Origin of the sequence: Streptomyces sp. NPDC006385, assembly GCF_040612485.1 — a bacterium.
GTDB lineage: Bacteria > Actinomycetota > Actinomycetes > Streptomycetales > Streptomycetaceae > Streptomyces.
In genome coordinates this window covers 57,672-115,342 of the sequence record NZ_JBEXQG010000020.1, presented here as the reverse complement: position 1 = coordinate 115,342, position 57,671 = coordinate 57,672, and the positions used below count along the sequence as shown (strand labels likewise).

The following is a 57,671-nucleotide window of genomic DNA, read 5'->3' as shown; positions in this document are numbered from 1 at the left end:
TCAGCCAGCCGAAGCCGCCGCTGCCCGCCGATTCCGGGGCGAGGTCGGCGTGCAGGGCGTTGCCCGCCAGCAGCAGCCGCCCGCCCTGGCCGCGGAACTCCTCCTCCCCCAGCCGGCGCACCGGCAGGACCAGGGAGCGGGCCATGCGCAGCCCGCCCGCGGCCCGCAGCCGCAACGCCAGCCGCGTCCCCGCGCGGACGGGCGGGAAGGGGGTGAACAGGGTGCCCAGGAGGTCGGGGTGCAGGCGCTGCCACACCTCGTGCAGCCGCCGCCAGGCGGCCCCATCGCCCGGGGCGAAGGCCTCCAGGGACGCGGCGGTGATCTCGACGTCCCGGTCCAGAACGGCGCAGCGGCCGTCGGTGAGGGGATGCGCCAGGACGCTGGGCGCGTGGCTCCACCGCAGCCCGTGGTCCTCCAGGCGCAGGGCGGCCAGGACAGGCGAGGCGGCTGCGAGGGGGTAGAAGGAGCTGAACAGGTCGTTGACGAAGCCGGGGTCGACGCCCCGGTCGTGGCGCACCGCGCCGCCCGGCTCCGGCTGCTCCTCCAGCACCTCCACGCTCCACCCGGCGTCCGCCAGCACGTTGGCGGCCACCAGGCCGTTGGGGCCCGCGCCGATCACCACGGCGTCAGGCACTGTAGGCTCCGGCTCCGTCGCCGCGCGACACCGCGGACATGACCGGCTCCCGCTGTGCGGCGTCGCGGCTGTCCCTCGCCTCGCTCTCGCACAGCCGGGCGAGCCGGGCGAGCATGGCGCGGTGGCGCAACTGGATGAGCACCTCGAAGCCGACGTTGTGCAGTCGGCCGCCCGCTCCTCGGAGGGGGTGTTCGTCCACGATCACCAGGCAGTACTCGCCCCACGGCCGCAGCTCGATCGCGATGCGGGCGGTGCCCAGTGCGCCGGCGTGGGCCTCCAGCTCCAGGCGGACGCCTTCCTCGCAGTGGCGGACGACGGTCTCGTTGACCAGTTGGGCGGGGCCGAGCCGGACCTCGTAGCGGATGGCGGCGTCCCGCTGCGGCCACTGCCCGTGAACCGGGCGGGACCGTGAGGTTCCGACCACCCATTCCGCGTACCGGCTGCCGTCGGCGAGGACGGCCCATACGGCGCTCGGGCTGACTCGGATCAGACGATGGCGAACGGCCACGAAGACCTCCAGGGTGGCTGGGCCGGGTTGTCCGTCGGTCGCCCCGAGTGCCCGCGCAGCGTCGGCCCAACCAATCGATCCTCAGTGCCCGTTCCGCGCGGGACCTCCGGCTTCGTCACACGCGTATCCAGACCTCCGAAGTGCGCGGGTCCACGGTGGCCCTCCTCTCCACCCGATCCGACTGGAGGGGGCCGGCAGTGAGACGAAGGCGATTTGCGGCAGGTGCGATCGGCGCGGTCTCGGGGATCGCGCTCGGCGCGGTTCCGTCCTGGGCCGACGTGCCGACGCCCCGTTCGCGGGGCTGGCAGGCCGTGCCGGCACCGGGCAGCACTCCCGCCGCGCAGTTACGGCGCAGTTACGGCGCATCGCCGCCGCCGGGCCCCGACTGGCCGGGGCCGTGGGTGAGGAGGGCCTCGCCGGGCCTTCTCAGGGGCGAGGGCTGGCCATGCCACGTCCCCGGGCATCGGGGAACCGGACGTCCGGCTGAACGCGGTGGCGGTCGGCCCCGACCGGCGGGTGTGGCTCTGCGGCAGCCGGGGTGGCGCCGCCCGTCTGCTGCACGGGGACGGGCGGCGATGGCGATGGCCGGACGTCGGCGGTCTCTGGCTGCTGTAGCGCACCAAGCTGTTCGCCGCCTTGGGGAACCGGCCGCCGCTGCACGCCGTCGTGCACGCGCACCTGCTCGCGGCCGGGCTGCTGTTCACCTTCGCCGTATGTCAGCTCGATCCTGTGCGCCGCCGCTGGAGTGTCGCCGTGCGCGGCGCCACCTTGCTGGTCGCGGGTGCCGCGCACGGCGTCCTGGCCAAGACCAAGACTCTGTACGCCCTGCCGCCGCCCGGCACGGGTCCGACCGCTGCCGACCCGCACAGCGGGCCCGGTGGATGTACTACGGCGGCGATGTGGTGGCAGCGGCGCCGACCGTGGTGCTGGGGCCGGGCTGGTACGCCGCTCGGCGACGAAGGTGCGCGAGGCGGTCGTGGGCGCGGTCTTGGCCGACGGCCTCGGTGAACCGTCCGTGATGATCGGCTGGGTGAACGACCGTGATGATCGGCTGGGTGAACGACCGTGATGATCGGCCTGGTACGTCCGTGGTGATCGGCCTGGTGAACGTCCTCCGCGGCCCGGGCGGAGCCGATGTTCCGGCTGGTGGCCGAACCGCCCGGCATCGTCACCGCCATGGGCGGTGCTCGCCCCGGTGGGGAGGTCACGGCACGGTGCTCCGGACGCTGATCAGGTCGGTGACCGCGCGGATGCCGCCGTCGGCGAGGGCCGCGCGCTGCCGGTCGGCGCCGGTGCCGTTCCGTAGGAGCCGGTCCACCAGGGCGGTCACCTGCCGGGTGTCGCCGGACGCGTCGAGTGCGCGGCCGACATGGCTCAGGAGCTGGTCCACCACGTCGCCGGCAGGATGCAGCGTGCCGCCGGGGTCGACCAGGGTGTCGTCGAGTCCGTGGCGCGCGGCGTGCCACATGGTGGCCTGGAGCAGTTCCGGGTCGTGGTCGAGCGCGGGGACCCCGGCGTCCGCTTCCGCCAGGGCGGTCTCCACCAGGGCCCGGATGATCCCGGCGAGCATGACCGCCTCGTCCGCGCCCAGCTGGACGTCCGAGCACCGCACCTCGATGGTGGGGTACCGAGTCGAGAGGCGGGCCTGCCAGTACAGCTGACCGGTGTCCGCGATCAAACCGGCGTCCGCGAGTCGCTTCACGCGCCGTTCGTAGTCCGCGGCGTCCTGGAAGGACGGGGGCATGCCGCTGACGGGCCAGCGGCTGAAGACCACCGTGCGCCAGCTGCGGAAGCCGGTGTCATGACCGTCCCACAGAGGGGAGTTGGCCGACATGGCGGTCAGCGTGGGCAGCCAGGCACGGATCCGGTTCAGAACCTGTACGCCCGCCTCGCGTCCGGGCACGGCGACGTGCACGTGCATGCCGTTGACCAGCTGCTCCGCCACCAGTTGCGGCGCCTGCATGACCATGGCCCGATAGCGGGCCTCGTCGGTGACGGCCACGGGACGGGCGCGCCGCGACGGCGACGTCCCGCAGGCCACCAGCCGGCAGCCGTGTTCCTCGGCGGCGACCGCGACGGCGTGCCGCAGACGCAGCAGGTGGCCGCCGGCCTCCTCCAGTGTGTCGCACACCGGAGTGGCCACCTCGACCTGCGCCTGGAGCAGCTCGTGCTGCACCTCCTTGTCGGCCACCAGGCTCCCCAGCCCCGCCGCGACCCGCACCTCTTCCGCCTGCGGCACCGGCAGGCCCGTGGCCGGGTCCAGCAGCAGGTACTCCTCTTCCACGCCGATCGTCGTCATCGACCGCCCTTTGTTCCGCCCGGCACCGGCCGGATCCCGATGCGTCTGGCCGACGCACCTCACGCAGCGATGACCTCCGCGTAAGGGGGTCGCGCGTGTGGGTGTCCGAGTGCCGCAACCGCCGCACCACAAACCATGGGACAGCCGTGGAGGAGTCCGCTGTCCGGAAAGCCTCGCGCGGGCAGGTTCGCCGACAGGGGTCAGGCGACCGCCGATGCCACACGGTCGGGAGACCGCCGGTACGGCGCCGGGCGCGGCCGTCACGCGTGCCCGGTGTCCGTGCCCGCAGTGGACGAGTCGTTCGCCCGTGCCGGCGGCCGAGGAATCGGTGGGCGATCTCGTGCAGGCCGCCGTACAGGAGCGTGTCGGCGGAAGTGCCGTGCCGACCTGTGAACGCGAGCGGACCGCGTCACGAGGCGTGCCTGAAGACGGCGGCGGGACCGATGACGTCGGGGCCGAACCTGTCCCGGACGCGGTCGACGGCCGCTTCGACGGCGAGCCGCGCCTCGCGGGCGTCATCGAGGCTGAGCTGCTCGACGACCTGGTCGGCGCCGACGAGGTCCTCGCCCTTGAGCGCGAGCGCGGTCAGGCGGCCGCGTTGCAGGCCGGCGGCGTCCATCAGCTGGTAGGCGATCAGACGCAGGTCGTCGTCGTGCGCGGACGGCTCGGTGAGGCGGCGGGTCCTCTCCCAGCCGCCGTCGCCGACGAAGGTCAGCGTGAGCGTCAGCGCCCGGGCCGCCTGGCCGCGGCGGCGCAGCAGCCGTCCGAGCCCGACCACCAGCTCCAGCAGGGCGGCGCGGACCTCGGCGCCGTCGATGGCGTGCCGGGAGAAGGTACGGCTGACGGTCGCGGTGGCGGGCAGGGCGCGGGGGACGACGGGGCGCGGGTCGATGCCGCGGGCGCGGTCGGCGGCCGTGCGGCCGGCTCGGCCGCCCAGCAGACGCTGGACGGCGGCGGGCGGCACTGCGGCGAGGAGGCCGACGCAGTGGATGCCGTAGTCGCGCAGCGCCTCGGCCTGGCGGGGGCCGATGCCGTGCAGGGCGTCGACCGGCAACGGACCCAGCCAGGCGGCGACTTGGTCGGGTTCGACGGCGAGGACTCCCCCGGGTTCGGGGACCTGGGCGGAGGCGGTGGCCGCAACCGTGATCGAGGGTCCGACGCCGATGCGTACGTCGACGCCCAGGCGGGAGAGGGTGCGCACCCGCAGACTCTCTCCCAGGCGGCGGGCGTCGGTGCCGTGGTAGCGCAGTGCGCCCTTCAGTTCCACCAGGGCGGCGGTGGGAGGCAGGGCCTGCACGACCGGGGAGAGCTCCGCCAGCATCTCCAGGACCTGCCGGTAGGTCTCCTCCGGCAGCTCGTGCGGGCAGCGCACGTGCATCACGGTCGACATCCCGCGCACTGGAACGTCCGGGGGCATGGCGCTCACCTCCCACCCCTCACATTATCGAACGCCAAATCGAACTCCGGCCGCCCGCAAACAACGCCGGGCCGAGCACGGTCGCGGCTTGCGGCCTCCTGTGGCTGAGCGCTCCAGCAGTGCGCCCCGGCGCCGTTCGTTCCGGTCCCGCTCTCCAGGTCAGGATGGCTGGGACTCGGTCAGCCCGGTAGGAACCTGCCACTCGTGGCGACGGCCCTTGTTGGTCAGCCGCAGGCCATTCTTGAAGACGACCAGGCCCAGCTCGCTCGCCGCCTTCGCCGCAAGGGGCGCCGTGTCGCCGGTCTTCCCATAGCCGCAGTTCACCACGGACCCGGCCTGGAGCGCCGTCTTGCTGAAGTCCGCCGACGGAACCTCGACGAGGTCGGCGGCCCGGTCACCGATCAGGTACCGGACCAAGGTCGGTCCGACCCCGGCGAAGGCCGGTCCAGGCAGGACCTCCCGGATGAAGTCGAGTACGCCCTTGGTCAGGACGATGCCGGCCTGCGAGGACTTCTGCCGACGCCGGAGGATGGTGTCGAAGAGTGCCGCGCCGTCTTCGAAGGCAGGCGGGTTGAGCCGGTCGTCGACCCCCAGGATGTGCCCGATGACCCGCCAGACGTGGAAGAAGGCGTCGCGCTCCTCGGTGGGCAGGTCGACGCCCAGCCGCCCCAGCCCCCGCGGGATGACCACCGAGAAGCTCATCAGCGTCCCGGCCAGGTCCTCCTGGTTGACCGGCAGGCCCCATGCCGGGTTCCAGTCGACTTGGCGGCCGACGTGGTACCGCATGGTGGCGTGCAGCAGGCGGATCTTCTGCGCCGAGCGGATCCCGCGTCCCCGCGGGCCCAGACCTCCGTTGTCGAGGACGTCGACCACGAACTGCGAGGTCTCCATCAGCCTGCGGTACACCCCGGAGGTCAGGCGCTGTGAACGGGCGAGTACCTGGGCGCCGTCCGCGCAGCCGTAGCACAGCGGGAGGGAGGCGCACAGCAGCGTGGAGACGATCAGCGCCTCGTAGCGGCCCAGCAGGGTGCGACCGCGCTCGATCAGCTCCTGGTCGGCCCACTCGGGCAGTACGGAGCTCTGTTCGAAGTACCGCTGGAGCTGGGGTGGCAGGCCGGCGGGCGGTGCGTCGCTGTTCTTGCCGAACCCGAGCAGCGCCTGCCGTACCTCGTCCTGCCTGCACAGCTCGTAGGTCTCGGCGATCGCGGCGTCGCCCGCGGCATCCCCGGTCTTCCGCATCCGGTCCAGTACCTCGTCCGTCCACGCACCGGCGGGCATATCGGCCTCCTCGAAGCAGGTCATGAGCGAGGCCCACTTCTACCACCCTGATCCGGGTTCAGACGGAAATATCATTCAACGGGGTTGAATGGCTCGATCTTTGGTGGGGCCCACCGGTTGGCGGGGTAGCAGCGGTAGCTGAGTCTCCAGGTGCCTCGCCGACGGGCCGCTGGTCGATGTAGGTTCCAGCCCACACACCGCGTGATCGGGGGAGACACATGAAGTGGGCCATGAGTGATGACTACGCGGCTCTCGTGACGACCGTGATCCTGGCCGTGCTGCTGATCGGATCGGTCCAGGCCTACACCCTTTTCAGAACGTGGGGGGACGGGATCGTCGAGGCGTTCGAGGACCTCACCACTTCCATCGACAACGTCGTCCAGGCGGGACGGAGTGGCCAGGAACCTTCCATCGAGGACTTGGCGAAGATCGACAAAGCCCGGGTCTCGGGCCCGAACCACATGATGCGCAGGAAGGTCGCCGCACTGTTGGCGTTCACCGTGTGGGTGGCGATCTGCGTGGTCCTGGTAGTGGTGGAGATCGAAGTGCTGAAGTGGTCTGCCACCCACAGTCCCGAAGACCACCCGGGACTGGCCAAGTTCGCGTTCTACGCCTGTGCCGCCTCGGTCGTGATCCTGGTGGCAGAAGGCGCGGTTCGCGTCATGGCGAGGACCGCGATCAGCCTCAAGAAGGAGATGGAGCCGATGCGTGCGTACACGGCTGAGGACCGACGCCGCTACGACGAGGCCCTTCACGCGTTTCGACAGGCACAGGAGCCGTCCTCGGGCCCGACCACCTGACATCCGAGGCCTCGCCAGGCCCCACCGCGCGTTGACTCAGGGACGCCCGCGCGATCGCGCCAGCCTCCTGGCCGGCGACGTCGCTTTGCCCATCAGACTTCGGCGGCACAGGGCAACTCGCTGACAAGGGCGGCCAGTCACCATGTCGTCCTCGCTCCCGCCGCCCTGCGGCGCCCGGAAGGCCGCCACGCATCTCCTCGACGGGCAGGGACTCGGGGGCTTCTTCTCGGCCTGCAGACGTACGCGTTCGCCGCGACCGGCGTATGCGCCCTGTTCCTGCCGGAGAACCCGTGCAGGCCGGTCCGCTGGTCGCCTCGCAGCCCGCGCTCACCCTCGGCGACGCGCCGGTGAGCCTCGCCCTGGGCAGCACGCTGTACGAGGAGACGAGCACCAGACGGCGTAGCGGGGTCGGTCGTGGTGTCTGCCGGGCTCGCAGTCCGGAGAAGCCCCGGTACGAGGACTGGATCGCGGAGCCGCCGTCACGACGAGGCGGGGCCGCACCCGTCCAGCGCTCGAAGGGCGTCGTCGGCCGCCGCGCGGGTCGCCGCCGCCGGCTCGTCCGAGGCGAGGGCGGTGAGCCGGGCGCGTAGCCGTTCCTCGTCCTGCGGCCGCTTCTTGGTGGCCGCAAGCCAGTGGGCCAGGCTCTCCGTGGCGTGGTGCCGGACCGTCTCGTCCGGGTCGTCCAGGGCATGGACGAAGCGAGGCAGGTCCTGTCCGGTGTCCTCGTCGGTGGCGTTGTCCGTGTCGAGGAGTGAGAGCGCGGCGGCCCGGACCTCGGCCGAGGGGGTCCGGTCCGCCGTCCGCCGCAGGAGGGGCAGTGCTTCCGCGAGGCCGATCAGCGCGTTGTGCGTCTGCCAGGTCGTGTTCGGGTCGGCGGCGAGATGGGCCACCAACGCCCGGGCCACAGGGCGGCGTTCCCAAAGGCGGAGCCCGTTTTCGACCAGCGTCTCCAGGCCCTTCACGGCTCCCGCGCGCACAGCGCCGTCGGAGTCGTCCAGGAGGGGAAGCAGCAGCCAGACGGCGTCCCAACGCCCCGCCTGCCCGACGGCCTTCGCGACGGCGGCACGCGTACGGCCGGGCAGGGCGGGGTCGGTGACGGCCGTACGCAGCACCGCGGCGGCGGTCCGCGTCCCGACCGCTCCCAGGGCGTACGCGGCCGACTCACCGGCGGCGGCGTCGCCGAGCCAGCGCGTCGCCGGCCCGATCACGCGTTCCTCGCCGCGGCGACCGAGACCGTGCAGCAGCCAGTCCGCGACCTTCGCATCCCTTTCTGCCACCAGAGCCCGGACCAGGGCGTCCCGCGTCTGCGCGTCCTCCACGTCGAACAGCCGCCTCGCCACCGCGATCCGCACCTGGGCGGATTCGTCGCGGAGCCCTGCGACCAGCGAAGCGAGGAGGCTCTCGGTCCACTTCTGGGGAAGCAGTCCGAGAGCCTCCACCCGAGCGGCTCCCGCGCCCTGCTCGGCCGTACGGACCACTTCGGCGCTGACGGCCGGGTCGTCCCGCAGGCGGTACAGCCAGCCGCGGGCGCGTCCCCACACGGCTCGGTCCGGGTCGCCCAGAAGCGCCACGAGCCCGCGCACATCGCCCGGCATCCCCAGGGCTTCCAAGCCGTCCAGGGCGTTGATCCGCAGGTGATGGTCAGGGTCGCGGAGCAGGCGGGAGAAGGCGTCCACGACCTCCGGGCCGTCGAGCCCGAGCCGGATCGCGGCGCGCGAGGCCCGGCGCCGTACCCAGGGGTCCTCGTCGCCCATCAGGGCGGGCAGCACCGTACGGCCCACCTCGACGACCCCGAGCCGGCCGAGCCCCAAGGCCACGGCTTCCCGCACCTCCGGCGCCCGGTCGTCCGCCGACGCGGCCAGCAGCAGGGCGTGTTCGGCGCGCCCCACCCTGCCCAGCCCCTTCGCCGCGGCCGCGCGGCGCCAGGTGTCGCCATCCTTCAACTCGCGCAGGAAGAAGGCGATCTGATGTTCCGACTGATGTTCCGAGCCCATGGACACCCCCGGTGAGTCAGACCAGTGAGCGTGCCGGAGGTTGTACGCGCCCGGAGGAGCGTCCGTTCAGGCCGGCGTCGTCGACCGCCGAACGCCGGCCACGCCTGGTCACGGGCGGAGCCGGGCGGCCAGTCCCTCGAAGTAGCTGCGGTGCACCTCGGTCAGGTCGACCTGCTCGGGGTCCAGCAGCCACAGCAGGTGGGCGCCCTCGATGAACGCGGCCGTCTCCGCGGCCAGGGTCGCCGCGTCCAGGCCGGCTCGGGCCGAACCGTCGGCCATGGCGCGCGTGAACAGGGCTACCAGATGGGTCCGCAGCGCCCGGCCGCGGTCCCGGAACCAGGTGTGGAGCACGGAACCGGGCTCCAGGTTCTCCGCGGCGAGTGTGGTGTGCAGGGCGGCCAGCTCGCGTTCGGTGGCGGCGGTGTGCTCGGCGTCCCGTACGAACCAGTCGAACGCCTGGTCAAGGGTGGGTTCGGCGTCCCGCGTGATGGACAGCCGTTCGAGGGCACGCCGGTCGGCCTCGGCCAGGACGGCTCGTACGAGTCCGTCCTTGCTGCCGAAGTGGTGGATGAGGGCGGAGGGGGTGACGCCGGCGCGCTCGGCGATCGCCGCCACGCCGGTGCCGCGCACGCCCTGACGCGCGAACAGCTCGATCGCGGCGTCGACCATGGCGCGGCGGCGCTCCACGCCCCGCTTCTGCACCTGCCCCTTGACTCCGGCCATGGCGATCAGGGTGCCCGCACGGACCCGCGACGTCCAACTCATCCCTGCCCGGAAAGCAGATGCGGGGCCTGCGGCCGATCATTATCTTGAACGGTCATGCAGGAAAATGAAGCGAAGAACGAGTACCTCACGGGCCGCGAGCGGATCGTCCGGACAGACGGACTCGAACTGTGGGCGGAGGACTTCGGCAGTCCCGGTCACCCGACGGCGCTGCTCGTGATGGGCGCTCAGGCGCAAGGCGTCCAGTGGAATGACGGCATCGTCCGCCGCCTGGTCGACGGCGGTCACCGGGTCATCCGCTACGACCACCGCGACACCGGACGCTCGTCCAGGGTCGACTTCGCCGCCCACCCGTACACCGTCGCCGACATGGCCTCCGACGCGCTCGCCGTCCTGGACGCGTTCGGGGCGGAACGAGCCCACCTGGTCGGCGCGTCCCTCGGTGGCGTCATCGCGCAGCGGCTGGCCGTCACGCACCCGCACCGGGTGCTGACCTTGACGAGCCTGTCGTCCCAGCCCCTGGGCACGGACATGGCGGGGGCGGTGCGGCGCGCCCTGGCGGGGGCGCCTCCGCTCCCCGGCGAACTGCCCCCGCCCCGGCCCGAGTTGCTGGCCGCGCTGGCCTCCGCCTTCCCCGAGCCGGAAGCGGGCGTGGAGGAGTACCTCGCCGCCCGGCTGCCGCTGTGGCGTGTGCTGCACGGCCCGGTGCTGCCGTTCCAGGAGGAGGAGTACCGCGCGATGGAGCGGCGGGTGTACGAGCGGGCGCGCGATGTGCGGGCCGCGCTCAACCACACGCTCGCCGGGGCGGCCGGCCACGGCGACGCGGCGGACCTGTCCTCGGTCACCGCGCCGACGCTGGTGCTGCACGGCAGCGAGGACCCGATGTTCCCGCCCGCGCACGCAGCGGCCACCGCCGCCGCCGTCCCCGGCGCCCGCCTGGTCCTGATCGAGGGCATGGGCCACACCCTGCCCGCGGCCCTGGACGACCGCCTGGCCGCCGAGATCCTGCGCCACACGGGGCACGCCGGGCGGACGGTATGAAATCCGGGCACGACGGGGCAGAGCCGCACGGCTGAAAGGCGCTACTCCAACGGGTGTGCCCGGTGCGGGTTGTCCGTGGTCCCGGCAGCCGCTCCTTGAGGATCTTGGTCGTCCGCTGGTGACCACATCCGACGAGGAGTTGGAAGAATGTCACATCGCCCTGTCCGACCCGCACCGCGTTCCCGTCTGCTCACTTGGTGGGCGACCGTCAGCGCGGTGACGGCCCTGACGCTCGGCCTGCCGGGTGAGTCGGTCGCGGCCGACGCCCCGAACCCGCCCGTGGGGACGGTCACCTCCGCCCCCACGGCCTTCATCCGCGGCACCCTCCAGCCGGACGTCCCGCCGGCCGGGGCGAACGACTGGAACTGCCGGCCGACCGCCGCGCACCCCCGCCCCGTCGTACTGCTGCACGCGACCTATACGAACGCCCACATGAACTGGAGCATGCTGTCGCCCCGGTTGAAGCGCGCCGGGTACTGCGTCTTCGCCCCGAACTACGGCGGGGAACCGGGAGTTCCGTTCAAGGCCACGCGGCACATCCCCGACTCCGCCCGGGAGATCGCCCGCTTCGTCGACCGGGTGCTCGCCGCCACCGGCGCCCGGCAGGTCGACCTGGTGGGGCACTCGCAGGGCGGCGGTGTGCTGCCTCGGTGGTACCTGCGCTTCGAGGGCGGTACGAACCCCGCGAAGCCGTCGCGCAACAAGGTGCGTCGACTCATCGGCCTGGCCCCGTCCAACCACGGCGCCACCGTCTCCGGCCTGGGCACCCTCACCACCGAACTCGGCCTCAACCCGACGGTGTCCCTGGTGGCGGGGCAGGCGTACGCGGACCAGATGGTCGGGTCCAGGGTGCACACCACGCTCGACCGGGGCGGCGACACACAGCCAGGAGTCGCCTACACCGTGATCGCCACCCGTTACGACGAGGTCGTCACGCCGTACACCAACCAGTTCCTCACACCAGGACCCGGCGCGACCGTACGCAACATCACCCTCCAGGAGGTCTGCCCCCTGGACCTCTCCGAACACATTTCGATCGCCTATGACTCCAACGCCCTCCAGCTCGTTCTCAACGCCCTCGACCCCGCCCATGCCAGACCCGTGCACTGCCGCCTCTCGGCACCCCTGATCGGCGGCTGAAGCGGCCCCTTCTCCAGATCACCAGGACGCCCCCGCCGGTGAACGACTCATCGGCGGGGGCGTCCTGGCTCCTTCCGGCCGACAGCGCCGCCGTGACGCACGATCAGACCGGACCCTGCGCAATGTCTTGACGTGTTCACTCTTGTCGTCCAGCATCCCTTCAGCCCGATCGGTTCTGCCTGCTTTTGTTTGCTCTCGTTGGCGGGTGAGGTCAGAGCAGATGTCCTCGTGTCATCCCCCAAGTCACGAACGGATTGTCATGCCCAGCAGACATCGAATAGTCCGAGCCCTGGCGCTCACCGTTCCCCTGGCGCTCGGCGCGGGGCTCGTCGCCGTACCCGCCGCGACCGCGGCCGATCCGCCGAGCGCGGTCACCGTGCGGGTCGATCCCTCCTACCAGCAGCAGGAGTTCGAAGGGTGGGGCACGAGCCTGGTCTGGTTCGCGAACATCACGGGCCACTACCCGGACCCCATCCGCAGGCAGCTCGTCGACATGCTGTTCGGCCGTGACGGCCTGCGCCTGAACATCGCGCGCTACAACATCGGCGGCGGCAACGCCCCCGACGTCCGCAAGGACTACATGAAGACCGGCGCCACCATGGAGGGCTTCTGGAAGGCCCCCGCGGGAACCACCCGTGAGGACATGGACTGGTGGGACCCCGAGAACCCGGACCACTGGGACTGGGCCGCCGACGCCGGCCAGCGCTGGTGGATCGACCAGATCAAGAAGAAGGTGACCCGCTGGGAGGCGTTCAGCAACTCGCCGCCCTGGTTCCAGACGGTCAGCGGATACGTCTCGGGGGGCTTCGACGCGAGCACGGACCAGATCCGCGCCGACCGCGTCGACGACTTCGCGACCTACCTGGTGAAGGTGACCGACCATCTGGAGAAGAAGCACCGCATCGAGTTCGACACCATCGCCCCGCTCAACGAACCCAACACGCCGTACTGGGGCACCCAGTTGGGCGCCGACGGACAGCCCACGGGCGGGCGCCAGGAGGGCGCGCACGCCGGCCCCGCACTCCAGCAGAAGGTGATCCTGGCCCTGCGACGCGCCCTCGGCGATGCCAGGACGCGGGCCACGGTGTCCGCGATGGACGAGACCAACCCGAAGATCTTCACGGACAACTGGAACGCCTACGACGCGACGGCGCGGGCCGCCGTGGACCAGCTCAACGTCCACACCTACGGCACGGGCATGCGCACCAGCGCCCGTGACGGCGCCAAGGGCGCGGGCAAGAAGCTCTGGATGAGCGAGGTCGAGGGCACCTGGGGCACCGGCACCGACTTCACCGGCATGGAGCCCGGGCTCGGCATCGCCGGTCGCATGGTCGGCGACATACGTGAACTCGAACCGTCCGCCTGGGTGTTCTGGCAGCCCATCGAGGACTCCATCCCCCAGGCGGCCGCCGGGAAGAACTGGGGCAGCATCCACGTCCCGTTCACCTGCACGGCCGAGGACACGCTCGAGACCTGCCCGATCAAGGCCAACAGCAAGTTCCACACCATCCGGAACTTCACCCACTACATCCGCCCCGGCGACCGCTTCGTCAAGACCGACGACTCCTCCAGCGTCGCCGCCCTGAAGAAGTCCGGGACCGGCGCCACGGTCGTGCACGTCAACGACGGCACCACCCAGCGATCGGTGACCCTGGACCTGTCCCGCTTCGGGTACGTCGCCCCATGGGCCTCCGTCACGCCCGTCGTGACCAGCGCCGACGGAGCGCTCGTCGAGGGCGAGCCGGTGCGGGTGACCGACCGTGGCGCCACGCTCACCGTCCCCGCCAAGTCGGTCACGACCTTCCGGGTCTCCGGCGTCGGCGGGGTCGCGCGGGACGCCGCGCTCGTCAAGCCCGGTCATGTCTACCGGTTGCAGGGCGTGCAGAGCGGCAAGTCACTGGCGCCGAACGACGACGGCACCGGGATCGTCATCCGCACGGACGACACCGCGGCCGACGCCCAGCGATGGTCCGTCCGCAAGCTGACCCGCGGCAACGACAACCGCGAGCGCTACGCCGTCGTCAACACCGCGACGGGCAAGCGCCTCGCGGTGCGGGACGGCGGCGCGGTGCTGGAGGACGAGTCCTCCGGGCCGGCCGGCGGCGCAGCGCAGTGGATCATGTCGACGACGGGTGACGGCACCTGGACCTTCGTCAACGCCGCCACCGGCCGGCTGCTCGACGTCGCCGGCCACGCCACGGCGGACGGCTCCCGGGTGACGACATGGACGCCCACGTCGGGCGCGAACCAGCGCTGGACCGTGACCGACGTGACGACGCCGCGCACCTGAACGGCGGGGCGCCGTTCCGGCGCCGCCTGCCGCACCCCCGGCGAGGGGTGCGGCAGGGGCGGGGGCGCAGGGCAGGGACGGCGGCGTACACCTTCCGACAACGACGCCTCCCGGACTCCCCCGAGACCAGCGGGAACCAGCACTCCGGGCGGCCGCGTCCATCGATGCACAAGATCGTCGGTGGACACGGAGGAGTTCCGAGATGACCGGCACAGCCACCCGATACTTCCATCTCGTCCGGCACGGCGAGGCGTCGCCGGACGAGAGCGGGCTGACGGAGGGCGGCCGTCGGCAGGCCACGCTGCTCGGCCGACGGCTCCGGGACATCCCGTTCGCAGCCGTCCATCACGGCCCGCTGCCCCGAGCGGAGCAGACGGCACGTCTGATCGGCGAGCAGTTGATGGACACCCCACTGCACGTCTGCGAAGTCGCCGGCGACTACGTCCCCTACATGCCGACGAGGGACGAACTCCCTCCGGAATCGGCGGACTTCTTCCTCCGCTTCCTCGCCGGCGCCACCGACTGGGAACGGGAGCACGGGCCCGCGCTGGCCCGCCGGGCGCTGGATCTGTTCACCGGGCCGGTGGAGGGCGAGGAGGACCGGCACGAACTGGTCGTCACCCACAACTTCCTTGTCGCCTGGCTCGTCCGGGATGCCATGCACGCACCGAAGTGGCGCTGGCTCGGCCTCAACCACGGCAACGCCGCGCTCACGGTCATCCGGTACGCGCCCGGCCGGCCGGCTGCCGTCCTCCTCGCCAACGACATGGGGCATCTGCCCGCCGAACTGCGCTGGACCGGCTTTCCCCCCGAGTCGCGCATCTGATTGCCGCACAGCACCTACCGGGCACGGCCGCCAACCGATGTGCCGGTCGACCGGCAAGGCATCTCGACTCACCGCACCGAAGCTGGCACCGTAAACGCCCATGAAGCTGACCGAAACCGGGCAAAAGGTAAGCTCGGTGCGCTGGAGGCTCGTGCTCGCCAGCACCACCATGCTCTTCGTCGAGCTGGCGCTGATCAGATGGGCGGGAGCGAACGTCGTCCACCTCAGCTACTTCTCGAACTTCATCCTGCTGGGGTCGTTCCTCGGCATCGGGATCGGGTTCCTGATCCCCGCAGCGCGCGGGCAGTGGCTCAAGCGCTGGACGCCGATCCCGCTGGTGCTTCTCGTCGTCCTCGTACGCGCCTATCCGGTGCAGGTGCGTCAGAGCAGCACCGAGGTCATCTACTTCACCGCCGTGAAGACCACCGGCCTGCCGCAGTGGGTGACGCTGCCGGCCATCTTCCTGCTGACCGCGGTGATCATGGCGGGCATCGGCAAGATCACCGCCGACCTGTTCCGCCAGCTCCCCTCGCTGGACGCCTACCGCTACGACCTGCTGGGCAGCATCACCGGCTCGGTCTCCTTCGCCGTACTGTCCTGGCTCCGGGCCCCCTCGCTCGTGTGGGGCGTACTCGCCGCCGTGGCCCTGCTGGTCCTCGGCGGGCGCCGCAACACCCTGGTGTACGGCATCCCCCTCACGGCGATGGTCGCCGCGCTGTTCCTGGAGACGACCACGGCCGGGATCTCCTGGTCGCCGTACTACAAGATCGAGCTCAAGGACTCGCCGACCACCACCCGGACGTACCACATCTCCGCCAACGGCGTCCCGCACCAGAGCACCGCGCCGCTCCCGGTGCTGCTGCGGGAGAACTCGCCCTATCGGCAGGCGTACGAGCAGACGCCCCGCAACCCGCACAGACGCGTGCTGGTCATCGGCGCCGGCAACGGCAACGACGTCGCGGTCGCGCTGGCGCAGGGGGCGGAGCGCGTGGACGCGGTCGAGATCGATCCCCGGCTGCAGGAGATCGGTGCGACACTGCACCCCGCCCGGCCGTACGACGACCCCCGGGTGCATGTGTACATCGACGACGGACGGGCGTTCCTGGAGCGGACGGACGCCAAGTACGACCTCATCGTCCTGGCGCTCCCGGACTCCCTGACCCTGGTGTCGGGCGCGAGCAATCTGCGGCTGGAGAGCTATCTGTTCACCCGGCAGGCGTTCGAGGCCGCCCGCGATCACCTGACGCCGAACGGCGCGTTCGCCATGTACAACTACTACCGCAAGGCCTGGCTGGTCGACCGCTTCGCCGGCGACCTCGACGACCTCTACGGGCACGCCCCGTGCATGACGACGTTCAACCGGAACGCGGCCGTGCTGGTGGCCGGGATGACCCCCGCCGACCAGTCCTGCAAGCAGGTCTGGCAGCCCAGCGGCCCGGTCCCGGCGGCCGCGACCGACGACCACCCCTTCCCGTATCTGCTGCACCGCACCATTCCCACGCTGTATCTGGGCGCGCTGGGCGCGATCCTGCTGGTGACGCTGCTGTCGGTGCGGCTGGCCGGGGTGCGCCTCCGAGGAACGGTCCGCTACTTCGACATGTTCCTGCTGGGCGCGGCCTTCATGCTGCTCGAAACGAAGAACGTGATCGGCTTCGCCCTCTACTTCGGCACGACCTGGCTGGTCAACGCCCTGGTGTTCTTCGGTGTCCTGCTCTCCGTGCTGGCCGCGGTCGAGGTCCGGCGCAGGCTGCGGCGGGTCAACCTGCTGGTCCTGCAACTCATGCTCTTCGGCTCCCTCGCGGTGGCCTGGCTCGTTCCCACGCAGGCCGTGCTCTCGCTGCCGTTCGCCGGACGGCTCGCCGCCGCCATCGCCCTGGCCTTCGCACCCATCTTCTGCGCCAACCTCATCTTCTCGGACCGCCTCGCGCTGGCCCCCGACCCGACGTCCGCGTTCGGCGCGAACCTGCTGGGCGCGCTGACCGGGGGCGCGCTGGAGTACCTGGCCCTGGTGACGGGCTATCAGGCGCTGCTGCTGGTCGTGGCCGCGCTGTACCTGGGGGCATGCGTCGCCATGCGCTTCGCGGGACGCGGACCGGGCGGACAGGCGACGCGCGAGCCGGACGAGACGGTGGCCGCCAAGACCTAGCGAGGACGCCGGTAGTCGAGGTCGCCGCCGCGCGCCGGCCGCCGGTTCAGCTCCCTCCGCACGGGGCTCACCGAGGTGAACACCCCGAACAGCGCGAACCCCACGTACGAGGCGATCACCGCGGGCCCGGACACGGGCCGCACCGGCATGGGCAGGGCGGGCGTCGGGACCGTACGGTAGACGACGGTCATGGTCAACAGCCGGGATGCGGGGCCGTCTGCCTCGGGGGACGCTGGTGTCATGTCCGAGCGCCGAGTGATCGTCTACCCGCCGTCCGAGAGCGGTGGCCGCAAGGTGCGCGTCGGCGACGAGGTGCTCGGTACCGCGTACAGCCTCCACGACCTCACCGTGTTCCTGCAGAACGCGGGGCTGGCCGACTGGGACGAGCTGGACGTCGCCGAGTCCGGGCTGATCGAGTGGCATGAAGGCGGGCCGGAGGTGTGGGCGCCCTGAACCAGCGCAAGGGCGGATGGGGCGGCGCGGAGTACGACGGGGAGGCGGTGCTCGACGAGCTGTACGGCACTGCCCCGCCCGACTTCGTCGCCCGTCGGGGTGAACTGGCGGCCGCCGCCAAGACGGCCGGCCACGTGGCGGACGCCCGTCGGATCGGTGCCGCCCGCCGACCCACCCTGGCCGCCTGGGCGGCGAACCTGCTGCTGCGCGCCGAGCCGGAGGAGAGCCTGCGGTTTCTGGAGCTGGGGCGGGCGCTGCGCGAGGCCTACCGCACCCTGGACGCCGCCGAGATCACCGAGTTGTCCAAGCGGCGGCGGAGCATCGTCTCGGCCTTGTCCCGGGAGGCCGGGCAGTTGGCCCGGCAGGCCGGGCACCGGCTGTCGGACAGTGCCCAGCGGGACGTCGAATCCACGCTGCGGGCCGTGCTCGCCGATCCGCGGGCCGCCGACCTGTGGGCCGAGGGCCGGCTGGAGAGCGCCCTCACCCCGCCGTCGGACTTTCCGGGCGCCGTCGCGCCGGCGGGTGGCGCTCCGCTCAGGGCCACCTCGTCCAAGCCGACCTCGCCCAAGGCGCCGCCGCCATCGGCCTGTACCCGGGCGAAGGACGAGGTCGCCGAACGGCGCCGCCAGAAGCAGGAGCAGCTGGAGCACGCCCGCGCAGCGGCGGACGAGGCCGCGCAGTTGTTGCGCGACAGACGCGCCGAACAGGCCGACGCCGATGGCGCACTGGGACGCGCCCGTGACCGGCATGAACAGGCGCAGCAGGAGGTGTCCGCTGCGGAGCGGCACCTGCGGCAGGCACGGGAGGAGCTCCAGCGAGCCGAGCATGAGCAGCGGGAGGCCGAGGCGCGCAGCCGCGCGGCCGCCGACGAACTCGCCCAGGCCGAGCGCAGGGCGCGAGACACGGCGCGGGAGGTGAAGCGCCTGAGCGCACGCCGCAGGTAGGCGGCGCCGGGATGGCAGGGCAGGCACCGGCGGGGCGCGGGCGGCGTACGCGGCAGCCCGGCGCGGGGCGTACCTCACGCCTCCCTGTCTCAGGTCACGAGCGTGCCTTGTGCGTAGCGGCGAACGCGTCGGCGGCCGTGAGGTCGAAGTCCCCGTGGTCGCTGCCGAGGCCCTGGGCGACCAGTGCCGCCGCGGCGCAGCCGAGGACGGCGGAGTCGTACGGGGTGCGGCCCAGGCCCATGCCGCGTACGAAGCCGGCCGAGAAGGCGTCGCCGCAGCCGGTGGTGTCCACCACGTCGATCGCGAAGGCGGGCACCTTCTCGGTGCCCCCGGGAGTCACGAGCAGCGCGCCCTCGGCGCCGCGGGTGACGGCGACCAGGCTGGCTCCGGCGTCCAGGAGCTTCTCCGCGCCCGCGGCCAGGTCCTTCTCGCCGGTGAATCCGAGGACCTGGTCCTCGTTGGGCAGCAGGTGGTCGACGTACGGCAGCGCCGCCGCGATCTGCTCGAAACTCCCGAGTTCGCCGGGGGCGAGAAGGTCCACCGAGGTGGCCACACCGTGCTCCTCGGCGTGCGACAGGATGCGCGTGGCGGTGTCGACGCCGATCAGCTCGGGGCCGCCGAGGTGGAGGTGGTCCGCTTCGGCGATCGCGTCCCAGGGCACGTCGTCGGGGCCGTAGGTGATGTTGGCGCCGAGCAGGTGCAGCGAGGGGCGGTCGCCGTTCGGGCGGATGGGCAGGACGCTCGCCGAGGTGGGGGTGTCCGTGCGGCGGACGAGGTGCCGGGTGTCTATGCCGGCCCGCTGGAGCAGTTGGACCAACATGTCGCCGGTGGGGTCGGATCCGATCGCGCCGGCGCTGTGGACGCGGGCGCCGAGTTTGGCGAGGGTGAGCGCGGTTCCACCGGCCGTCCCGGCGGCGGTCATCCTGATGTCCTCCACCAGCGTGGCGCCCTGGCCCTCGGGTATCGCCTCCACCGGCCGCACCAGTACGTCCAGCACATGCACGCCCATCGTGACGACCTTCATCGGTTTCCCTCCTGCGCGGGCTGTACGGGGTGAGTGGTGCCGTAGTTCCGGGCGAGCGCGGCCTCGATCACCGCGAGTTGCTGGTGCTCGTCGAGGACGCGGGGCGTTCCCAGGGCGGCCGCGCGCTGGTAGACGCCGCACGCCCACTCCAGCAGCAGCGCGTGCTCGACCGCCTTGTCCAGCGTCGGAGCGTGGGTGAGCGCGCCGTGGCTGGCCATGAGGGCGGCGCTGCGGCCTTCGAGGGCGTCCAGGACGGACTCGGCGAGCGCCGGTGTGCCGAACGTGGCGTACGGCGCCACCCGCACCGAGCCGCCCAGGGCCAGCAACTGGTAGTGGAAGCAGGGCAGTTCGTCGAGGACGCAGGACAGTGCGGTCGCCATCGGGGCGTGGGTGTGGACGACCGCGCCGGTGCCGTGGCGGCGGTAGACGCCCAGGTGCAGATCGATTTCCGAGGTGGGTCGCAACGTCCCTGCCACGACGCGTCCGTCGAGGTCGACGACGGTCACCTGATCGGCCGAAAGTTCCGCGAGTACCGCGCCGGTGGCCGTGATCGCGACACGGTCCCGCACCCTCATGCTGACATTGCCGGACGCACCGATGAGCAGCCCCTCCGCGCCCAGGCGACGGCACGCTTCTGCCACGGCGGCGCGCTCCTGACCCAGCTGCGAGCTTGAGTCGGTCATGTACGCGACGGTAACGTAAACATGAAACAAAGTCACCTTCAGGTTCGAGGTCCGTACGGAAGGCCGTTCATGGGCGACACGACCCCGCAGCCCGACGGCACTTGGCACGTCCCCCTGCGCCGTACTCCCCGGCAGGCGCGCAGCAGGGCCCGGCTGGCCCGGGTCCTTGAGGCCGCGGAGCGCGTCCTGGTCAGCGAAGGTGTGCAGGCGCTGACCACGACGCGGGTGGCGGCGGAGGCGAACGTCTCGATCGGTTCGCTGTACCAGTACCTGCCCGACCGGGACGCCATCGTCGACGCCCTCGCGGCCGGCTACTTCGCCCGGCTCGAGGACGCCATGGACGGGCTCGTCCGTGCGGCGGCGGCCGAGCGGTGGGAGGATCCGGTCGGCGTGCTCATCGACGCGTACGCCGCGATCTACCGCACCGAACACGGCTTCCGAGCCCTGTGGTTCGGCAGCGGGCTGACCGCGCAGGCCCGCGCCGCCGATCGTGAGCACAAACGCCGGATGGCGGACGGCGTCCGGCGCGTCCTCCTCGCCGTCGGCCTCGTAGGCGACGACGAGGCACTCGGCCGGGCCTGCCACGCGGCGGTCCTCGCCGCCGACGCGCTCGCCCAGGACGCCTTCCGTCGTGACCCCGAGGGCGATCCGGGCCTTCTCGACGAAGCCAAGGTCATGCTCCGCGGCTACCTCACCGCTGTCGTGGCACGCCGTGCGGGGCCCGGCTCCGCCAGCTGACCGGCCCGGCCTGAGCCAACCGGACGCCCGTCCCCCCGCGCACGTAGGTCTCGTCGCGTTCCGGGTGCATCGGGTCGGCAGCGTCCTGTACTCCCCCGGTGCGGCGGACGTGAACATCTCCTGCGGAGCCATCGTGGACCAGGACGCCGGCATGGGCGGGGCTCGGACCGGCCATCCGGTCCGAGCCCCGGGTCCGACTCGGGGCCGGGCGCCCGGTGTCAGGCGCCGCTCCAGCGTGTCGTCACCGTCAGCCGGTGCGGCGCCTCGTGCGCATGAGCAGGAGGAAACCGGCGACGAGGAGGATCGCGCCGGCCGCTGCGGGCCACATCTGGGCGCCCGTCTCGGCGAGGTTGCCGCCGACCGCCTGCGGCTCCGTTCCGGCGCCGCCGGTGGAGTCCTCGCCGACCGCGGCGGGCTGGGTCTGCGCCGGAGTACTGATCGCGCCGGCGCCGGCGTCGTCGTTCGCCGATCCGTCCCGCGCCGACCCGGTGGTGTCCTCGGTGGCCGGAGGGGTCCCGTCGGCCTTGGGCGCCACCGTGCTCGACACGGTGGGCCTGTCGTCCTTCGCCGGTTCGCTCGCCGGCGCCTCGGGCTCGGGCTCGCCGGTCTCGGGTTCCTGCGTCGCCGGGGCCCCGCCCTTCCCGTCGTCGCCCTTCCCGTCGCCGGGCTCCGGGTCGTCGTTCCCCGCGGGCGGTGTGCCGGTGGACTGGGTCGGCTGCGGTTCCCCGGTCGGCTCCTCGGCCGGCTCGCCGGCCGGCTCCTCCTCGCCCGGCTTGCCGCCGCCGTCGGTGCCCGCGCCGCACTCGCGGCCCGCGTTGATGCACTCGACCATCTGCTTCATCAGGTCCCCGTCGAAGACGTTGATGAAGTCGCCGTGGTCGGTCACCGGCTTGTGCAGCTGCTCGGGGAAGGAGTCCACCGCGAACAGGGGGGTCGTACGGCCGCCGTCCTGGAGGCTCGGCGCGTCGACGTCGTACACGATCCGCTGCACCAGCTGCGGGATGGCCTGGAAGCCGTTCGGGCAACTGCCGTCGGCCGCGGCGAACGCCACGTGGGTGCGGTGGTTGGCGCTGTCGATGTTCTGGCCGTCCCAGCAGCTCTGGAACTTGAACGAGCGCACCACGTCGCTGCCCTGCGGGCACAGCGGGTACTTGTCCTTCAGTTGCCGGTCCTCGAAGCCGGTGCAGCTCCAGGAGGCGTTGGCGTTGGCGGGGCCGTTCACGAACGCCTTGGCGTCACCGGTGATGATGCGCAGCAGCCGCGGCATCTCGGTGACCTTGCCGCGCGGGCTGCCCACGAACGTCAGCGTCACCTCCTTGGGAGTGACGATCTCACCGGCGTTGCCCTCGATGCCGCCGCCGGGCTTGTTGGCGTCCTGCTCCTGGGTCCCGTTCTGCAGACGCAGCACGGGCCAGTAGTACGTGGACTTGTCGCCCTGGTCGACACAGGTCGTCTCGGCGTTCGCGAGGTCCTCGTCGCTGGCGAAGGCGTCGTTGGACTGGTTGCCGACGTAGTCGTGGAAGTGGTGGGCGCCATTCGAGACGCCGGGGGCCACGATCACGTTGTCGGAGTTGAACAGGCCGTTCTCGTTGACGCCGCAGCTGGTGGTGAAGGTGCCGCGGGAGGCGCCCTTCTGCGGGGCGGGGGCGGACACGTTCGGCTGTACGGACTTGATGTCCACGTAGTCCGCGGCGACGGGGCCGTTGCCGGCCTGGCCGCCATTGCCGACCTGGCCGCCGTTGTCCGGCTGCTGGCCGGCCTCGGCCTGGTCGGCGCCGCCCTGGTCGGCGCCCTCCTGGTTGTCGCCGCCCCCGTCCTGGCCGTCGCCCGCGTCGCCGTTGTCGTCGGCGGCGGCGCGCAGCGTGCAGGGGGCGAGGGACTCCATGCCCGCCGGCCGGTCTCCCGTGCGGCCGATGGCGATGGCGATCCGTTCGATCGTCGCCGTGCGCTTGTCCTTCAGCGGCGTCATGATCGCGCTGTCGGCGAAGCCCTCGTCCTGCTGAACGGCCTGCGCCGAGTTCTGCAACCGTTGGTAGGCCTCGGCGATCTGCTCGTCCAGGAGGGCGAGTTCCTTGGCGACGTCCTCCTTGGCCCCGTCCGGCACGGCGGTCAGTCTGCTGCCGACGTCGGGGCAGTCGATGGTGCCGGCCGGTGAGGACCGCGTCCTGACGGGTTCGACTCCGCCGTCTTCGGTGGCCGAGGCATAGACGTTGGCCGCGACCAGGCCGCCGCCGCCCAACATCAGCGCGACCGCTGCAAAGGTCGCGCGCCGTGCGCCCGTGGGGCGTCTTCGCGTGCTGCGTCCCAAGGAAGTACTCCTACGCCTCGTGGTCGGTCAGGGCATGAAAATCCCCTGGCTGTATACGGACGCGGGTGTCCTTGTGTTCAAACGCACCACGGATTCACAGGAATCTCTCACGAACAGGGCGAACGACCTGGTTGTGCAGGGGTGTTGCGGTCCGGGTCAGCCCATCAGGCCCGCGGCGAGCGTCGCCCCGAGTTCCCAGCAGGCCTCGGTGTCGGTCTTGCCGGGTTCGCCCGTCACGGTCACCGGTTTCGCCGTGCGGCGCCAGCCGAGTCCCGTCGTGATCGAGTCGATCGCCCGTACGGCTCCGGTCACGTCGCTGCCGCCGTGCACGTAGTAGCCGAAGGGGCGGCCCTGCGTCGCGTCCAGGCAGGGGTAGTAGATCTGGTCGAAGAAATGCTTGAGGGCTCCGGAGACGTAGCCGAGGTTCGCCGGGGTGCCTAGGAGGTAGCCGTCGGCGTCCAGCACGTCGGACGCCGTGGCCGCGAGCGCCGGTCGCCGCACGACCTGGACGTTCTCGATCTCCGGCGCCGTCGCACCGGAGACGACGGCTTCGAGCATGGCCTGGCAGTTGGGCGAGGGCGTGTGATGCACGATCAGCAAGGTGGGCACATCCGAACCCTGCCGTTGTGCCGCTCCGCGACGCAACCCTGCCGCTCGGGGTGTTGCTCTCAGTGCTCGGAGGCGGCGGCGGTCACCTTGACGACCGCGGCCGACAGATGTTCCTGCACCTCCTCGGGCAGCGCGCCACCCTTGACGGCGGTGACCAGGTCCCCGGCCAGGGAGTGCAGTTTGGTGTTGGTGTTCTGGGACGCCGAGACCAGTACGGACCAGGCCTCATCGGAGGTCAGCCGGAACGAGGCCATCAGGATGCCCCGGGCCAGGTCGATGGTCGGCCGGGTCTGCATCGCCCGTCGAAGCTGGGCGACTTCGATCCGCAGCTCCTCGGCCGCGTCCGCGTCCTGGGGCTGCGGGGCGGTCGGGGTGTCCTGGCCGTCGGGGTCCGGGCGGGCGAACAGCGTCCGCGTGCCGGTCAGGGTGAGGAGCCGGTCGACCACCGCGCTGGTGGAGTGAATGGTGACCGTCTTGTCCTGCTTCAGGGCTCGGTGGCGCAGATTGAGCAGAATGTTGAGCGCGGAGCAGTCGCAGAAGGACACCCCCTCCAGGTCCAGGTCGACGCCGCGGACGGAGCGGCTCAGCGCTTCGCGCAGGGCGCTCCGCAGCGGCTCACTGCTGTCGAGGTCGAGCTCTCCGCACACCTTCACCCCGACGCGGTCGCCGTCGAGGCGGAGGGTGGTGACCAGTAGGCATGGCAGGCTCACCGCTGGCGTGTCTTCGGCGTTCGCACGATCGGCAGCGCCCCCCACAGGGGGGTGTGCAGATGACGTGAGCTCCGGCATGACCGCCTCTCCCTCAGTGCTCCCCGTCTCCGTTACCAGACTGAACCCGAACTGCAGGACACGTCAACCGATACATGAAATGCAGTGCGTGTTTTTGTATACGTGAACACTGAGTCGTAGTCTTGGAACATGGACGGAGTCCCTGAGCCGCACACCGGATGGACGTTCCTCACCAACCATGCCCGCGTGCTGGCGGCGATCGCCGACAACCCGAACATCCGCATCCGCAGTATCGCCGCGCACTGCCGGCTCACCGAGCGAGCCGTCCAGAAGATCATCGCCGATCTGGAGCGGGACGGTTATCTGTCCCACACGCGCGAGGGGCGCACCAACACCTACCGGATCGACCCCGGCAAGGTACTGCGGCATCCGGCCGAAGCCGGGCTGAGGGTGGCCGAGTTGCTCTCCCTGCTCGTCCAGGCCGAGGCGGCCGATCGCAGCACCGGACCGCAGCAACTGAGGGCCGCGCGCCCGCGGATGCCCGTCGACGGCGGATGAGACGAGCGGTCGGCGCACGCCTGACGCCGGATGAGCGGTCGGGGTGCCCGCTCGTCGGCGCGGCGGGGCCGGCGGCCCGGGCTCAGCACAGTACGCGCAGCGCTCCGGGCAGGACTCCGACCGTGACCGGGAGAGTCGCTTCGACCTCGCCGTCGGCGCCGTAGGGCACCTCGCGGTCGGCCTCGATGCGGATCTGCCTGCCGCGCAGGATGCTCACCTGGGGACGGTGGACGTGGGCGCCCGTCCTGAGGTCGTTCATCAGGGCGAAGAACAGCCGGCGCGGCGCCTCGCGGATCATCACGACGTCCAGCAGGCCGTCGTCCACCCGGGCGTCGGGGGCGATGAGGCGACCGGAGCCGTAGTAGCCGGAGTTGGCGGCGACCACCGTGTAGCCGGTGTGCGGGTGTTCCCGGCCGTCGACGGTGACCCGGTAGCGCGCGGCACGCCAGGTGGTGACGGCGCGCAGGCCGCCGGCGTAGTAGGAGGCGGCGCCGCGCAGCAGGGTGGCGTTGTTGGCGTGGCGGTTGGCGAGCGCGTCGACGCCGGCGTACACGCTGCCCAGGACCACCGTGCGGGGGTGGACGGCCGACTCGACCTCGATGGTGTCGACCTTCCGGGGGTCGTGGTGGAGCAGTACCTGGGCGAGTGCGGCCGGGTCGGTGGGGAGGTCCAGCGCCCGCGCGAAGTCGTTGCCGCGGCCGGCCGGGACCAGGCCGAGCAGGGCGTCGGTGCCGCTGAGGGCTCCGCCGATGCCGCCGGCCATTCCGTCGCCGCCGACCGCGAGCACCACCCGCCCCCGCCGTCCGGCCTCTCGGGCGAGTTCGCGGGCGTGGTCCAGGCTGCGGCTGTACTCGGTCTCCAGGTCGGCTCCGGCCTCCCGCAGCGGCCGGGCCACGGTCAGCAGCGCGGCGGCCGAGGCGGATCCGCCCGCCGTGGGGTTGACGATGGCGGTGAACTGTCGCATCGGAGTGCCTTTCGGGCCGACGGGAGGGTGCTGCCGGAGGCGGACTGGGTGTGTGTGGGGGGCTGGGGTGCGGGGAAGGCGCGGCTTCAGTCGAGGGGCAGGAGGACGCCGGGGTTGAGCACGCCCGCCGGGTCGAGTCGGCGCTTCACCGCACACAGTGCCTCGATGCCCAGGGGGCCCGCTTCGCGGACGTACCAGTCCCGGTGGTCGGTGCCCACCCCGTGGTGGTGGCTGATGGTGCCGCCCGCGTCGAGGATCGCCTCGTTGGCGGCGTGCTTGGCCGGCTCCCAGTGCGTCACCGGGTCGTCGCCCTGCGCGGAGACGACGGTGAAGTACAGCGAGGCGCCGTTCTCGTAGACGTGGGAGATGTGGCACATCACCAGGGGTGGGGTGCCGGCCTCGGTGAGCGTGGTGGTGAGGGCCTCGCGGACGGACGCGTACAGCTCGGGGACGCGGGACCAGAAGGTCGCCGTCTCCAGTGTCTCGGCGAACGCCCCCGCGTCCAGCAGGGAGTCCCGCAGGTAGGGGGCCGAGTAGCGGCCGTGCGCCCAGCGCTGTCCCGGTTCCTCGCCCAGCGGGGTTCCGCCGCACGCGCGCAGCACGGCGGCGGCGCGCTCCCGGCGGTAGGAGGTGTCCTCGTCGGTGCCTTCGTAGCCGGCGATCGCCATGCACCCCGCGGGCTGGAGCCCGGTGCCGTCGGAACCGATGGCGTCGGGCTGGGCGAGGCCGATCAGCGTCTCGGTCTCGTCGGACAGCCGCAGGACCGTCGGGCGCGGCCCGTCCTGGGCCAGGCGGCGCAGCGCGGCGGCGCCCTCCTCGAAGGAGGCGAAGCGCCAGCCCTCGTACACGCGGGTCCGGGGGACGGGGCGGACGCGCACCGTGACGGACGTGATGACGCCGAAGGCGCCTTCCGAGCCGAGGAGGAGCTGGCGCAGGTCGGGTCCGGCCGCCGAGCGTGGTGCGCGGCCCGTGTCGAGGGTGCCCTCGGGGGTGGCGACGGTCAGGCCCAGGACCATCTCGTCGAAGCGGCCGTACCCGGCGGACGCCTGGCCGCTGGAGCGGGTGGCGGCGAAGCCGCCGATGGTGGCCCACTCGTAGGACTGGGGGAAGTGGCCGAGGGTGAAGCCGTGTTCGGCCAGCAGTGCCTCGGCCCGCGGAGCACGCAGTCCCGGTTGCAGGGTGGCCGTGCGGGAGACCGGGTCGAGGGCGAGCAGTCGGTCCATGCGGCGCAGGTCCAGGGCGATGAACGCGCCGCGCCCGGCGGGGGCGAGGCCGCCGACGACGGAGGTGCCGCCGCCGAACGGGACGACGGGCAGGCCGTGTTCGGCGCAGGCGCGCAGGACGGCGAGCACCTCGTCGTGACCGGCGGGGAGTACGACGGCCGCGGGGATGTCGTCGACCTCGCCGTCACGGATGCGCAGCAGGTCGGGGGTGGACTTGCCGCGGGTGTGGCGGATGCGGGCCTCCGCGTCGGTGCGGACGTGCTCCTCCCCGCCGACGGCGGCGAACAGGGCCTGGCGCGCGGCGGGTTCGAGTCGTGACTCGGGTACGGCGATGTCCTCGAGGGCGACCGGCCCGGCGGTGCGCGGCTTGACGCCGAGCAGCTCGCGCAGCAGCCCGGTCACGGTCTCGGGCAGCGGCGCCGCCTTGGCCGGGTCTCCCCAGCCGCTCCACAGCATGTCCATGACTGTCGTCCTCACCGGTCGATTCGGGCGATGCCGTGTCCCGGACGGCCTCGCAGGCGTTACACTGTGACACATGACGCCTATTCGTCACAACGATTCGGACAGCGACGCGGTGCTCGACGCGGTGCGCGCCTGCGTCCTGGCAGTCGGTGTCCGCCGGACGACGCTGACCGACGTGGCCCGCCGGGCGGGGGTCTCCCGGATGACGCTGTACCGGCGATGGCCCGATGTGCGGTCGCTGGTCGGGGACTTGATGACCCGGGAGTGGGTCGCGGTGGCCACCGCGGCCATGCCCGAGCGGCGTGCCGGAGCGCAGACGCGCGGCCTGATCGTCGACGGGCTGGTGGCCGGGGTGCGGTCCTTCCGCGCCCATCCGCTGTTCCAGAAGATCGTGGACGTCGATCCGGAACTGCTCCTCCCCTACGTTCTCGACCGCCGTGGCGCGAGCCAGCAGGCCCTCCTCGCGCTGCTCGCCGACGCCCTGCGCGAGGGCCACGCCGACGGGTCGGTGCGCGCCGGGCATGTCGAACGGCAGGCGCGGGCCCTGCTGCTGATCGTGCAGTCCTTCACGCTGTCCCTGCGCACCATGACCGACGAGGACGACGCCGACCTCAGCGGTGAGGCGTTCCTCGCGGAGCTGCGCGGCATCCTGGAGAGGACCCTGACACCATGAGCCCCACTCCTTCCGCCCCGGCCCCCGGATCGTCGCTGTCCGCCGCCCGGCGCTCGCGGGAACTGGCCGAGACCGTCGGCGGTCCGGTCGTGGACGTCCTGGTCGTCGGACTGGGCGCGACCGGTGCCGGGGCCGCCCTGGACGCCGCCGCCCGCGGCCTGGGCGTCGTCGCCGTCGACGCCCACGACCTGGCGTTCGGCACCTCCCGCTTCAGCAGCAAGCTCATCCATGGCGGGCTGCGCTATCTCGCCTCGGGGCAGCTCGACGTGGCTCACGAGAGCGCGGTCGAACGCGGGGTGCTGATGGAGCGCACGGCCCCGCATCTGGTGCGGGCGCAGCCCTTCGTCCTGCCGCTGACCCCCTTGGTCTCCCGCGGTCGGTCCGCCCTGGCCTGGGCCGGCTTCCGGGCCGGGGACGCCCTGCGCCTCGCGGCCCGCACGGCCCGCGCCACGCTGCCCGCCCCGCGCCGCCTCTCCACGGTGGAGACCCGGCATCTCGCTCCGGCCCTGCGCACCCAGGGCCTGCGCGGCGGTCTGCTGTCCTGGGACGGCCGGCTCACCGACGACGCCCGGCTGGTCACCGCGATCGCCCGCACCGCCGCCGCCCGTGGAGCGCGCGTCCTGACCCGGGTCAAGGCACTGAGACTCACGGCGTCCGGTGCCCGCGTACGCGACGAACTCACCGGTGAGGAGGGCGAGATCAGGGCCCGCGCCGTGATCAACGCGTCCGGCGTCTGGGCCGGCGGCCTGGTGGACGGCATCCGGATCCGCCCCTCCCGCGGCACCCACCTCGTCCTGCGCTCCGACCACCTCGGGCCCCTGCCCGCCGGACTGCACGTTCCGGTCCCCGGGGAGAGCAACCGTTTCGTCCTCGTCCTGCCGCAGGGCGACGGCCGTGTCTACGTCGGGCTCACCGACGAGCCCGTGGAGGGCGACATCCCGGACGTTCCCGAGGTGCCCGAGACGGACATCGGTTTCCTCCTCGACGTCCTCGGCTCCGTCCTGGACGTCCCCGTCCGACGCGACGACGTCGTGGGGGCGTTCGCCGGGCTGCGCCCCCTGCTGGACACCACACCCGCCGCACACCGCGGCACGGCGCCCCGGACCGCCGACATCTCCCGCCGGCACGCGGTCCTCACCTCACCGGACGGCGTGATCACAGTGGTCGGCGGCAAACTCACCACCTACCGGCGCATGGCCGAGGACGCGGTGGACGCCGCCGTCACCGCCCGCGGGCTCACCGCCGGCCCCTCCCCCACGGCGTCCCTCCCGCTGGTCGGCGCCGCTTCACCCGCCACGCTCGGCGCCGTCCGGGCGCCCCGCCGCCTCGTCCAGCGCTATGGCGTCGAGGCGGCGGCCGTCCAGGAACTCGGCGCACACGATCCCCGGCTGGCCGAACCCGTGCTGCCGGGCCATCCCGTCACGGCCGCCGAACTGCTGTGGGCCGTACGCCACGAAGGGGCCCTGGACGAGGCCGATCTGCTCGACCGGCGCACCCGCATCGGGCTGGTCCCCGCCGATCGCGCGGCGGCGCTGGACGCCGTGCGCGAGGTGCTCGGGGAGGCGCGGGCGCGGCAGGGGTGAGGGGCGGCGCGGCCCTGCAGGGGTGAGGGGCGGCGGTCGTACGGACGCCGCGTCCCTCGTCAGGCGTCCCCGCGCCGGATCCGCCACACGTGGTCGTCCCGGTGACCCTCCACGCCCTCGGGGGACACGCTCGCCCTGCGCACCGTGTCCAGCGTCTGCACGGTCCACTCGGGCTCCGGCAGCGCGAGTTCGTCGAGGACGCCGCGCGGTGTCGGGAACCGCGCCTCGAACGGTGGCTCGCTCTGCCAGGACGGCCAGTTGGCGTGCATGACGATCAGCAGGGTGCCGCCCGCCGTGACCGCGTCGGCGGCCTGCCGCAGGACGCGCCGCTGGTCCAGTGCGATCGGTGACTGCAGATACTGCACGTTCACCAGGTCGAAGGAGCCCTCGGGGAACGACTCGCCCAGCACGTGCCGTTCCCAGGCCGTGCGGTCGCCGACGCCGGCCTCGGCGGCATGCAGGGCGGCGCGTTCCAGTGCCGTGCGCGAGATGTCGACACCGGTGACCCGCCAGCCGCGCGACGCCAGCCACACCGCGTCGGCGCCCTCACCGCACCCGAGGTCGAGGGCGGTGCCCGGCGCGAGGTCGCCGGCCTCGCGGACGAGCAGCGTGTTGGGGCGGCCGCTCCACAGCCGGTCACCGTCTCGGTAGCGCGCCTCCCAGAAGTCGGCGGCCCTCAGGGCGGGGGTCTCGGTCATGGTGCCTCCCGATCACGCAGGGGTGGTGGAGGGACTCGGGCGAGCGCGGAGCTTCCCGGTCCCATGTGAAGAAGCCTGTGAGACGCCCGCGAGGGAGGCAATCGACCTTGCCGGTTCGGCAAACGCCTGGGGCGGCGGGCGACCACAGGACCAGAGCCGGGGGCACGCCGTGCTCCTCGGCTCCCGCAGCCCGAAGGAGCTCACGGACCTCGGGTTCCCCGCGGCGGGCCTGCACGAGACGGCGGCCCACGCGGAGGGACTGGTCGCCGCCACCAGGTCCGAGCACTGTCTTCCGCGGGGGCCGGAGCAGGAACCGGGCGTCACGCCTCCAGCCAGAACCCCGCGCGCGTCCGCCAGAGGTCCAGGAGGTCCTTGTCGCCCTGTGTCTCGATGGCCGGCGCGGGGCGCCGGTAGAAGTACAGGAGCAGGTCCTTCACCGGACCCCGGGCGGCCGCGGTCGCGGTCACGGTCGCGAGTTCCGCGCCTGGGCGCCAGGCGGGGCGCCGGCCGGTGAGGTCGACGAGCCAGTCGCCGGCGCCGGTCGCGCCGAATCGGAGCGTACGGTCGGGGGCGAGCAGGTCGGGCAGGTCCGGCCGGGGCTCGTACGCCTCGGGGAAGGTCGAGTACTCCAGCCACTCCTCGACGGCGTCGACGGCGAGATCGGTCTCCAGGGCGAACTCCGTGCCGGCCGTGTGGGCCGCGTCGGCGCGGTGGACGACGGTCTCGTGGGTCATGCGGCGGGCCCAGAACGCCACCGCCGCGGGCCGGTCCTCGGAAGGGTTCCACGCCCGCGCGTCGGGCCCGGCGGCACGGAGGGCGGCGCTGAGGGCCTTGGCGCCTTCGACGAGCCAGGGGACCAGGAACGACTCGTCCTCGTGCGTGTGCGCGGCCACGTCGTCCACCAGTCCGCCGGGGATCGGGCCGGTGGCCCGGGTCCGCACGATCTCCTCGGACCAGCGGTGGTCGCCGCCCACGTGCCGCAGCAGCCGGCCGAGGTTCCAGCCGGGGCAGGAGTGCACCGGGGCGGTCATGTCCGCGCCCCGCACGTGGGTCGTGAGCAGCTCGGTCTGGGAGACGATCTCGTCGCAGCAACGCTCGAAGGTCAGCGCGGTCATCGCCTCATGGTGCCGCAGGCGAGGACCCGTCTTGTCGGTGGCGTCGGATACTGTGTGCCGCCTGAGCAAGATCAGAAAAGCTGGATCAGGGGTGGGGAGAGAACGATGCTGGTGGAGGCGGGGCGGGTACGGCGCCGGTTGGCCCAGGTGGCCTTGCTGGCCGTGGTGATGACGGGCTGTTCGGGGGCGGCGCAGGACGACGCGAAGCCGTCGGGGAGCGCGTCCGCGTCGGCCGAGGCGGCGAGCGCCGGCGATACGGCGGTGAAGTCCGGCGGCACCATCGGCGCCGCCGGATCGGCCTGCGAGCTTCCGGTCACCTTCGACATCGCTGAGGACTGGAAGGCGGAGGCCGTGGACGCCGGGGAGGAGAAGGCGGCCGGTGACGGCTCCGCCGGCTCCGAGCAGGGCGAGCCGGCCCAGGAGATCGTCGACGCGCTCCTGCGCCAGGGACCGGTCACGGCCGCCTGCGAGGTCGACGCCAAGCCGGCGGGGAACATCGGCTTCCTGCGCATCTGGAAGGGCGAGCCGGGTGACGACGACGCACGCGCCGTGCTGGAGGCGTTCGTGGCCGCGGAGGACAACGCGAGCAAGGCCGAGTACAGCTCGTTCGAAGCGGGCGGCCTCGCCGGTGCCGAGGTGAAGTACCTCTACACGAGCAAGCTTCTGGAGGAGACGAAGGAAGAGGCCGCCCTGGCGGTCGTCACCGAGCGGGGCCCGGTCGTCCTACACCTCGGCGGGCTGGACACCGAGGAACACCAGGCGATGCTGCCGGCATACGAACTCGCCAAGCGGACCCTGCGCGCCGCCTGAGCGAGGGCGTGTCCGGCGCGGGCGGCCAAGGCTCCGCGCCGGACGCCGTCCGGCCGTGCGGTCGGTTCACGCGCGGTCGGTTCACGCGCGGTCGGTGAGGAACCGGTCGAGAGCCGTCGTCAGTTCGGCCGGCTTCTCCACCGGCAGTTCGTGACCGGCGTCCAGGATGCGGATCACCGCGTCCGGGTACGCCTTGGCCATCCGCAGCATCTGGCCGACGGGCAACTGGATGTCGTGGTAGCCGTGCACCATCAGGGTGGGTGTCCGGATCTCGCCGACCTTGTCCAGTACGTCGAAGGCGCGCATGGCGCCGTAGAGCGTCATGACCACTTCTCGCGGGGTGTCGGCGGAGGCGCGGATGTACTCGCGGATCTCCGCGCGCGGGTAGCCGGGGGCGAAGGCGCGCTGGATGTTGGCGGCGACGAACAGCTTGAAGGGGGCCAGCGTCGAGGCGGCCATCAGCAGGGCACGGCCCCGGCTGTAGGCCATCCTGCCGATGGAGTTCACCAGCACCATGCGCTCGACCCGCTCCGGGTGGGCGAGGGCGATGGTCTGGGCGATCATGCCGCCCATCGAGTGACCGATGATCACGAACCGCTCGATCTTCAGGTGGTCGAGGAGGGCGAGGACGTCCTTCGCCAGGTGGTCGATCGTGCGCGCTCCCGACCCGCCGCTCTCCCCGTGCCCGCGCAGGTCGAGCCGGACGACCCGCCGCTTCTCGGCGAAGTGGGCCATCTGGTGGTCCCAGCGGTGACGGTTGGCCGTCCAGCCGTGGACGAACACCAGGGGCACGCCGTCGCCGTCGCGCGGGCCCTCGTCGTCGTACGTCAGCGTGGCGCCGTCGACTTCGAGCTGCGGCATGGGTGGCCTCCTGGGTGCGATATCCGGTTACTCACCGGTACGGTAACCGGCCGCGCCGACTGCCGTCACCGGCGTTCCCCCAGGAAGTCGAGGATGTGCCCGAACACGTCGAGCGCCGCTCCCCTGCCGAGGAACGTGTCCAGGTGGCCGTAGCCGGGGATCTCCGTGTACGTGACGTCGAGTTGGGGCCGGCGGCGGGCGAGGACGTCGCGGCAGAGCTTCTGGGAGTCGAGCCACAGGCCGTTCTCGCTGCCCGCGAGGAGCAGGACCGGGGTGTCGATGCGGGCCGCCGCGTCCAGGGCGTTGGGCGGGAGGGCCCGGTAGCGCTGGTCGGTGTCGTGCCAGCGGACGACGGTGCGGGCCAGTTCGATGCGGCGCAGGTGCGGCAGGATCCACAGCGGGGCGGGGCCGAGGAGTTCGGCGAGGCGGTCGTGGGTGGTGTCGGTCAGGTGCTCGTGGACGAAGAGGGAGGCGCCGGTCCCCCAGGCCGAGTTGTGCAGGATCTGGCAGGTGGGGTCCGGGCAGGTCGCCTTGCGTGCGGCCAGGGCGAACAGCGGGGTGTACTTCGACCACAGGCCGACCTTGCGGATGTCGACGGGGATGTGGTCGATACGGGACTTGAGGAGCTCGCCGGCCAGGGTCATGCGCAGGGAGGTGCGGCCCGCCAGCTTCGGGGTGAGGAAGACACCCTGGGACACCACGCCGGCCAGGCCCGGGACCAGGCCCGCGGTCATGCTCAGGGAGAGGGCGAGGGACCCTATGCAGTGGGCGACGACGAACAGGGGGCGGTCGCCGATGCGGGTGCGGATGTGGCGGACGGCCTCGGGGATGTCGTGGAGGGCGACGTCGTCGTAGGTGTAGCGGCGGCCCGTCTCGTTGTACGGCAGCCGGCAGCTGCCCCGCCAGTCGAGCAGCCAGGGCTCGTACCCGTCGTCCAGGAGGACGTCGACCAGGTTGCGGGTCTCGGGCAGCAGGAACATGTCGGCGGACGCGGTGTGCCCGTGCAGGAGCAGGACGGCGGGGCGGTCGTCGTCGCCGGTGTCGACGCGGGTCAGGCCGAGGCGTACGCCGTCGGCGGCGTGGAACGGGATCTCCTCGACCGTCGCCGGGTCGAGGCGGTGGCGGAGGGGGCGTGGGGCCGCGGTGGTCCTGACTCTGCGGAGGGCCGGCCTGCCGGTTCCGGGGTTCGTCGTGCGGAAGATCATCGGTGGTGCTCCGTGGAGGTCGGGGTGCGGCGCAGGTCGAGGAGGTCCGCGGCGGCGCGGGCGAAGGGGCCGAGCAGGCCGCGGCCCATCTCCAGGCCGAACCAGGCGAGCCAGGTCAGCTTGGCGGCGCGCTTCTCCTGGCCGGTCAGGCGCGGGTCGACCTTGATGCCGTCGATCTGGTCGCGTACGTAGGAGTCGGCGGGGACGACGACCTCGCCGGCCAGGCTCGCCGGTTCGCCTTCGCGGCCCAGTTCCACGGTCAGGGCGCGGGTCTGGCGCCAGACGTCGCGGCGGGCCCGGGCGTACTTGTGGCCCTCCAGCCACCAGCGGCCGCCGTCGGCGTCGGTCAGCGTCAGGCGGTAGCGCAGGAGTGGATGGCGCAGCCCGTGCCGGTGCGGGATGCCCTCCTCGGGGCGGATCCAGATGTCGCCGCGCTCCACGGTCAGCGGCTCGGGGTGCAGGGCCGGGCAGGTGAGTTCGCCGCGGACGTCGACGCGGCGGTCCGTCACCAGCTGGTGCATGCTCGCGATGGAGAGGGTGAGGGACATCGCGCAGGGGATGTCGGGGGTGGCGCCGAGCCGGCCGACGGCGCCCTCGGTCGTCTCGGAGAACCACAGGTACGGCTGGTCGTCCTTGTGCGGGAGGCGGGCGAGGCCGTCGTGGGCGAGGCGTTCGAAGGTCTTCAGCTGGGCCCGGGCGTCGTAGCGAGCTGCCGGCGGGAGGCCGAGGGCCTCGACGAGTGCGGTGGTGCGGTCGGCCGTGGCGGCCGGGCCCTTCAGGGTCGCCTCGCACAGTTTCAGGGCGGTGGGGCTCTGCAACACGCGGACGAGGAAGGCCAGTTCGGGGACCGGGTCGGCCTGGAGCCGGGCCAGGGCGTCGGTGCGCCACTCGTCCCAGTCCTGTACACGCACGTGCATGCCGCCGAGGGCCATGTCCCGGACGACGTCGTCGAGGGTGTTGGGGACGCCGGTGAGGTTGTGGTCGAAGCCCCAGGCGTCCGGTTCGCAGATGGCGGCGACGGCGACGCGGCTGACCCAGTCGACGGGGGCGGCGTTGAGGTGGCGGAACGCGGGGACCGTGCGGAAGCGACCGAAGGCCGAGATGAGGCCGCTGCTGAGGTCCTGGGGGTTGTAGGCGCCGGTCCTGGTGTGGCCGCCGATGCCGCCGGGGCGCAGGGCGGTGACGACCAGGCCGTGGTCGCGGGCGCGGCGCAGGGCCACCTCGGCCGCCCACTTGGTCTGGTCGTAGCCGGCGACGAGGCGGTCGATGTGGGCGAGCGGGTCGTCCTCGCCCATGGAGGGGATGCCGACCTCGTTGAAGACGGCGATGGAGGAGATGTGGTGCAGGGGCTTGGGGCGGCCGGTCGCGGCGAGTTCGGCGAGGGTGAGGGCGCCGAGGACGTTGCTGGCGCGCAGGGACTGGTAGCCGCGCAGGAAGTCCACGGCGGCCGCGACCGAGACGACGCTGTCCAGCTCGTGGGCGAGGGTGTTCCAGACGTCGTCCGTCAGGCCCAGGTGGGGCCGGCGGATGTCGCCGGGGAGCACGGTGATGCGGCGGCGGACCTCCGACGACCAGGGCAGCGCGTAGCTCTTGAGCGCCTCGCCGAGCCGGGTGACGGCCGCCTCCGCGTCGGCGGCGCGGACCAGGCAGTGAACGTGGGCGTCGCTGTGCCGCAGCAGGTCCAGCAGCATGTGGCTGCCGAGGAAGCCGGTGGCGCCGGTCAGCAGGACGCGGCGGGGCGGCAGGGGGTCGGGGGAGCCGGTGAAGGGGAGGCGGTCGGCGAGGGCCAGGTCGGCGAGGATCTGGGCGAGGTCCTCGGGTCGGGCCGTGGAGTGTGCGGGGAGGTCGGCGACGGGTGGCGGGACCACGGCCGGGGTCGGCATGACGGCGGGGGCGGTCGGGACGGCGGGCGCAGTCGGGACGGCGGGCGCAGTCGGGACGGCGGGCGCAGTCGGGACGGCGGGCGCAGTCGGGACGGCGGGCGCAGTCGGGACGGCGGGCACGGTCGGGACGGCGGGCGCGGTGGGGACGGTGGCCGTGCTGGGGTCGGTGGCCGCGCTGGGGACGGTGGCCGCGCTGGGAGTAGTGGGCGCACCGACGCTCGGCGGGACGGCAGAGGCGGCGGACGCGGCAGGGGGGACCGTCGCCGTCACGACGGCCGCGGTGCCGGTGCTCGCCAGCGCGTGCCGGGCCAGGCTGACCGGCCTGGCGTCGGCGAACACCTCGTCCAGGTCGATCTCCATGCCCAGCTCGTCCGCCAGCGCCCCGACGAGTTCCACCGCGTGCACGGAGGTGCCGCCGGCGTCGAAGAAGTCGGCGTCGGGCGCCAGGTGGCCCGCAGGGACGTAACGGCCCGCCACGGCGGCGACGGCGGCGGCGAGTGCGTCCACGTCACGGGCAGGATCCGCGGATTCCGGCCGCGCGGGCGGCTCGGCCGGTCCCGTGATCTTGGCCAGCAGGTCGGTCACGGTCAGGCCGACACCGCCCCGCTCTATCGCCTCCGCGACGGCCCGCTGGTCGGCGGCTGCCGGCACGTTCTCGTTCACCTCACGCATGAGAGCCCTTCACGGTGTCGCCCTGCCCCTTCGTCGATGCCGTCCTGATGGTTCCCGGCCCTGCCGGTGGCGTCATGGCCGCCGCCAGGAGCGGAACGTCCGCAGCTGGTCCGGCGTGACCACGGCCTCCAGCCGGTCGTCGTCCTGGTCGCCGCCGCCCAGGGCCGCCAGCAGGCGGCGGGCCGGGGCGTTGCGCGGGGTACGTTCCGCTGTGAGGCGGACCTTCGCGCAGTCCAGTTCCTCGGCGCGGCCGGCCAGCCACCGCAACAGGCGTTCCTCGACGCCTCGGCCGAGGGCGCGGCAGCTCATCAGCCAGGCCAGGACGTCGAGTCGGTCGCCGTCGCGGCGCACGGCGAGGAGCCCGATCTGCCCGTAGTCGCCGAACCGGTCGCGGGCCGCGGCCGTCCAGACCTCGCCGCGCTCGCGCCAGCGGCCGACATCGCCGCCGTCGGCGGAGCGGGCGCGCAGGGTGAACTGGTTGGTACGCAGGACGAGTTGCTCCGCCCGCCGCACGTCGTCGTCGGACAGGGCCCGGATGTCGACCTCCAGTTCCAGCCGGTCCAGGAACTCCTCGAAACCGGCCTGTTCACGGATCGCGTCCCGTTCCCGCTCCTGCTCGTAGAACCGCGCCCGCAACGTGTCCTCGGCCGTAACCGCCGCGGGGACCAGCGGCCACAACCGGGCCAGGAAGTCCGGCAGTTCGGCCGTGGGCGGGCAGGTCACGGACAGCACCCGCGGCAGCGCGGCGCGCATCTTGGCGATCTCGGCCGGGTTGTCGTCGAGGAACAGGAAGCTGTCCAGGCCGAGGCCGAGCGTGCGCGCCGCCTCGGCGAGGCGGTCCGGTTTCGGTCCCCAGGCCGCGGAGAGCACGCTGAAGTGTTCCGCCTTCAGTGGGCTGTCCGGGCGGTCGAGTACGGCGCGGACCGTGTCCTCGTCGTTGTTGCTGACCAGCACGAGCAGGGCACCCGCCGCCCGCCACTGGAGCAGCCTGTCGGCGAGCAGGGCGCGCGGGCCCGTCAGGTCGACGCCCTCGGGACCGCTCTCCCCGGCCACGCCGCCCCACAGGGTCTCGTCGCCGTCGACCGCGATCACCTTCGGCGCGGGGCGCCGTACCGCCCGGACGACCTCGGCGAGGCGCAGGGCCACGGCCGCCTGGAAGCGCGGGGTGAACGGGAGGTGCGCGAGGCGTTCGGTCCGCTCGTCGAAGCGGTCCTCGACGGGGTGCCGGCGGGTCCAGTCGTCGGGGCCGAGGACGGCGATGCCGGGCACGTCGGCCAGGTCGGCGGCGACCTCTCGTTCCCAACGGGCGAAGCGGTCCTCGCGCTGTGCGGCGGGCAGGAAGCCGACGATCAGCGGCTTGCGGGTGCGCTCGGCCACCGTGCGCAGGGCGGCCGGGTAGGCGGTGCGCAATTCGGCGAGCGATGTGTCGTCCACCGGGCCGAAGCGTTGCAGGTCCGCCGCCCGCAGCAGGACGACGCCCGCCGTCGTGGCCGGGTCGGCGAACACGCCGCACGGGTCGCGCAGGCTCGCCAGGACGTGGTGGTACGGCGCTTGGGCGACCGTAGTGGCGCTGCCGTCCCGTACCGCCTCGTCGATCGCCGTCTCGCACATCCGGGGCAGGTTGCCGAGAGCGAAGGTGGCGGCGAGGGCGAGGGTGAGGGACGGCGCGGTGAGGGGCAGCGTGGTGCGGGACCGCGTGGTGAGGGGGCCCGGCTCCGTGGCCTCGGCCGTCGTCCGCGTCGTGCGGACCGGGCTCGTCGGGTCCTGCGCCGTCCGCGCGACCAGGCGCAGCAGTTCCTCGCCCAGTTCGGTGACTTCGGCCGCGTCCAGGATGTCGAGGTTGTGCTCAAGGCGGATCCGGCCCGCGTCCGGGGTCATGGTGATCATCAGGTCGAGGTCGGAGTAGCCCGTCCCCGCCGGGAGCACCTCCAGCCCCGCGAACCGGCCTGCGGCGCGCACATAGTTGAAGTAGACCTCCACCAGCGGCGCGTTCGCCCGGTACAGGCCCTCCCGTGCCAGCACCGGCAGCACGTCGGAGAACATCGCGCCCTTGGCCAGGATCCTCTCCAGGCGCCCGTCGGTGCGGCGCAGCACCTCCTCGATCCGCTCCCCCGCCCTCGCCTCGGCGGGGAACGGCACCGGCACCCCGAAGAAGCCGACCGCGTCATAGGCGTCGGCGTGGATGCGGGTGTCCACGGGCACGGCGAGGACGAAGCGTTCGCGCTCGCGCTTCCTGGCGAGCAGGACGGTCAGGGTGCCGAGGCAGAAGGCGGCGGGGGTCACGGCCAGCCGGCTCGCGGCGGCCGAGATCCGGTCCATGAGCCCGTCGGGAAGCGGCACGGTGACGCTGCCGGCGCGGTACGAACGCGTCTGCGGGCGCGGTCGGCTCAGGGTCAGGTCGAGGCGCCCGGCGCCCTGGAACGCCGCGCGCCCATCGATGGGGTCGGCCCGCTCCTCGACCCGCTGGGCCTCGATCAGCAGGCCGATGTCCCGGTTGGTGACCGTGTCGCCGAGCGTGTCCCCGGACAGCTCGGCGTCGATCTCGCCCGCCACCAGCAGCAGCGACCGCAGATCACTGACGGCGTGGTGGGCGCCGTACACCAGGATCTGGCCGCGTTCGCCGCCGTCCAGCAGTTCGAAGCGCCACAGGGACGCGACAGCCAGGTCGAACGGCGGTTCAAGGAGGTGCCGCAGCCGGTCGGCGGCGTCGATGCCCGTCCCGTCCGGCACGACCGTCCACCGCAACGGCGGTTGCGGCAGTGCGCGGTCCACCCGCAGCCGGCGCCCGCCCTCGGCGGCGGTGACGATGGCGGTGCGCAGGGCCGCGTGCCTGGCGGTGAGGCGGCCGATGACGCCGGTCAGGGCCTCGCGGGTGGTCGGCGTGGTGAGGCGTACGGCCAGGCCGACGGCGTGGGCGGCGTCCGGCATGCCGGGCCGGGCGCTGCGCAGCAGCCGTACGACGTCGCGGGTCGCGGGGTGCAGTTCGGTCGCCGGTACGTCGGTGGCGTGCGGTGGCTCGACGGCCCGGGTCGAGTGCCGCCGTTCGTCCCGCGCCCCGGTCTGCCCTTCGGGCAGCGCCGCGGTCAGGGCCTGTGCGAGGCCGCGGACGTCGGCGGCCGAGAAGACGGTCGCGGCGGGCAGTTCGACGCCGAGGTCGCGGGCGAAGGCATTGCGCAGCCGCACCAGCATCAGGGAGTCGAGGCCGAGTTCCTTCAGCGCCGTGGTCGCCGAGACCTGGGCCGCGCCGCCGGAGACCTCGCCGACACGGGCGCGTACGTACGTCTCCAGTCGTGCGGTCCGCTCGGGGTCGGTCGTCGCCGCGAACACCTTCTTGACCAGGTCGTCCGTGCCGGGCGTGCCGGTGGGGGCGGTGATCAGGTCGGCCAGGATCGGGCGGGTGCGGGCCGCGTCGGGGTCGAGGGCCAGCATCTCCCGGTCCAGGGCCAGGGGGGCGAGCTGGCGGCGGGCGGTGGTCCAGACGCGGTCGAGGAGCTCGCCGCCGTCCTGCGCGGAGAAGGCGACAAGACCCGAGCGCTCCGTCTCGGCCTCGCGGGCGCCGGACTCGGACACCATGCCCACGCCCGACCAGGCGCCCCAGTCCAGACTCAGCGCCCGGCGGTCCGCGCGGGAGAGATGGTGGGCCCAGGCGTCGAGGAAGGCGTTCGCCGCGGAGTACGGGCTCTGCCCGGCCGAGCCGAGCAGGCCGGCCGCCGACGCGAACAGCACCAAGTCCTGGGCGTCCGGGGTGAGTTCGGTGAGCAGGGCGGTGCCGAGGACCTTGGGGGCGAGGACACGCAGGACGCGCTCGTCGGTCAGGTTGGCGATCGTGGCGTCGTCCAGGACGCCGGCCGCGTGGACGACTCCGGCGATCGGGCCGAGTGCGTGCCGTACGGCGTCCAGGGCGGCGGTGAGGCCGTCGCGGTCGGCGACGTCCGCGCGCGCCACGTGCACGCGCACGCCGCGCGCTTCGAGGTTCCGGATCCACTCCAGGGCGTCCTTGGTGGGCGCGCTCCGGCTCATCAGGGCCAGTCGGCGTGCGCCCCGGCGGACCAGCCGTTCGGCGGCGACACGCCCGAGCCCGCCCAGGCCACCGGTGATCAGCCGCACGCCGTGCGCGGTGATCGCGCCGTGACCGCCGTCGTCGGGGCGGGTGCGGGTCAGCCGGGGCACCAGTCGTCCGGCGCCGCGCAGGGCGACGAGTCGTTCGTCGTCGGCGTGCCACAGCTCGGTCCACAGGGCGTCGACGCCGTCCGTCGGCGGGAGGTCGACGAGGGTGGTCCGCAGCTCCGGGTGCTCCTGGGCCACGGCGAGGCCGAAGCCCCAGGCGAGCGCCTGCTGAGGGTGTGTCACCCGGATGCTGCCGTCGGCGGCTTGGCTGCCCCGGACGACGACGAAGAGGCGAGGTGCCGGTCCTCGCGTCCGGTCCGCGAGGGTGCGCACGAGGTGCAGGGTGCTCAGGCAGCACAGCCGGGCCGCCTCCTCGGCCGTGTCGCCGTCCTCGATCGCGGGCGCGTCGAGCCCGGACAACTGGACGATCCGCTCGGGTGGTTCGCTGGGGAACGCCTCGTCGAGGAGGCGGACCAGGTGCCGCGGATCGGCCGGGTCGAGGACGTAGCGACCGGCGTCCTCGGTCACGAACTCCTCGCCCCTGCGGGCGATCACATACGGCACCGAGGTGCCGAGGCGCTCGACGAGTGCTGAGGCCACGCCCGAGTCGTCGGCCAGGATCAGCCACCTGCCCTGCGCGGGCGGCGCGTCGGCGACCGGGCGGGGCTGCCAGCGGGTCTCGAACAGGGCACCGTCCAGGGGCGAGAGCGCCGCCAGCTCGAACTCCTCCGCCTCCAGCAGCAGTCGCTCCTTCTCGTCGTACAGCCGGAGGCCGAGGGTGAGGGTGTCGCCCGACACGGACCGCAGCTCGCATGCCGCCCACGCGGGGGTGGTGCGCAGTCCGGTGTGGCGGAGCCGTCCGACGCGGGCGGGCACGAACGCCCGTCCCTGGGGTGCGTCGCCGGGCAGCGCGGCCGTGTGGAAGGCGGCGTCGAGGACGGCCGGGTGCAGCAGGTGGCCGGCGGCGGGCTTGTCGGTCAGTCGCGCGAGGCTCGCCGACCGGGTGCGGTGGCCCGACTCCAGACCCTGGAAGGCGGGGCCGTAGTCGATGCCGAGGGCGGCGAGAGCGGCGTACACCGCCGGCAGGTCGGCCTGCTCCGTGCATCGTGCGCGCAGCGCGGAGAGCGGCTCGCCCGGGTCGGCGGCGGGTGCGGCGGAGGTGACGGCGATACGTCCGCTGACGTGGTGTTGCCAGCGTGTGCCCGGTCCGCCGCCCGGGGGCGCCGAGGCGACGGTGAAGTCCCGCATGCCGTCCACGGCGGGGCGCAGGACCAGTTGCAGCCGGGTCGGCCGGGACTCGTCCAGGCGCAGCGGCCGGACGAACCTGACGTCGGTGAGCCGTATGTCGTCGCCGTCCCGCACGGCGGTCGCGGCCTCCAGCGCCATGGTGAGGAACGCGGCGCCGGGCAGCCAGGTCTCTCCGGTGACCCGGTGGTCGGTCAGGTAGGCGAAGCGGCTGTCGCGCAGGTCCACCTCGCTCTGGAAGAGGTGCCGGTCGGCTTCGTCGCTGGCCTCGACGTGCGTGCCGAGCAGCGGTGAGGCGCCGGTGGCGGCGGCCGGTGCGGGGGCGAGCCAGTGGCGGGCGCGGGCGAAGGCGTAGGTGGGCAGGTCGGCGCGGCGGCCCGCCGGGAACAGCGCCGGCCAGTCGGGCGTGTGGCCGGCCGTGTACAACTCGCCCAGCCTGCGCAGCAGTACGTCCCGTCCACCCCGCTGCCGGCGCAGCGAGCCGACGCTCACCACGTCGATCCCGGCCTCGGCGGCCACCGCCTCGATGGCCGAGCCGAGCGACGGGTGCGGGCTCAGCTCGACGAAGCAGCGGTAGCCGTCGTGCAGCATGCGACGGATGGTGTCCGCGAAGCGGACGGGCTCGCTGAGGTTGGCGTACCAGTAGCCGGGATCCAGGCGCTCTGCGGGCACGGGCTCCGCGAGCACCGTCGAGTACAGCGGAATCTCGGTGCGTGCGGCCCGGATGCCGGAGAGACGATCGAGCAAGCCGTCGCGGAGCGGGGCCATCAGCGGGGTGTGCGAGGCGAACGGGGTCGACAGCGGCCTTGCCGGTATCCCCTGCTCATCGAGGCTCCGGCGCAGCTCGGCCAGGGCGTCGCCGGCGCCGGAGACGGCCGTGGAGCGGGGGCTGTTGACGGCGGCGACGAACAGCCGGCCGGCGTACGGCGCGAGCAGTTCCTCGACGCGCGGGCGCGGCAGGTCCAGGGACAGCATGCCGCCCTTGCCCGCGACCGGTACGACCGCCTGGGCGCGCCCGGTCACCACGGCGACGGCGTCGTCCAGGGTGAGGGCGCCCGCGCTGTACGCGGCGGCGATCTCGCCCAGGCTGTGGCCGGTGACGGCGTCGGGGGTGACGCCGAGCGAGCGCCAGGCGGCCGTCAGTGCCGCGTTCACCGCGAACAGCGAGGGCTGCAGGTACTCGGTGCGTTCCAGCGGGGAGAACTCCTCCGGAGCCCGCAGCGCGTTGAGCACCGACCATCCGGCGTGCCGCCGCACCGCCTCGTCGATCCGGGTCAGCTCCGCGCGGAAGGCCTCCGACCCGGCCATCAGGTCCAGGCCCATGCCGGGCCACTGACCACCGTGTCCGGCGTGGACGAAGGCGACCTTGCCCGCCTGCTCCTCCCGGAGCGGGGGCAACGTGACGCGTCCGTTCGCCAACTCCTCCAGCGCGGCCCGCAGTTCGTCGCGGTCCTCGGCCACGACCGCCGCGCGCCGCTCGAAGTGGCTGCGGTGGCGGGCGAGGGTGTGGGCGACGTCCGGCAGCGGGGCGGAGTCGGTGGCGAGATGCCGGGCCAGGGCCGCGGCCTGTCCGCGCAGGCCCGGCTCACTGCGCGCCGAGAGGACGAACAGGTGCTTTCCCTCGGGGAGTCGGGCCGCGGGCTCGACCGCCGGCGACCGCGCCTCCTCCACGATCACGTGCGCGTTGGTGCCGCTGATCCCGAAGGCGCTCACGCCCGCGCGCCGTACCCGATCCGCGGACGCGGGCCAGGCCGCCTCGTCCCGCAGCAGACGCAGCCCGCTGTCCGCCCAGTCGACGTGACGGCTGGGCGTGTCGGCGTGCAGGGTGCGCGGGAGGGTTTCGTGGTGCAGCGACTGCACGACCTTGATCAGGCCGACCACGCCCGAAGCCGCCTGGGTGTGCCCGACGTTGGACTTCAGCGAGCCGAGATACAGCGGACGGCCCTCGGGACGCGAGGCGCCGAAGACCTCCGCGAGGGCGTTCGCCTCGATCGGGTCGCCCAGGGTGGTGCCGGTGCCGTGTGCCTCGACGTGGTCGATGTCGGCGGGCCGCAGCCCGGACTGCTCCAGGGCCCGCCGGATCACCTGCTCCTGCGCGGGGCCGTTCGGCGCGGACAGGCCCTGGCTGCGGCCGTCCTGGTTGACGGCGGTGCCGCGCAGCACGGCCAGCACCCGGTCCCCGTCACGCCGGGCGTCGCCCAGTCGTCTCAGTACGACCATGCCGGCGCCCTCGGCCCAGACGGCGCCGTCGGCGGCGTCGGAGAAGGAGCGGCAGCGGCCCGTCGGCGACAGGCCGCGCAGCCGGCTGAACTCGACGAACGTCTGCGGCGTGACCATCAGGGTGACGCCGCCGGCGAGCGCGAGATCGCACTCGCCCGCACGCAGCGCCTGCGCCGCCAGATGCACGGCCACCAGCGACGACGAGCACGCCGTGTCCACCGTCAGCGCGGGGCCGTTCAGCCCCAGCGTGTACGCGAGCCGTCCCGAGGCCACGCTCAGGGCCGAGCCTGTACCGATGTAGCCGTCCAGTTGGTCGAGCCGGGTCCCGGAGAGGTAGTCGCTGCCGAACATCCCGACGTACACACCGGTGGTGCTGCCGGCCAGGTCGGCGGGCACGATCCCGGCGCGCTCCAGCGACTCCCAGGCCGTCTCCAGCAGCAGTCGCTGCTGCGGGTCCATGGCCGCCGCCTCCTTCGGGGTGATGCCGAAGAAGGCCGCGTCGAAGGAGGCGATGTCGTCGAGGAAGCCGCCCTCGCGGACGTAGGACTTGCCGACGGCGTCCGGGTCGGGGTCGTACAGCGACTCGACGTCCCACCGCCCCGCCGGGAACGGTCCGACCGCGTCCCGTCCCTGCGCGACCAGACGCCACAGGCCCTCGGGGTCGGTCACTCCGCCGGGCAGGCGGCAGGACATGGCGACGAGGGCGATCGGCTCACCTGAGGCGACCGTGGGCGCGGCCACGGTCGCGGCCACGGGCGTGGCCACGGGCGCCGCCTGGTGGACCGTCCGTCCCGCCGCCGCTCGCGCGCCGGTCAGCAGGTACTCGGCGAGACGGGTGGGCGTGGGGTGGTCGAACAGCAGGGTGGCCGGGAGCCTGGCGCCGATGCGGGTGCTGATGCGGTTGCGCAGGTCGACCGCCGTCACCGAGTCCATGCCGAGCTCGCGCAGCGGCTGGTCGGGGCGGACGGCCTCGGCCGAGCGCAGACCGAGGACACGGGATGCCTCCTCGCGGACCAGGGCGAGGACGCGTGCGGCGCGTTCGGGCTCCGGCAGGCGGGCCAGGCGATCCGCCAGGGTGGGGTGGACGGCCCGGTCGGCGCGGGGCGCGGGGAGCAGGGAGCGCCACAGTGCGCCCGCCGGCGCGGCGGACCGCAGCCGGGGCAGGTCCACGGCCCAGGCGACCACGTGCGGTGCGTCGCGCCGCAGGGCCAGTTCGGTGAGCTCGCGGCCCTGGTCGGGGGTGAGGGCGCGGTGTCCGAGGCGGGCCATCCGTTCCAGGTCGGCGTGCTCGGCGGCGAGCCCCTCCCCCGCCCAGGCGCCGAAGGAGACCGCGACACCGGACAGGCCCAAGGCCCTTCGGTGGTGGGCGAGTTGGTCGAGAAAGGCGTTGGCGGCCGCGTAGTTGGCCTGGCCCGCGTTGCCGGCCACTCCCGCGGCGGAGGAGACCAGGAGGAAGAGGTCGAGCGGCAGGTCGGCGGTGAGCCGGTGCAGATGGGCGGCGCCGTCGACCTTCGGGCGCAGCACCTGTGCGAGGCGCTCGGGAGTGAGCTCGGCGAGCACGCCGTCGGCGAGGACTCCGGCGCAGTGGACCACGCCGCGCAGGGGCGACTCGCCGCCGATTCGGCCCAGTACGTCCGCCACGGCCGCGGCGTCGGCGACATCGCACGCGGCGACCTCGACCTCGGCGCCGAGTGCGGTCAGTTCCGCGGTGACCTGGGCGGCGCGGGGGTCGGCGGCGCCCTGACGGGACGTCAACAGCAGGCGCGGAACACCGCTCTCGGCGAGCAGACGGGCGATGTGGCCGCCCACCGCGCCGAGTCCGCCCGTGATCAGCACGGTGCCGTCGGTCGGGATCGAGGGGGAGCGGTCGGCTGCCGCCGTGCGGGCGCGCACCAGGCGCGGAGCGAGCACCTCATCGTCGCGCAGGGCGAGTTCGGGCTCATCGGCGCACGCGACGGCGAACAGCGGTGACGGCTCGTCCCCGTCGAGGTCGACAAGGGTGAGTCCAAGGTCCGGGTGCTCGGTGCGGGCACCGCGCGCCAGGCCCCACAGCACCGACTGGGCGAATCCGGGCACCGTGTCGGCGTCGGCGGCTGCGATCGCCCCGCGGGTCACCCAGACGGTGCGCGCGGGCGCCGCGTCCGGGGGAAGGGCGATGAGCGCCTGAAGCTCGGCGAGGGCCGCGGTCGCCAACTCGTGGGCCGCGGTGGCCGGTTCGGTGTCGGATGCGGGACGGGGCCAGAAGCGTACGACGGTGTCGGCGCCCCCGTCGGTGACCTGCGCGCCCGCCGCGCCCAGGTCGCGCAGGGCCGCCGCGACGGCCGGGTCCGACGGGTCGCCGTGGACGGTCCACGCCGTTGCGGGTGCCTCGGCCGGCTTCTCCGGCACGGCCGTCCACGCCACCTCGTACAGGTGCCGGCCGTTCTCCGACCCTCCGCTCAGGTCGGCCGGATTCGCGGCCCGCAGGCGTACGCCCTCCAGGCGGCCCACCGGGAAGCCGTCGCCGTCCCACAGGCTGACGTCCAGGAGGAGGTCCGCGCCGTCACCGCCGGTCCGGCGCACGGACGCGATCAGATCCGTCGCGCCGCCCGGCGGCAGGACGCAGCGGGCCACCGCCACCGGCAGCAGCACGCGCCGGTCGGAGGCGTCGAGGGCGGCGGCCACGTGGAGGGCGGCGTCCAGCAGCGCCGGGTGCACCGGCCAAGGGTCGGTCGTGTCACGGGCCACGGGCGGCGGCGAGAGGCGGGCCAGCAGGGTTCCGTCGCCGGTCACGACGGCGTGTCGTACGCCCTGGAAGGCCGGGCCGTAGCCGAGGCCGAGTGCGGTGAGCCGCTCGTAGGTGTCCTCGCTCCAGGCCGGTTCGGCCGTCTCGGGCCACGCCGGTGGCTCGTCGGCCGGCACGGCAGCCGGTTCGGCGGCGGACGCGGTGGCGTGCAGGGTCCAGTCCGCCGCCTCCTGGTCGCGCGGACGGCTGTGGACCGTGATCTCCGGCGCGGTCCCGGCAGTGGTCACCTCGACGGACACCTCGACCGTGCCGGTGTCGGGGAGGGTGAGCGGCGCCAGGAGGAGCAGGTCGGTGATGTCGGCGGGGGCCTCCGGGCGGGCCACGGCGAGGGCGGCTCGGCACAGTTCCATCAGGGTCGTGCCCGAGACCACGGTCCGGCCGAAGACGGTGTGGTCGGGCAGCCAGTCGGCGGTGGCCGGGGACCATTCGTCGCGGAAGGTCCAGCGGGTCGCGTCCGCCGACTGGAGCTGGATGCCCAGCAACGGGTGGGCGGCGCGGTCGAAGAGACCTGGGGCGGTCGCGGAGGTGGCGGGCTCGATCCAGTGGCGCTGGGCGTCCCAGGCGTACGTCGGCAGGTCGGCGGGGGCGGTGCGCGGGGCCAGGTGGCGCCAGTCGACGCGCCGGCCGTGGACGTGGAGTTCGGCTGCGGCACGGTCCAGGCACGCGGGGCCGTCCTCGTCGCGGCGCAGCGATCCGACCGCGACCAGGTCCTCGTCGATGGTGTGCAGGGCGGTGAGCAGCGACGGGTGCGGGCCGAGTTCGACGAAGCAGCGGTAGCCGTCGGCGGCCATGCGCCGGACGGTGGGCGCGAAGCGGACGGGTTCGCGCAGGTTGGTGTACCAGTAGTCGGCTTGGAGTTCGTCGGTGACGGGCTCGCCCGTGACCGTGGAGTACCAGGCGATGGACGTGGGACAGGTGGTGACCCCGTCGAGTTCCTCCAGGATCGTGGCGCGGACCGGTTCGACCTGGGCGCTGTGGGAGGCGTAGTCGACGTCGAGGCGGCGGACGAAGACCTGCTGCCGTTCCAGGTCGGTGAGCAGCGCCTCCACCGCGTCCACGGCACCGGCGACGACGGTCGAGCGGCCGCTGTTGACGGCGGCGACGCCGATCCTGCCGTCGTGGTCGGCGAGTCGGTCCTCGACGTCGGTGTGCGGCAGGGCGACGACGGCCATCGTGCCGGTGCCGGACAGTTCGGTCAGGGCCTGGCTGCGCAGGGCGACCACCGCCGCCGCGTCGTTGAGGCCGAGCGCCCCGGCGACGCAGGCCGCGGCGACCTCGCCCTGGCTGTGTCCGACGACCGCGTCCGGCCGTATGCCGCGAGCGCGCCACACGGCGGCGAGCGACACCATCACGGCGAAGAGAACCGGCTGGACGACGTCGACGCGGTCCAGGGCCGGGGCGCCCGCGCCACCGCGCAGCACGGACGTCACCGACCAGCCGGTGAAGGGCCGCAGGGCGGCGTCGCAGCGGTCGAGTTCGTCGGCGAACACCGGGTCGCGGTCGAGCAGATCGCGCGCCATGCCGGGCCACTGGGCTCCCTGACCGGGAAAGACGAACGCCACCTTGCCCGCGCCGCCGCCCTGTCGGGGGCCGATGACCCCTTCGGGGTCGGGCCGGGTCTCGGCGAGGGCCCGCAGTGCGGTGAGCAGTTCCTCGCGGTCACTCGCCTGGACGACGGCTCGGTGCTCGAAGTGGGTGCGGTGGTGGGCCAGGGTCGCCGCCACGGCGGGGAGCGGCACGTCGGGCTGTTCGGTGAGGGCCGTGAGGAGGCGCCCGGCCTGCGCCCGCAGTGCGGGGAGGGTACGGGCGGAGAGGGGGAAGAGGGTGGCGCCGGGGAGGGCGCCGGGGCGCTGGGGGTGCTCCCGCGGGGGTTCCTGCGGGGGTTCCTGCGGGGGCTCCTCCAGCACGACGTGGGCGTTCGTGCCGCTGATCCCGAACGCGCTCACGCCGGCGCGCCGCACCCGCTCGGGGTCCCGCGGCCACGCCTGGGCGTCGCGGAGCACGCGCAGACCGCCGCGCGCCCAGTCGATGTGCTCGGTCGGGGCCTCGGCGTGCAGGGACGCCGGTATCCGTTCGTGGCGCAGGGCCAGGACGGTCTTGATGACGCCGGCGATGCCCGCGGCGGCCTGGGTGTGGCCGATGTTGGACTTCAGGGAGCCGATGCCGAGGGGGCGGTCGGCCGGGCGGCCGGGTCCGAAGACGGCGGCCAGGGCCCGGCCCTCGATCGGGTCGCCGAGGCGGGTGCCGGTGCCGTGCGCCTCGATGTGGTCCAGGTCGTGCGGCCGGAGCCCGGCCGCGTCGAGGGCGGCGCGCACCACCCGTTCCTGGGCGGGCCCGTTGGGGGCGCTGAGGCCCTGGCTGCGGCCGTCCTGGTTGATCGCCGAGCCCTTGACGACCGCGAGGATGCGGTCGCCGTCGCGGCGCGCGTCCGCGAGCCGCTTGAGCAGCACCACGCCGCAGCCTTCGGCCCACACCACGCCGTCGGCGTCCGCCGAGAAGGGGCTGCACCGCCCGGACGGTGACAGCCCGCGCAGCCGGCTGAACTCGACGTGCCCGCGCGGGGTCACCAGCAGGCTCGCGCCGCCCGCCAGCGCGAGGTCGCACTCACCGCCCGCCAGCGCCCGCGCCGCCAGGTGCAGGGCGACCAGGGACGAGGAGCAGGCGGTGTCGACGGTGACCGCGGGGCCCTGGAGGCCGAGGGTGTAGGCGATACGGCCGGACGCCACGCTGGGCGCGGTGCCGGTGCCGACGTGCCCGTCGAGCTTGTCCAGGGCGGCGGATGCCAGGTATCCGCTGTCGTACAGGCCGATGTAGACACCCGTGGCGCTGCCGTTCAGCGTGTGGGGGACGATCCCGGCGCGTTCGATGGCCTCCCAGGCGGTCTGCAACAGCAGCCGTTGCTGCGGGTCCACGGCCGCCGCCTCGCGCGGCGAGATCCCGAAGAAGCTCGCGTCGAAGCGGTCGATGCCGCGGAGGTAGCCGCCGCGCAGGGAGTACGCCTTGCCGGGGGCCTCGGGGTCGGGGTCGTACAGCCCTTGGGTGTCCCAACGGCCCGCCGGCACCTCGGAGATGACGTCCTCGCCCGCGGCCAGCAGCCGCCACAGCGCCTCGGGGTCGTCGGCGCCGCCCGGGAGACGGCAGGCCATGGAGATGATCGCGACGGCGTCATCGGCCCGCACGGGCGTGTCGTCGGGAGCGGGAGCCGTTGCCGTGGTCCGGGCCGACGGGTCGTCGAACACCGCCTCGGAAAGCGCCGCGACGGTGGGGTGGTCGAACACGAGGGACGGGTCCAAGGTCCGGCCGGTCGACGCGGACAGCTCGGCGGCCAGCGTCACCAACTGCCGTGAGCTCAGGCCGAATTCGGCGATCGGCCGGTCCGGGTCGACGGCCGTCGGGGCGAGCCCGGCCGCCTCGGTGACGGCCGACTCCAGCCAGGCCCGCACGCCCTCCGGTGTCGTGAGGGACGGCTCGGGGGGCTGCTTCGGGGACTCGTGCGCAGGCATCTAGACAGGTGTCCTCGTGGATTCGGGCAAGGGCTGTGGCCCGTACGACCTCATAGGGCTCGCCTGGTGGTACGGCCGCCGCGGCCGTCGTACGGCGGATGGGCCGGCCTCCGGCGGTGGACCGGGCGGTGTCAGCTCAGGGCGGACGCGTCGATCACGGCGAGGGTGCCGTCCAGGTAGGCCGCCCTGGAGGCGTGGCGCTGGATCTTGCCACTCGACGTCTTGGGGATGGTGCCCGGCCGGACCAGGACGACGTCCCGTACCGACAGGCCATGGGCGTCGCCGATCGCGCTGCGGACGACGTCGGTGATCTTCTCCGTCTCGCCCGCCATGTCCGGGGCTATCTCGGCGACGACGACGGCCTGTTCGCCGTCCACTCCCCCACCTCCCCCGCCTCCCCCGTCCCCTCGGTTCCCTCCGTCGACCGAGAAGGCGGCGGTGCAGCCGGGCCGCAGGGCCGGGTGGGCCATCTCGGCGGTCATTTCCAGGTCCTGCGGGTAGTGGTTGCGTCCGTCGACGACGATGAGGTCCTTGAGGCGTCCCGTGACGAACAGTTCGCCGTCGCGGAGGAATCCGAGGTCGCCGGTGCGCAGGAAGCGGCCCTCGTGGCCGGTCAGGGCGGCGCGGAAGGTCTGGCGGGTGGCGAGGGCGTTGCGCCAGTAGCCCTTGGCGACGCTCGCGCCGCGCACCCAGATCTCGCCGACCTCGCCCTCGGGCAGTTCCTCGTGCCGCTCGGGGTCGGCGATGGCGACGGTGATGTCGGGGCCGGGGCGGCCGGAGCTGACGGCCTCCGCGTCGGTCTGCCCGGCGTGCGGGCCGGTCTGCGGGGCCCGGAGCAGGGTGGGCGGGGTGTGGACCGTGCCGCCGGTGACCATCAAGGTGGCCTCGGCCAGGCCGTAGCAGGGGTAGAGGGCCTCGCGGCGGAAGCCGGCCGGGGCGAAGGTGGCGGTGAAGCGCCGCAGGGTGGCGGCGCGTACGGGTTCGGCGCCGTTGAAGGCGACCTTCCAGCCGCTGAGGTCCAGGCCGTCGAGGAGTTCGGGGCGGGCGTGCTTGAGGCAGAGTTCGTAGGCGAAGTTGGGGCCGCCGCTCGTGTGCGGGCGGTAGCGGCTGATCGCGGTGAGCCAGCGCCGGGGCTGTTGCAGGAAGTGCAGGGGTGAGAAGAGGGTGGCGGTCACGCCGAGGTGGAACGTGTTGAGGACAGGGCCTATGAGGCCCATGTCGTGGTACACGGGCAGCCAGCTGACGAACATCTCGTGGTCGTGCTCCGCGATGGCGTCCGGTGTGTGACCCATGCGCTCGGTGATGACCCGCTCGTTGTCCAGCAGGTTCCCGTGGGTGACCATCACGCCGCGCGGGGCGGAGGTGGAACCGGAGGTGTACTGGAGGAAGGCGACCGAGTCGGGGGGGAGGCCGGGCTCGCGCCAGGAGGCGGCCGCCTCGTCGGGGATGTCCTCGGTGGCGACGCGGGTGACGTCGGCCGGCTCGGGCAGGTGCTCGGCCACGCCGGCCAGCGTCGTGATCACCTCGCGGCCGCCCAGGATCACCTTGGCGTCGGCGTCGGCGATGAGCCGCTTCATCCGGGTCAGGGCGCGGTGGTCGTCCGCGCGGCCCCGGGGTGGGACGCCCGGTACGGCCACGACACCGGCCGCGAGGCAGCCGAGGTAGGCGCAGATGAACTCCAGGCCGGGCGGGTACAGCAGCATCGCGCGGGCGCCGGCCAGGCCACGCTCCTGGAGCCAGGCCGCGACGGCCCGGGAGCGGTCGGCGAGCCGACCGTAGGAGATCTCCTGGATCTCGCCGTCGCAGTCGCCGGTGACGAGGAACCGGTAGGCGGTTCGGTCGGGGTGGTGCGAGGCGTGCGCGGTCAGCAGGTCGACCAGGGAACGAACCATAGTGCGAGTCTCACCTGTCTGGATCGGTGGGCCAGGAACTGGAGTTCGAGGGCTGCGTGTGGACAACGCGCAGACGCCCCGGTCGACCCGGCCCCCTTGCCGGACCTTCCGTCTCGACGACCCGCCGAGGAGCCGGGGCGCTGGTCCGCCCGCTCCTCGTACCCCCCGTTCAACTTGCTACCGGCGAGTAGCAGCCTAGCAAGTCCGTTCGGCCCGATGGGGCCGAACGAAAGTAAACACCATGCACCCCAAGGGTGGTTGACGAAGTGACGATGGCGATCCCGCGCAGACGGTCCGCCACCGCTCCCGGACAGGCGAAAGCCCGGACACCTCGGCCTGCTCGGTGTCCGGGCGGGGCGGGCCGGCTCGGTCAGCCGCCGTTCAGCCGCGCACGCAGGAGTGACTTGCCCAGTTCGGCACCCTTGCGACTGTCCGCCTGGGCCTTGCGGAACAGGTCGGCCACCTCGGCGTCCTTCTCGCGTTCCGCGTCCTCGATGTAGGTCTCCAACCGCAGCGCGTTGCTCAGGCACGCCTCTACGTACCAGATCAGGTTGTAGTCCTTGTCCTGCGTACCGGTCACGCCACCGGTCTCCGTGCCGCTGGTCATTCGGACCTCCTCCGGCTTTCTCGTTCCTGGACCCGCCGAGTACCCGCCGTCCGGACGGACACACCGCACGGAGGCAGTCATTCCCGCGCATTCGCCCGACGTCAGGGGCATATTTCCAGGGCCATGACAAAGCGGCCGCCAGAAGACGGGCAACTGCGCCAACTCCCCCTCGCCATAAGGCATCTCCGACAGTCGACGCAGAAGTGAGCAGAGCCCCGTCACTTTCGAAGCGAAGTGCTCATCGACCGTGCGAGACCGGTCGATGACGGTGTGTACTGTGCTGAGCGCCTCGCCCCACGGCCCCGGAACGTGCCCTGCCCGACCGCTCCCGAACCGACCCCTGGGAACCGACTCGATGATCGAAACACCGGACCTGGTGACCGGCGGGCTCGCCGTCGGCACGCTGTCCGCGCTCGCCCTGGGCGGCGGGCTGGTGCGCACGCGCCGCCAACAGGCCCGGCAGCGGACCGAGATCGCCACGCTGCGTCGGCAACTCGACGGCGTACTGCAGGCGTTCGCGGCCGAGGTCGAGCATCTGGCGGCGCGCCGCCTTCCGGCCGCCGCCAGACAGCTGGCCCATCCCCATGTCACCGTCCCGGGTCCGCTCGACCCGCGGACCACGGGAACACCGCTGGGCCTCGCGCTGGAGCACGTGCTGAGCGGGCTGCGCACCGAGCTGGCCGCGCAGCACACCCGGATCGACGCCGCCGCGCAGGCGGGCATGCGGGGGACGACACGCGAGATCCAGGCGGCCCTGTACCGGCTCCAGGACGCGTTACGTGTGCTGCAACAGACGTACGACGACCCCGAGTTGACGCAGACCCTGTTCGAACTGGACCACGAGAACGAGCAGTCGTTGCGGCGCGCGCAGGTCACCGCCGTGGTGTGCGGGGCCTGGGTCGGGCTCGCCCGCGAGGAGTCGCACCTGGTGGACGCGGTGACCGGTGGCCAGGCCCGGCTCGCGGGCTACCACCGGGTCCGGGTCCACAACCACCTGGCGGCGGGGACCGCCCTGGTCTCCCACGCCGTGGAACCGGTCGCGATCATCGTCGCGGAGCTCCTCGACAACGCCCTGCGGCACTCCGCTCCGGACACGGATGTCGTGGTCAACCTGGAGCACGTCCATCACGGCGTCTGCGTCACGGTCGACGACGCGGGCCTCGGCATGACACAGGAGGAACGCGCCCGCGCCCAGCGGCTGGTGGCCGGGTCCGAGCCGATCCTCCTCACCGAGCTGGGCGATCCGCCGCGCATGGGACTCGCCGCGATCGGACAGCTGACCCGGCAGTTCGACCTGAGCGTGGACGTGTCGTCGCCGTCGCCGTACGGCGGGGTGCGGGCGGTGCTGCGGGTCGACAGCCACCTGCTCAGCCGGATCGACCCCGACGAGCGACCGCCTGCCGCGAGCGCGCCGCGCTCCACGCGCAAGGCGTCCGCCGCCGCGCACGGATACGGGGCCGAGCATGACGTCGACGCCTCCGGCGCCGCAGCCGGGTACCACGCGCCGCGCGAGGCCGGCGGGCTGCCGCAACGCCGGCGCCGCACCCGGGTGACCGCCGCCTCCACTGACGCGCCCGCCCCACGGCCCGCGGAACGCCGCCCCGAGCAGGCCGCCGCCGCGCTCGGCGCACTGCAGGCCGGTACGTCCGCGGCCCGGGCGGCGGCCGGCGAGCGCACCGGCGACGCCTCGCCGGCCGTACCGGAAGCCGCCCGGGCGGCTCGGCGGCATGCCGAAGCCGACACCCATACCCACACCCACACCCTCACCGACACCGATCAGACCGACCATGCACACGAAGGGGGAACGGCTCGATGACCAGCCGCGACGCGGGAGACACGGCATGGGTGCTCGAACCGATCCTGCAGGTGCCGCACGTGGTGGCCGCCGTACTGCTCACGCGGGACGGACTGGTGACCGGGTACACCGACGCGCTCAGCCGGCCCTCGGCCGAGCGGGTGGCCGCGATCACCAGCACCGTGCAGGGGGCGTGCCGTACCGCGGCGGCCGCGTTCGCCGATCGGGAGCGGGCCGAGGTGCGGCAGGTCGTCATCGAGTCGGACCACGGGTATGTGCTGATCGTGCCGACGGACCACGGCACGTGCGTGGCCGCGTACGGGGACGCGGAGGTGCGGCTGGACCTGCTCGCGCACCGGGTCCACTCGCAGGTGGCCCGGATGGGCGAGAAGGCGATGGCGGCCGCGCCCCGAGGTGCCGAGGACGGCGCGTCGGCATGACCGGCCGCCGTGGCGGCCGCCCGCTGGTTCCCGCGTACGTGTCGACCGGGGGTGTGGCCCGGCCCAGCCGGCCCCACCTGGAGCGGCTGTCGCTGCTCGTGGGCACCCGCACCCCCGCCCCCGCCGGTCTGCCCGCCGCCCAGCTCGCCCTGCTGGACGCCCTGGCCGACGGCTCGCTGACGGTGGTGGAGGCCGCGGCGCTGCTGCGGTTGCCGGTGTCCGCCGTGCGCGTCCTCGCGGCCGACCTCATCGACCGGGACCTGGTGCTGGCCCGTGCGCCGATCCCGCCCGCCGCACGCTTCGACCCCGACCTGCTGAAGAGAGTGGCCGATGGCCTTCGCGCCCTCAAGCACACCTAGCGACACCCGCGCCCGCGACACAGCGGGCCCACGTACGGACGTCCATCTGCCCGGCACCGCCCGCGACCTGGTGAAGATCCTGGTCACCGGCCCCTTCGGGGTGGGCAAGACGACGCTGATCGACTCGGTCTCCGAGATCCGGCCCCTGCACACCGAGGAACCGCTCAGCGAGGCGTCCGCGCGGGTGGACGACCTCGCCGGGGTGCGGGACAAGGCGACGACCACCGTCGCCGTCGACTTCGGGCGGATCAGCCTGCCGGGCGGGGTCGTGCTCTATCTGTTCGGCACTCCCGGGCAGGAGCGGTTCCGGCCCCTGTGGGACGACATCGCCTACGGGGCACTGGGCGCCCTCGTCCTGGTCGACAGCCGCCGCATCGACGCGTCGTTCGACGTGCTGGGGCTGGTGGAGGAGACGGGGCTGCCGTACGCCGTCGCCTTCAACGCGTTCCCGGACGCGCCCCGGCAGCACACCGGGGAGCAGTTGCGCGCCGCCCTGGACCTGGAGGCGGGCACGCCGATGGTGACGTGTGACGCGCGGGACGCCGACTCGTCCGTCGACGCGCTGCTCGCGCTGGTCCAGCATCTGATCGACCGTCACGTCCCGGAGGGCCGGTGACCCGGATGACCACCCACTCCCCCGACCGGCATGCCTTCTCCCGCTCGGCGCCCGTGCGGCTGTGGGAGGACGGTTTCGCGCTGGACCCGTCTCGCTACTACGACGCCCTGCGCGCCCAGGGCCCGGTCGGCTGGGCGGAGTTGGCGCCGGGCGTGCCGGCGTATGTCGTCACCGACCGGCGGGCGGCGCTGGATCTGCTGCGCGACACGGACACGTTCTCCCACGACCCGCGGCCGTGGGAGGCCACGGTCGCCGACGACTCGCCGGTCCTGGGCATGATGCGCTGGCGGCCCAACACGCTGTTCGCCGACGGCGCGGCCCATGTCCGGTACCGCACCTCTCTGATCGACACCTTCGATCGGATCGAGCCGCACGATCTGCGGGCGCGGGTGCATCGCGCGGTGCGGGTGCTGGTGGGCCGGATCGGGCCGAAGGGCGAGGCCGATCTGGTGGGCGGGTTCGCGCGGCCGCTGATGGCGCTGGTGTTCAACAGCCTCTTCGGGCTGCCGGACAGCCAGAGCGACCGGCTCGACGTGGCGCTCGGCAAGATGATGGAGGGCGGCGCCGAAGCGGCCGAGGGCGAGGCGGAGTTCGGCGGGTACGTGCTGGAGCTGATCGCCGCCAAGTCCCGGCAGCGGGGCGAGGACCTGCCGAGCTGGCTGCTGGACCACCCCGCCCGGCTCACCCCGGAGGAGGTCACCTGGCAGGTGTTCCTCACCCTCGGCGCCGGGCACGAGCCGACGGCCAACCTGGTGTCGAACGCGCTGTCGCGGATCCTCGGCAACCCGGCGTACTACTCGACCCTGACCAGC

At 73.2% G+C, this 57,671-nt stretch carries 42 protein-coding genes and 1 pseudogene (2 of these 43 cut by a window edge); 20 read left to right on the top strand and 23 right to left on the bottom strand.

Annotated elements, in window-relative coordinates; genetic code table 11:
* Both ABZ078_RS18280 and ABZ078_RS18275 read right to left on the bottom strand, forming a co-directional pair.
* Window positions 1–634: the 5' portion of an NAD(P)/FAD-dependent oxidoreductase gene (locus ABZ078_RS18280; protein ID WP_356576387.1), read on the bottom strand. The gene continues 986 nt to the left of window position 1, outside the view; only the first 634 of its 1,620 coding nucleotides appear in the window; it begins with the start codon at window positions 632–634; its stop codon lies beyond the left edge, outside the window.
* Window positions 627–1,142 carry an SRPBCC family protein gene (locus ABZ078_RS18275; protein WP_356576385.1) on the bottom strand — a complete coding sequence of 172 codons (516 nt, stop codon included), beginning with the start codon at window positions 1,140–1,142 and terminating at the stop codon, window positions 627–629. The genes ABZ078_RS18280 and ABZ078_RS18275 overlap by 8 nt, the downstream gene beginning before the upstream one ends.
* A 666-nt stretch (window positions 1,143–1,808) precedes the next feature.
* Between ABZ078_RS18275 and ABZ078_RS18270 the strand changes: the two genes are divergently transcribed.
* Complete coding sequence (locus tag ABZ078_RS18270) at window positions 1,809–2,150, top strand: cytochrome c oxidase assembly protein (protein ID WP_356576432.1); 342 nt, start codon at window positions 1,809–1,811, stop codon at window positions 2,148–2,150.
* A 196-nt stretch (window positions 2,151–2,346) separates the two neighbouring features.
* Here the strand turns inward: ABZ078_RS18270 and ABZ078_RS18265 are convergent, their stop codons facing one another.
* From ABZ078_RS18265 to ABZ078_RS18255, 3 genes are all read right to left on the bottom strand, one after another.
* Window positions 2,347–3,441: a glutamate--cysteine ligase gene (locus ABZ078_RS18265; protein WP_356576383.1), complete on the bottom strand. Its 1,095-nt coding sequence runs from the start codon at window positions 3,439–3,441 to the stop codon at window positions 2,347–2,349.
* Window positions 3,442–3,850: 409 nt separating this feature from the next.
* Window positions 3,851–4,831: a hypothetical protein gene (locus tag ABZ078_RS18260; protein WP_356576381.1), complete on the bottom strand. Its 981-nt coding sequence runs from the start codon at window positions 4,829–4,831 to the stop codon at window positions 3,851–3,853.
* Window positions 4,832–5,017: 186 nt separating this feature from the next.
* A complete protein-coding gene (locus ABZ078_RS18255; protein ID WP_356576379.1) occupies window positions 5,018–6,136 on the bottom strand; it encodes an oxygenase MpaB family protein in 1,119 nt (372 codons plus the stop codon).
* 218 nt (window positions 6,137–6,354) lie between these two features.
* On the opposite strand from ABZ078_RS18255, the gene ABZ078_RS18250 reads away from it, so the two are divergent.
* Window positions 6,355–6,936, top strand: coding sequence for a hypothetical protein (locus tag ABZ078_RS18250; protein ID WP_356576377.1), 582 nt, complete (start codon window positions 6,355–6,357; stop codon window positions 6,934–6,936).
* Window positions 6,937–7,114: 178 nt separating this feature from the next.
* Window positions 7,115–7,319: pseudogene (locus tag ABZ078_RS18245) on the top strand (hypothetical protein); the annotation flags it as partial.
* A 96-nt stretch (window positions 7,320–7,415) separates the two neighbouring features.
* On the opposite strand, the gene ABZ078_RS18240 reads toward ABZ078_RS18245, so the two are convergent.
* Both ABZ078_RS18240 and ABZ078_RS18235 read right to left on the bottom strand, forming a co-directional pair.
* Window positions 7,416–8,930 (bottom strand): HEAT repeat domain-containing protein, encoded by a 1,515-nt coding sequence (locus ABZ078_RS18240; protein WP_356576375.1) that lies wholly within the window; start codon window positions 8,928–8,930, stop codon window positions 7,416–7,418.
* A gap of 108 nt (window positions 8,931–9,038) precedes the next feature.
* Window positions 9,039–9,653, bottom strand: coding sequence for a helix-turn-helix domain-containing protein (locus ABZ078_RS18235; protein WP_356576373.1), 615 nt, complete (start codon window positions 9,651–9,653; stop codon window positions 9,039–9,041).
* 96 nt (window positions 9,654–9,749) lie between these two features.
* Between ABZ078_RS18235 and ABZ078_RS18230 the strand changes: the two genes are divergently transcribed.
* The 5 genes from ABZ078_RS18230 (at window position 9,750) to ABZ078_RS18210 (ending at window position 17,096) form a co-directional block, all read left to right on the top strand.
* Window positions 9,750–10,694: an alpha/beta hydrolase gene (locus tag ABZ078_RS18230; RefSeq protein WP_356576371.1), complete on the top strand. Its 945-nt coding sequence runs from the start codon at window positions 9,750–9,752 to the stop codon at window positions 10,692–10,694.
* Window positions 10,695–10,910: 216 nt separating this feature from the next.
* On the top strand, window positions 10,911–11,834 hold the full coding sequence (locus tag ABZ078_RS18225; RefSeq protein WP_356576369.1) for an alpha/beta fold hydrolase: 924 nt from the start codon (window positions 10,911–10,913) through the stop codon (window positions 11,832–11,834).
* Window positions 11,835–12,093: 259 nt separating this feature from the next.
* Window positions 12,094–14,124 carry a glycoside hydrolase gene (locus ABZ078_RS18220; RefSeq protein ID WP_356576367.1) on the top strand — a complete coding sequence of 677 codons (2,031 nt, stop codon included), beginning with the start codon at window positions 12,094–12,096 and terminating at the stop codon, window positions 14,122–14,124.
* A gap of 202 nt (window positions 14,125–14,326) precedes the next feature.
* The gene (locus ABZ078_RS18215; RefSeq protein ID WP_356576365.1) at window positions 14,327–14,950 is read left to right on the top strand and encodes a histidine phosphatase family protein; all 624 of its coding nucleotides are present in this window, start codon (window positions 14,327–14,329) and stop codon (window positions 14,948–14,950) included.
* Between the two features lie 136 nt (window positions 14,951–15,086).
* A complete protein-coding gene (locus tag ABZ078_RS18210; RefSeq protein WP_356576363.1) occupies window positions 15,087–17,096 on the top strand; it encodes a spermidine synthase in 2,010 nt (669 codons plus the stop codon).
* Here the strand turns inward: ABZ078_RS18210 and ABZ078_RS18205 are convergent.
* Complete coding sequence (locus tag ABZ078_RS18205) at window positions 17,093–17,287, bottom strand: hypothetical protein (RefSeq protein WP_356576436.1); 195 nt, start codon at window positions 17,285–17,287, stop codon at window positions 17,093–17,095. The two genes, ABZ078_RS18210 and ABZ078_RS18205, sit on opposite strands and share 4 nt — an antisense overlap.
* Window positions 17,288–17,336: 49 nt before the next feature.
* Between ABZ078_RS18205 and ABZ078_RS18200 the strand changes: the two genes are divergently transcribed.
* Both ABZ078_RS18200 and ABZ078_RS18195 read left to right on the top strand, forming a co-directional pair.
* Window positions 17,337–17,549, top strand: a complete 213-nt coding sequence (locus ABZ078_RS18200) for a hypothetical protein (RefSeq protein ID WP_356576361.1) — start codon at window positions 17,337–17,339, stop codon at window positions 17,547–17,549.
* Complete coding sequence (locus ABZ078_RS18195; RefSeq protein ID WP_356576359.1) at window positions 17,537–18,493, top strand: hypothetical protein; 957 nt, start codon at window positions 17,537–17,539, stop codon at window positions 18,491–18,493. The genes ABZ078_RS18200 and ABZ078_RS18195 overlap by 13 nt, the downstream gene beginning before the upstream one ends.
* 94 nt (window positions 18,494–18,587) lie before the next feature.
* On the opposite strand, the gene ABZ078_RS18190 is transcribed toward ABZ078_RS18195, so the two are convergent.
* Together ABZ078_RS18190 and ABZ078_RS18185 are read right to left on the bottom strand one after the other, a co-directional pair.
* On the bottom strand, window positions 18,588–19,517 hold the full coding sequence (locus ABZ078_RS18190) for a carbohydrate kinase family protein (protein WP_356576357.1): 930 nt from the start codon (window positions 19,515–19,517) through the stop codon (window positions 18,588–18,590).
* Window positions 19,514–20,200 (bottom strand): class II aldolase/adducin family protein, encoded by a 687-nt coding sequence (locus ABZ078_RS18185; RefSeq protein WP_356576355.1) that lies wholly within the window; start codon window positions 20,198–20,200, stop codon window positions 19,514–19,516. The genes ABZ078_RS18190 and ABZ078_RS18185 overlap by 4 nt, the downstream gene beginning before the upstream one ends.
* Before the next feature lie 69 nt (window positions 20,201–20,269).
* Between ABZ078_RS18185 and ABZ078_RS18180 the strand changes: the two genes are divergently transcribed.
* Entirely contained in the window at window positions 20,270–20,938 is a 669-nt protein-coding gene (locus ABZ078_RS18180; protein ID WP_356576353.1) for a TetR/AcrR family transcriptional regulator, read from the top strand.
* Window positions 20,939–21,185: 247 nt separating this feature from the next.
* Here the strand turns inward: ABZ078_RS18180 and ABZ078_RS18175 are convergent, their stop codons facing one another.
* The 3 genes from ABZ078_RS18175 to ABZ078_RS18165 all read right to left on the bottom strand — a co-directional run bounded on the left by ABZ078_RS18175 (window position 21,186) and on the right by ABZ078_RS18165 (window position 24,565).
* Window positions 21,186–23,180, bottom strand: coding sequence for a DUF1996 domain-containing protein (locus tag ABZ078_RS18175; RefSeq protein ID WP_356576430.1), 1,995 nt, complete (start codon window positions 23,178–23,180; stop codon window positions 21,186–21,188).
* 222 nt (window positions 23,181–23,402) lie between these two features.
* Entirely contained in the window at window positions 23,403–23,855 is a 453-nt protein-coding gene (locus ABZ078_RS18170; protein WP_356576351.1) for an NAD(P)H-dependent oxidoreductase, read from the bottom strand.
* A gap of 59 nt (window positions 23,856–23,914) precedes the next feature.
* On the bottom strand, window positions 23,915–24,565 hold the full coding sequence (locus tag ABZ078_RS18165) for an ANTAR domain-containing protein (RefSeq protein WP_356576349.1): 651 nt from the start codon (window positions 24,563–24,565) through the stop codon (window positions 23,915–23,917).
* A gap of 207 nt (window positions 24,566–24,772) precedes the next feature.
* Here ABZ078_RS18165 and ABZ078_RS18160 point away from each other — a divergent pair, with 207 nt between their 5' ends.
* Window positions 24,773–25,141 carry a helix-turn-helix domain-containing protein gene (locus tag ABZ078_RS18160; protein WP_356576347.1) on the top strand — a complete coding sequence of 123 codons (369 nt, stop codon included), beginning with the start codon at window positions 24,773–24,775 and terminating at the stop codon, window positions 25,139–25,141.
* Window positions 25,142–25,223: 82 nt separating this feature from the next.
* Here the strand turns inward: ABZ078_RS18160 and ABZ078_RS18155 are convergent, their stop codons facing one another.
* Together ABZ078_RS18155 and ABZ078_RS18150 are read right to left on the bottom strand one after the other, a co-directional pair.
* Window positions 25,224–26,105: a YegS/Rv2252/BmrU family lipid kinase gene (locus ABZ078_RS18155; RefSeq protein ID WP_356576345.1), complete on the bottom strand. Its 882-nt coding sequence runs from the start codon at window positions 26,103–26,105 to the stop codon at window positions 25,224–25,226.
* Window positions 26,106–26,191: 86 nt separating this feature from the next.
* Entirely contained in the window at window positions 26,192–27,790 is a 1,599-nt protein-coding gene (locus ABZ078_RS18150) for an FAD-binding oxidoreductase (protein WP_356576343.1), read from the bottom strand.
* Window positions 27,791–27,863: 73 nt separating this feature from the next.
* Between ABZ078_RS18150 and ABZ078_RS18145 the strand changes: the two genes are divergently transcribed.
* Together ABZ078_RS18145 and ABZ078_RS18140 are read left to right on the top strand one after the other, a co-directional pair.
* On the top strand, window positions 27,864–28,463 hold the full coding sequence (locus tag ABZ078_RS18145; RefSeq protein ID WP_356576341.1) for a TetR/AcrR family transcriptional regulator: 600 nt from the start codon (window positions 27,864–27,866) through the stop codon (window positions 28,461–28,463).
* Window positions 28,460–30,046 (top strand): glycerol-3-phosphate dehydrogenase/oxidase, encoded by a 1,587-nt coding sequence (locus tag ABZ078_RS18140; RefSeq protein WP_356576339.1) that lies wholly within the window; start codon window positions 28,460–28,462, stop codon window positions 30,044–30,046. Before ABZ078_RS18145 ends, ABZ078_RS18140 begins: the two co-directional genes overlap by 4 nt.
* Before the next feature lie 59 nt (window positions 30,047–30,105).
* Here the strand turns inward: ABZ078_RS18140 and ABZ078_RS18135 are convergent, their stop codons facing one another.
* Entirely contained in the window at window positions 30,106–30,744 is a 639-nt protein-coding gene (locus ABZ078_RS18135) for a class I SAM-dependent methyltransferase (RefSeq protein ID WP_356576337.1), read from the bottom strand.
* A 320-nt stretch (window positions 30,745–31,064) separates the two neighbouring features.
* Window positions 31,065–31,859 (bottom strand): maleylpyruvate isomerase family mycothiol-dependent enzyme, encoded by a 795-nt coding sequence (locus ABZ078_RS18130; RefSeq protein WP_356576335.1) that lies wholly within the window; start codon window positions 31,857–31,859, stop codon window positions 31,065–31,067.
* Window positions 31,860–31,964: 105 nt separating this feature from the next.
* Here ABZ078_RS18130 and ABZ078_RS18125 point away from each other — a divergent pair, with 105 nt between their 5' ends.
* Window positions 31,965–32,669, top strand: a complete 705-nt coding sequence (locus ABZ078_RS18125) for a lipoprotein (protein ID WP_356576333.1) — start codon at window positions 31,965–31,967, stop codon at window positions 32,667–32,669.
* An 81-nt stretch (window positions 32,670–32,750) separates the two neighbouring features.
* Here the strand turns inward: ABZ078_RS18125 and ABZ078_RS18120 are convergent, their stop codons facing one another.
* The 6 genes from ABZ078_RS18120 to ABZ078_RS18095 all read right to left on the bottom strand — a co-directional run bounded on the left by ABZ078_RS18120 (window position 32,751) and on the right by ABZ078_RS18095 (window position 53,649).
* Window positions 32,751–33,530 (bottom strand): alpha/beta fold hydrolase, encoded by a 780-nt coding sequence (locus tag ABZ078_RS18120; RefSeq protein ID WP_356576331.1) that lies wholly within the window; start codon window positions 33,528–33,530, stop codon window positions 32,751–32,753.
* 65 nt (window positions 33,531–33,595) lie between these two features.
* Window positions 33,596–34,735: an alpha/beta fold hydrolase gene (locus tag ABZ078_RS18115; protein WP_356576329.1), complete on the bottom strand. Its 1,140-nt coding sequence runs from the start codon at window positions 34,733–34,735 to the stop codon at window positions 33,596–33,598.
* Window positions 34,732–37,290, bottom strand: a complete 2,559-nt coding sequence (locus ABZ078_RS18110; RefSeq protein WP_356576327.1) for a thioester reductase domain-containing protein — start codon at window positions 37,288–37,290, stop codon at window positions 34,732–34,734. Before ABZ078_RS18110 ends, ABZ078_RS18115 begins: the two co-directional genes overlap by 4 nt.
* A gap of 72 nt (window positions 37,291–37,362) precedes the next feature.
* Window positions 37,363–51,150, bottom strand: a complete 13,788-nt coding sequence (locus ABZ078_RS18105; RefSeq protein WP_356576325.1) for an SDR family NAD(P)-dependent oxidoreductase — start codon at window positions 51,148–51,150, stop codon at window positions 37,363–37,365.
* A 131-nt stretch (window positions 51,151–51,281) separates the two neighbouring features.
* A complete protein-coding gene (locus tag ABZ078_RS18100; protein ID WP_356576323.1) occupies window positions 51,282–53,042 on the bottom strand; it encodes a fatty acyl-AMP ligase in 1,761 nt (586 codons plus the stop codon).
* A gap of 370 nt (window positions 53,043–53,412) precedes the next feature.
* A complete protein-coding gene (locus ABZ078_RS18095; protein ID WP_356576321.1) occupies window positions 53,413–53,649 on the bottom strand; it encodes a hypothetical protein in 237 nt (78 codons plus the stop codon).
* 355 nt (window positions 53,650–54,004) lie between these two features.
* Here ABZ078_RS18095 and ABZ078_RS18090 point away from each other — a divergent pair, with 355 nt between their 5' ends.
* The 5 genes in view from ABZ078_RS18090 to ABZ078_RS18070 are tightly spaced (at most 5 nt apart) and all read left to right on the top strand, a layout consistent with a single transcriptional unit that may run on beyond the window.
* On the top strand, window positions 54,005–55,465 hold the full coding sequence (locus ABZ078_RS18090) for an ATP-binding protein (RefSeq protein ID WP_356576319.1): 1,461 nt from the start codon (window positions 54,005–54,007) through the stop codon (window positions 55,463–55,465).
* Window positions 55,462–55,884, top strand: a complete 423-nt coding sequence (locus tag ABZ078_RS18085) for a roadblock/LC7 domain-containing protein (RefSeq protein WP_356576317.1) — start codon at window positions 55,462–55,464, stop codon at window positions 55,882–55,884. The genes ABZ078_RS18090 and ABZ078_RS18085 overlap by 4 nt, the downstream gene beginning before the upstream one ends.
* Window positions 55,881–56,243, top strand: coding sequence for a DUF742 domain-containing protein (locus ABZ078_RS18080; RefSeq protein WP_356576315.1), 363 nt, complete (start codon window positions 55,881–55,883; stop codon window positions 56,241–56,243). The genes ABZ078_RS18085 and ABZ078_RS18080 overlap by 4 nt, the downstream gene beginning before the upstream one ends.
* Window positions 56,215–56,859 (top strand): ATP/GTP-binding protein, encoded by a 645-nt coding sequence (locus tag ABZ078_RS18075; protein ID WP_356576313.1) that lies wholly within the window; start codon window positions 56,215–56,217, stop codon window positions 56,857–56,859. The genes ABZ078_RS18080 and ABZ078_RS18075 overlap by 29 nt, the downstream gene beginning before the upstream one ends.
* 5 nt (window positions 56,860–56,864) lie before the next feature.
* Window positions 56,865–57,671: the 5' portion of a cytochrome P450 gene (locus tag ABZ078_RS18070; RefSeq protein ID WP_356576311.1), read on the top strand. The gene runs 465 nt beyond the window's last position; only the first 807 of its 1,272 coding nucleotides appear in the window; the start codon lies at window positions 56,865–56,867; its stop codon lies off the right edge, out of view.

Coding starts and splice junctions, on each gene's coding strand:
- ABZ078_RS18265 (WP_356576383.1), bottom strand. CDS start 3,441: ATGACGACGATCGGCGTGGAAGAGGAGTACCTGCTGCTGGACCCGGCC.
- ABZ078_RS18260 (WP_356576381.1), bottom strand. CDS start 4,831: ATGTCGACCGTGATGCACGTGCGCTGCCCGCACGAGCTGCCGGAGGAG.
- ABZ078_RS18255 (WP_356576379.1), bottom strand. CDS start 6,136: ATGCCCGCCGGTGCGTGGACGGACGAGGTACTGGACCGGATGCGGAAG.
- ABZ078_RS18250 (WP_356576377.1), top strand. CDS start 6,355: ATGAAGTGGGCCATGAGTGATGACTACGCGGCTCTCGTGACGACCGTG.
- ABZ078_RS18240 (WP_356576375.1), bottom strand. CDS start 8,930: ATGGGCTCGGAACATCAGTCGGAACATCAGATCGCCTTCTTCCTGCGC.
- ABZ078_RS18235 (WP_356576373.1), bottom strand. CDS start 9,653: ATGGCCGGAGTCAAGGGGCAGGTGCAGAAGCGGGGCGTGGAGCGCCGC.
- ABZ078_RS18230 (WP_356576371.1), top strand. CDS start 9,750: ATGCAGGAAAATGAAGCGAAGAACGAGTACCTCACGGGCCGCGAGCGG.
- ABZ078_RS18220 (WP_356576367.1), top strand. CDS start 12,094: ATGCCCAGCAGACATCGAATAGTCCGAGCCCTGGCGCTCACCGTTCCC.
- ABZ078_RS18215 (WP_356576365.1), top strand. CDS start 14,327: ATGACCGGCACAGCCACCCGATACTTCCATCTCGTCCGGCACGGCGAG.
- ABZ078_RS18205 (WP_356576436.1), bottom strand. CDS start 17,287: ATGACCGTCGTCTACCGTACGGTCCCGACGCCCGCCCTGCCCATGCCG.
- ABZ078_RS18200 (WP_356576361.1), top strand. CDS start 17,337: ATGTCCGAGCGCCGAGTGATCGTCTACCCGCCGTCCGAGAGCGGTGGC.
- ABZ078_RS18190 (WP_356576357.1), bottom strand. CDS start 19,517: ATGAAGGTCGTCACGATGGGCGTGCATGTGCTGGACGTACTGGTGCGG.
- ABZ078_RS18185 (WP_356576355.1), bottom strand. CDS start 20,200: ATGACCGACTCAAGCTCGCAGCTGGGTCAGGAGCGCGCCGCCGTGGCA.
- ABZ078_RS18180 (WP_356576353.1), top strand. CDS start 20,270: ATGGGCGACACGACCCCGCAGCCCGACGGCACTTGGCACGTCCCCCTG.
- ABZ078_RS18175 (WP_356576430.1), bottom strand. CDS start 23,180: ATGTTGGGCGGCGGCGGCCTGGTCGCGGCCAACGTCTATGCCTCGGCC.
- ABZ078_RS18160 (WP_356576347.1), top strand. CDS start 24,773: ATGGACGGAGTCCCTGAGCCGCACACCGGATGGACGTTCCTCACCAAC.
- ABZ078_RS18155 (WP_356576345.1), bottom strand. CDS start 26,105: ATGCGACAGTTCACCGCCATCGTCAACCCCACGGCGGGCGGATCCGCC.
- ABZ078_RS18150 (WP_356576343.1), bottom strand. CDS start 27,790: ATGGACATGCTGTGGAGCGGCTGGGGAGACCCGGCCAAGGCGGCGCCG.
- ABZ078_RS18145 (WP_356576341.1), top strand. CDS start 27,864: ATGACGCCTATTCGTCACAACGATTCGGACAGCGACGCGGTGCTCGAC.
- ABZ078_RS18140 (WP_356576339.1), top strand. CDS start 28,460: ATGAGCCCCACTCCTTCCGCCCCGGCCCCCGGATCGTCGCTGTCCGCC.
- ABZ078_RS18135 (WP_356576337.1), bottom strand. CDS start 30,744: ATGACCGAGACCCCCGCCCTGAGGGCCGCCGACTTCTGGGAGGCGCGC.
- ABZ078_RS18130 (WP_356576335.1), bottom strand. CDS start 31,859: ATGACCGCGCTGACCTTCGAGCGTTGCTGCGACGAGATCGTCTCCCAG.
- ABZ078_RS18125 (WP_356576333.1), top strand. CDS start 31,965: ATGCTGGTGGAGGCGGGGCGGGTACGGCGCCGGTTGGCCCAGGTGGCC.
- ABZ078_RS18120 (WP_356576331.1), bottom strand. CDS start 33,530: ATGCCGCAGCTCGAAGTCGACGGCGCCACGCTGACGTACGACGACGAG.
- ABZ078_RS18115 (WP_356576329.1), bottom strand. CDS start 34,735: ATGATCTTCCGCACGACGAACCCCGGAACCGGCAGGCCGGCCCTCCGC.
- ABZ078_RS18110 (WP_356576327.1), bottom strand. CDS start 37,290: ATGCGTGAGGTGAACGAGAACGTGCCGGCAGCCGCCGACCAGCGGGCC.
- ABZ078_RS18105 (WP_356576325.1), bottom strand. CDS start 51,150: ATGCCTGCGCACGAGTCCCCGAAGCAGCCCCCCGAGCCGTCCCTCACG.
- ABZ078_RS18100 (WP_356576323.1), bottom strand. CDS start 53,042: ATGGTTCGTTCCCTGGTCGACCTGCTGACCGCGCACGCCTCGCACCAC.
- ABZ078_RS18095 (WP_356576321.1), bottom strand. CDS start 53,649: ATGACCAGCGGCACGGAGACCGGTGGCGTGACCGGTACGCAGGACAAG.
- ABZ078_RS18090 (WP_356576319.1), top strand. CDS start 54,005: ATGATCGAAACACCGGACCTGGTGACCGGCGGGCTCGCCGTCGGCACG.
- ABZ078_RS18085 (WP_356576317.1), top strand. CDS start 55,462: ATGACCAGCCGCGACGCGGGAGACACGGCATGGGTGCTCGAACCGATC.
- ABZ078_RS18080 (WP_356576315.1), top strand. CDS start 55,881: ATGACCGGCCGCCGTGGCGGCCGCCCGCTGGTTCCCGCGTACGTGTCG.
- ABZ078_RS18075 (WP_356576313.1), top strand. CDS start 56,215: ATGGCCTTCGCGCCCTCAAGCACACCTAGCGACACCCGCGCCCGCGAC.